This is a genomic window from Streptomyces sp. NPDC002324, from assembly GCF_053593335.1.
In genome coordinates this window covers 115,344-171,325 of the sequence record NZ_JBSFCF010000019.1, presented here as the reverse complement: position 1 = coordinate 171,325, position 55,982 = coordinate 115,344, and the positions used below count along the sequence as shown (strand labels likewise).

52 protein-coding genes and 1 pseudogene (2 of these 53 cut by a window edge) are annotated in these 55,982 nt (G+C 71.8%); 34 read left to right on the top strand and 19 right to left on the bottom strand.

Annotation, left to right across the window (positions count from 1 at the left end; genetic code table 11):
• Positions 1–461, bottom strand: partial view of an LLM class F420-dependent oxidoreductase gene (locus tag ACWCRJ_RS24620; RefSeq protein ID WP_450941305.1) — the 5' end (the start) only. Its footprint begins 496 nt before the window's first position; only the first 461 of its 957 coding nucleotides appear in the window; the start codon lies at positions 459–461; its stop codon lies off the left edge, out of view.
• Positions 462–674: 213 nt separating this feature from the next.
• On the opposite strand from ACWCRJ_RS24620, the gene ACWCRJ_RS24615 reads away from it, so the two are divergent.
• The 13 genes from ACWCRJ_RS24615 (at position 675) to ACWCRJ_RS24555 (ending at position 10,392) form a co-directional block, all read left to right on the top strand.
• The gene (locus ACWCRJ_RS24615) at positions 675–2,054 is read left to right on the top strand and encodes an NAD(P)/FAD-dependent oxidoreductase (protein WP_450941304.1); all 1,380 of its coding nucleotides are present in this window, start codon (positions 675–677) and stop codon (positions 2,052–2,054) included.
• Positions 2,051–3,898: a transketolase gene (locus ACWCRJ_RS24610; protein WP_450941303.1), complete on the top strand. Its 1,848-nt coding sequence runs from the start codon at positions 2,051–2,053 to the stop codon at positions 3,896–3,898. The genes ACWCRJ_RS24615 and ACWCRJ_RS24610 overlap by 4 nt, the downstream gene beginning before the upstream one ends.
• 28 nt (positions 3,899–3,926) lie before the next feature.
• Complete coding sequence (gene ligD / locus ACWCRJ_RS24605) at positions 3,927–4,853, top strand: non-homologous end-joining DNA ligase (RefSeq protein WP_450941302.1); 927 nt, start codon at positions 3,927–3,929, stop codon at positions 4,851–4,853.
• A gap of 77 nt (positions 4,854–4,930) precedes the next feature.
• Complete coding sequence (locus tag ACWCRJ_RS24600) at positions 4,931–5,314, top strand: gas vesicle protein GvpO (protein WP_450941301.1); 384 nt, start codon at positions 4,931–4,933, stop codon at positions 5,312–5,314.
• Between the two features lie 105 nt (positions 5,315–5,419).
• Positions 5,420–5,845, top strand: coding sequence for a gas vesicle structural protein GvpA (locus ACWCRJ_RS24595; RefSeq protein ID WP_045556590.1), 426 nt, complete (start codon positions 5,420–5,422; stop codon positions 5,843–5,845).
• Positions 5,842–6,591 (top strand): GvpL/GvpF family gas vesicle protein, encoded by a 750-nt coding sequence (locus ACWCRJ_RS24590; protein WP_450941300.1) that lies wholly within the window; start codon positions 5,842–5,844, stop codon positions 6,589–6,591. The genes ACWCRJ_RS24595 and ACWCRJ_RS24590 overlap by 4 nt, the downstream gene beginning before the upstream one ends.
• A gap of 67 nt (positions 6,592–6,658) precedes the next feature.
• The gene (locus tag ACWCRJ_RS24585) at positions 6,659–6,922 is read left to right on the top strand and encodes a gas vesicle protein GvpG (RefSeq protein ID WP_005482365.1); all 264 of its coding nucleotides are present in this window, start codon (positions 6,659–6,661) and stop codon (positions 6,920–6,922) included.
• Positions 6,919–7,581, top strand: a complete 663-nt coding sequence (locus ACWCRJ_RS24580; protein WP_450941299.1) for a DNA primase — start codon at positions 6,919–6,921, stop codon at positions 7,579–7,581. Before ACWCRJ_RS24585 ends, ACWCRJ_RS24580 begins: the two co-directional genes overlap by 4 nt.
• Entirely contained in the window at positions 7,574–8,791 is a 1,218-nt protein-coding gene (locus ACWCRJ_RS24575; RefSeq protein ID WP_450941298.1) for an SRPBCC family protein, read from the top strand. Before ACWCRJ_RS24580 ends, ACWCRJ_RS24575 begins: the two co-directional genes overlap by 8 nt.
• A complete protein-coding gene (locus ACWCRJ_RS24570) occupies positions 8,788–9,156 on the top strand; it encodes a gas vesicle protein (RefSeq protein ID WP_005482368.1) in 369 nt (122 codons plus the stop codon). The genes ACWCRJ_RS24575 and ACWCRJ_RS24570 overlap by 4 nt, the downstream gene beginning before the upstream one ends.
• The gene (locus ACWCRJ_RS24565) at positions 9,153–9,929 is read left to right on the top strand and encodes a GvpL/GvpF family gas vesicle protein (protein ID WP_450941297.1); all 777 of its coding nucleotides are present in this window, start codon (positions 9,153–9,155) and stop codon (positions 9,927–9,929) included. Before ACWCRJ_RS24570 ends, ACWCRJ_RS24565 begins: the two co-directional genes overlap by 4 nt.
• Positions 9,926–10,114, top strand: a complete 189-nt coding sequence (locus tag ACWCRJ_RS24560) for a gas vesicle protein (protein ID WP_005482370.1) — start codon at positions 9,926–9,928, stop codon at positions 10,112–10,114. Before ACWCRJ_RS24565 ends, ACWCRJ_RS24560 begins: the two co-directional genes overlap by 4 nt.
• Entirely contained in the window at positions 10,111–10,392 is a 282-nt protein-coding gene (locus tag ACWCRJ_RS24555; RefSeq protein ID WP_005482371.1) for a gas vesicle protein K, read from the top strand. Before ACWCRJ_RS24560 ends, ACWCRJ_RS24555 begins: the two co-directional genes overlap by 4 nt.
• Before the next feature lie 143 nt (positions 10,393–10,535).
• Here the strand turns inward: ACWCRJ_RS24555 and ACWCRJ_RS24550 are convergent, their stop codons facing one another.
• The 3 genes from ACWCRJ_RS24550 to ACWCRJ_RS24540 form a co-directional block, all read right to left on the bottom strand.
• The gene (locus tag ACWCRJ_RS24550; RefSeq protein WP_450941296.1) at positions 10,536–11,357 is read right to left on the bottom strand and encodes a class I SAM-dependent methyltransferase; all 822 of its coding nucleotides are present in this window, start codon (positions 11,355–11,357) and stop codon (positions 10,536–10,538) included.
• A 112-nt stretch (positions 11,358–11,469) separates the two neighbouring features.
• Positions 11,470–12,963, bottom strand: coding sequence for a phosphatase PAP2 family protein (locus ACWCRJ_RS24545; RefSeq protein WP_450941295.1), 1,494 nt, complete (start codon positions 12,961–12,963; stop codon positions 11,470–11,472).
• A gap of 181 nt (positions 12,964–13,144) precedes the next feature.
• Positions 13,145–13,951 carry a sensor histidine kinase gene (locus tag ACWCRJ_RS24540; protein ID WP_450941294.1) on the bottom strand — a complete coding sequence of 269 codons (807 nt, stop codon included), beginning with the start codon at positions 13,949–13,951 and terminating at the stop codon, positions 13,145–13,147.
• Between the two features lie 237 nt (positions 13,952–14,188).
• On the opposite strand from ACWCRJ_RS24540, the gene ACWCRJ_RS24535 reads away from it, so the two are divergent.
• The 3 genes from ACWCRJ_RS24535 (at position 14,189) to ACWCRJ_RS24525 (ending at position 16,818) form a co-directional block, all read left to right on the top strand.
• Positions 14,189–15,808: an ABC-F family ATP-binding cassette domain-containing protein gene (locus ACWCRJ_RS24535; protein WP_450941293.1), complete on the top strand. Its 1,620-nt coding sequence runs from the start codon at positions 14,189–14,191 to the stop codon at positions 15,806–15,808.
• A gap of 159 nt (positions 15,809–15,967) precedes the next feature.
• Entirely contained in the window at positions 15,968–16,201 is a 234-nt protein-coding gene (locus ACWCRJ_RS24530) for a DUF6158 family protein (RefSeq protein ID WP_450941292.1), read from the top strand.
• 29 nt (positions 16,202–16,230) lie between these two features.
• The gene (locus tag ACWCRJ_RS24525; protein ID WP_450941310.1) at positions 16,231–16,818 is read left to right on the top strand and encodes a TIGR03086 family metal-binding protein; all 588 of its coding nucleotides are present in this window, start codon (positions 16,231–16,233) and stop codon (positions 16,816–16,818) included.
• 139 nt (positions 16,819–16,957) lie between these two features.
• Here ACWCRJ_RS24525 and ACWCRJ_RS24520 read toward each other — a convergent pair whose 3' ends face one another.
• From ACWCRJ_RS24520 to ACWCRJ_RS24500, 5 genes are all read right to left on the bottom strand, one after another.
• Positions 16,958–19,063: a catalase gene (locus tag ACWCRJ_RS24520; RefSeq protein WP_450941291.1), complete on the bottom strand. Its 2,106-nt coding sequence runs from the start codon at positions 19,061–19,063 to the stop codon at positions 16,958–16,960.
• On the bottom strand, positions 19,060–19,605 hold the full coding sequence (locus ACWCRJ_RS24515) for a type 1 glutamine amidotransferase domain-containing protein (protein WP_450941290.1): 546 nt from the start codon (positions 19,603–19,605) through the stop codon (positions 19,060–19,062). The genes ACWCRJ_RS24520 and ACWCRJ_RS24515 overlap by 4 nt, the downstream gene beginning before the upstream one ends.
• A 71-nt stretch (positions 19,606–19,676) precedes the next feature.
• Positions 19,677–20,114 carry a hypothetical protein gene (locus ACWCRJ_RS24510; protein ID WP_450941289.1) on the bottom strand — a complete coding sequence of 146 codons (438 nt, stop codon included), beginning with the start codon at positions 20,112–20,114 and terminating at the stop codon, positions 19,677–19,679.
• Positions 20,115–20,205: 91 nt separating this feature from the next.
• A complete protein-coding gene (locus tag ACWCRJ_RS24505; protein WP_450941288.1) occupies positions 20,206–20,646 on the bottom strand; it encodes a CBS domain-containing protein in 441 nt (146 codons plus the stop codon).
• A 92-nt stretch (positions 20,647–20,738) separates the two neighbouring features.
• Positions 20,739–21,209: a DUF2795 domain-containing protein gene (locus ACWCRJ_RS24500; RefSeq protein ID WP_450941287.1), complete on the bottom strand. Its 471-nt coding sequence runs from the start codon at positions 21,207–21,209 to the stop codon at positions 20,739–20,741.
• Between the two features lie 162 nt (positions 21,210–21,371).
• On the opposite strand from ACWCRJ_RS24500, the gene ACWCRJ_RS24495 reads away from it, so the two are divergent.
• Positions 21,372–21,503 carry a hypothetical protein gene (locus ACWCRJ_RS24495; RefSeq protein WP_450941286.1) on the top strand — a complete coding sequence of 44 codons (132 nt, stop codon included), beginning with the start codon at positions 21,372–21,374 and terminating at the stop codon, positions 21,501–21,503.
• Positions 21,504–21,560: 57 nt separating this feature from the next.
• On the opposite strand, the gene ACWCRJ_RS24490 is transcribed toward ACWCRJ_RS24495, so the two are convergent.
• Positions 21,561–23,375, bottom strand: a complete 1,815-nt coding sequence (locus tag ACWCRJ_RS24490; RefSeq protein ID WP_450941285.1) for a thiamine pyrophosphate-requiring protein — start codon at positions 23,373–23,375, stop codon at positions 21,561–21,563.
• 233 nt (positions 23,376–23,608) lie between these two features.
• On the opposite strand from ACWCRJ_RS24490, the gene ACWCRJ_RS24485 reads away from it, so the two are divergent.
• From ACWCRJ_RS24485 to ACWCRJ_RS24470, 4 genes are all read left to right on the top strand, one after another.
• Complete coding sequence (locus tag ACWCRJ_RS24485; RefSeq protein ID WP_450941284.1) at positions 23,609–24,397, top strand: RNA polymerase sigma factor SigF; 789 nt, start codon at positions 23,609–23,611, stop codon at positions 24,395–24,397.
• A gap of 393 nt (positions 24,398–24,790) precedes the next feature.
• Positions 24,791–25,486, top strand: coding sequence for a hypothetical protein (locus ACWCRJ_RS24480; RefSeq protein WP_450941283.1), 696 nt, complete (start codon positions 24,791–24,793; stop codon positions 25,484–25,486).
• A gap of 133 nt (positions 25,487–25,619) precedes the next feature.
• Positions 25,620–26,837 carry an aminotransferase class I/II-fold pyridoxal phosphate-dependent enzyme gene (locus ACWCRJ_RS24475; RefSeq protein ID WP_450941282.1) on the top strand — a complete coding sequence of 406 codons (1,218 nt, stop codon included), beginning with the start codon at positions 25,620–25,622 and terminating at the stop codon, positions 26,835–26,837.
• 261 nt (positions 26,838–27,098) lie between these two features.
• Entirely contained in the window at positions 27,099–28,241 is a 1,143-nt protein-coding gene (locus ACWCRJ_RS24470; protein WP_450941281.1) for an MBL fold metallo-hydrolase, read from the top strand.
• 69 nt (positions 28,242–28,310) lie between these two features.
• Here the strand turns inward: ACWCRJ_RS24470 and ACWCRJ_RS24465 are convergent, their stop codons facing one another.
• The gene (locus tag ACWCRJ_RS24465; protein WP_450941280.1) at positions 28,311–28,925 is read right to left on the bottom strand and encodes a DedA family protein; all 615 of its coding nucleotides are present in this window, start codon (positions 28,923–28,925) and stop codon (positions 28,311–28,313) included.
• A 43-nt stretch (positions 28,926–28,968) separates the two neighbouring features.
• The gene (locus ACWCRJ_RS24460) at positions 28,969–29,742 is read right to left on the bottom strand and encodes an MBL fold metallo-hydrolase (RefSeq protein WP_450941279.1); all 774 of its coding nucleotides are present in this window, start codon (positions 29,740–29,742) and stop codon (positions 28,969–28,971) included.
• 165 nt (positions 29,743–29,907) lie between these two features.
• Between ACWCRJ_RS24460 and ACWCRJ_RS24455 the strand changes: the two genes are divergently transcribed.
• The 6 genes from ACWCRJ_RS24455 to dnaK all read left to right on the top strand — a co-directional run bounded on the left by ACWCRJ_RS24455 (position 29,908) and on the right by dnaK (position 38,186).
• Positions 29,908–30,396, top strand: a complete 489-nt coding sequence (locus tag ACWCRJ_RS24455) for a hypothetical protein (RefSeq protein WP_450941278.1) — start codon at positions 29,908–29,910, stop codon at positions 30,394–30,396.
• Between the two features lie 233 nt (positions 30,397–30,629).
• Positions 30,630–32,747, top strand: coding sequence for an alkaline phosphatase family protein (locus tag ACWCRJ_RS24450; RefSeq protein ID WP_450941309.1), 2,118 nt, complete (start codon positions 30,630–30,632; stop codon positions 32,745–32,747).
• Positions 32,748–32,860: 113 nt separating this feature from the next.
• Positions 32,861–33,922, top strand: coding sequence for an ATP-binding protein (locus tag ACWCRJ_RS24445; protein ID WP_028796622.1), 1,062 nt, complete (start codon positions 32,861–32,863; stop codon positions 33,920–33,922).
• Positions 33,919–35,730 carry a vWA domain-containing protein gene (locus ACWCRJ_RS24440; RefSeq protein ID WP_450941277.1) on the top strand — a complete coding sequence of 604 codons (1,812 nt, stop codon included), beginning with the start codon at positions 33,919–33,921 and terminating at the stop codon, positions 35,728–35,730. Before ACWCRJ_RS24445 ends, ACWCRJ_RS24440 begins: the two co-directional genes overlap by 4 nt.
• A 74-nt stretch (positions 35,731–35,804) precedes the next feature.
• The gene (locus tag ACWCRJ_RS24435) at positions 35,805–36,230 is read left to right on the top strand and encodes an OsmC family protein (protein ID WP_012999567.1); all 426 of its coding nucleotides are present in this window, start codon (positions 35,805–35,807) and stop codon (positions 36,228–36,230) included.
• 93 nt (positions 36,231–36,323) lie between these two features.
• Positions 36,324–38,186 (top strand): molecular chaperone DnaK, encoded by a 1,863-nt coding sequence (gene dnaK / locus ACWCRJ_RS24430; protein WP_450941276.1) that lies wholly within the window; start codon positions 36,324–36,326, stop codon positions 38,184–38,186.
• Between the two features lie 38 nt (positions 38,187–38,224).
• Here dnaK and ACWCRJ_RS24425 read toward each other — a convergent pair whose 3' ends face one another.
• Positions 38,225–39,088 carry a helix-turn-helix domain-containing protein gene (locus ACWCRJ_RS24425; RefSeq protein ID WP_450941275.1) on the bottom strand — a complete coding sequence of 288 codons (864 nt, stop codon included), beginning with the start codon at positions 39,086–39,088 and terminating at the stop codon, positions 38,225–38,227.
• A 112-nt stretch (positions 39,089–39,200) separates the two neighbouring features.
• Positions 39,201–40,046 carry a helix-turn-helix domain-containing protein gene (locus ACWCRJ_RS24420; RefSeq protein ID WP_450941274.1) on the bottom strand — a complete coding sequence of 282 codons (846 nt, stop codon included), beginning with the start codon at positions 40,044–40,046 and terminating at the stop codon, positions 39,201–39,203.
• Positions 40,047–40,241: 195 nt separating this feature from the next.
• On the opposite strand from ACWCRJ_RS24420, the gene ACWCRJ_RS24415 reads away from it, so the two are divergent.
• Both ACWCRJ_RS24415 and ACWCRJ_RS24410 read left to right on the top strand, forming a co-directional pair.
• Positions 40,242–40,547 (top strand): 4a-hydroxytetrahydrobiopterin dehydratase, encoded by a 306-nt coding sequence (locus ACWCRJ_RS24415; protein WP_450941273.1) that lies wholly within the window; start codon positions 40,242–40,244, stop codon positions 40,545–40,547.
• 5 nt (positions 40,548–40,552) lie between these two features.
• Positions 40,553–41,293 (top strand): class I SAM-dependent methyltransferase, encoded by a 741-nt coding sequence (locus tag ACWCRJ_RS24410; RefSeq protein WP_450941272.1) that lies wholly within the window; start codon positions 40,553–40,555, stop codon positions 41,291–41,293.
• 84 nt (positions 41,294–41,377) lie between these two features.
• Here the strand turns inward: ACWCRJ_RS24410 and ACWCRJ_RS24405 are convergent, their stop codons facing one another.
• The 3 genes from ACWCRJ_RS24405 to ACWCRJ_RS24395 form a co-directional block, all read right to left on the bottom strand.
• Positions 41,378–42,295, bottom strand: coding sequence for an endonuclease/exonuclease/phosphatase family protein (locus tag ACWCRJ_RS24405; RefSeq protein ID WP_450941271.1), 918 nt, complete (start codon positions 42,293–42,295; stop codon positions 41,378–41,380).
• Positions 42,296–42,484: 189 nt separating this feature from the next.
• The gene (locus tag ACWCRJ_RS24400) at positions 42,485–45,160 is read right to left on the bottom strand and encodes a cellulose binding domain-containing protein (RefSeq protein WP_450941270.1); all 2,676 of its coding nucleotides are present in this window, start codon (positions 45,158–45,160) and stop codon (positions 42,485–42,487) included.
• A gap of 108 nt (positions 45,161–45,268) precedes the next feature.
• The gene (locus ACWCRJ_RS24395) at positions 45,269–48,184 is read right to left on the bottom strand and encodes a glycoside hydrolase family 48 protein (RefSeq protein WP_450941269.1); all 2,916 of its coding nucleotides are present in this window, start codon (positions 48,182–48,184) and stop codon (positions 45,269–45,271) included.
• Between the two features lie 377 nt (positions 48,185–48,561).
• Here ACWCRJ_RS24395 and ACWCRJ_RS24390 point away from each other — a divergent pair, with 377 nt between their 5' ends.
• From ACWCRJ_RS24390 to ACWCRJ_RS24375, 4 genes and pseudogenes are all read left to right on the top strand, one after another.
• Positions 48,562–50,274 (top strand): glycoside hydrolase family 6 protein, encoded by a 1,713-nt coding sequence (locus ACWCRJ_RS24390; protein WP_450941268.1) that lies wholly within the window; start codon positions 48,562–48,564, stop codon positions 50,272–50,274.
• Between the two features lie 182 nt (positions 50,275–50,456).
• Positions 50,457–51,053, top strand: a complete 597-nt coding sequence (locus ACWCRJ_RS24385; RefSeq protein ID WP_450941267.1) for a dihydrofolate reductase family protein — start codon at positions 50,457–50,459, stop codon at positions 51,051–51,053.
• 146 nt (positions 51,054–51,199) lie between these two features.
• Positions 51,200–52,096 (top strand): class I SAM-dependent methyltransferase, encoded by an 897-nt coding sequence (locus ACWCRJ_RS24380; protein ID WP_450941266.1) that lies wholly within the window; start codon positions 51,200–51,202, stop codon positions 52,094–52,096.
• A 119-nt stretch (positions 52,097–52,215) separates the two neighbouring features.
• Positions 52,216–52,953: pseudogene (locus tag ACWCRJ_RS24375) on the top strand (SDR family oxidoreductase).
• Positions 52,954–53,087: 134 nt separating this feature from the next.
• Here ACWCRJ_RS24375 and ACWCRJ_RS24370 read toward each other — a convergent pair.
• Positions 53,088–53,924 carry an aldo/keto reductase gene (locus ACWCRJ_RS24370; RefSeq protein ID WP_450941265.1) on the bottom strand — a complete coding sequence of 279 codons (837 nt, stop codon included), beginning with the start codon at positions 53,922–53,924 and terminating at the stop codon, positions 53,088–53,090.
• A gap of 231 nt (positions 53,925–54,155) precedes the next feature.
• On the opposite strand from ACWCRJ_RS24370, the gene ACWCRJ_RS24365 reads away from it, so the two are divergent.
• Positions 54,156–54,938 (top strand): Tat pathway signal sequence domain protein, encoded by a 783-nt coding sequence (locus ACWCRJ_RS24365; protein WP_450941264.1) that lies wholly within the window; start codon positions 54,156–54,158, stop codon positions 54,936–54,938.
• A gap of 31 nt (positions 54,939–54,969) precedes the next feature.
• Here the strand turns inward: ACWCRJ_RS24365 and ACWCRJ_RS24360 are convergent, their stop codons facing one another.
• Positions 54,970–55,982: the 3' portion of an AMP-dependent synthetase/ligase gene (locus ACWCRJ_RS24360; protein ID WP_450941263.1), read on the bottom strand. It continues 814 nt past the right edge of the window; 1,013 of the gene's 1,827 nt are visible here — the last part of the coding sequence; the start codon falls outside the window, past its right edge; it ends in the stop codon at positions 54,970–54,972.

The following is a 55,982-nucleotide window of genomic DNA, read 5'->3' as shown; positions in this document are numbered from 1 at the left end:
TTCTCCACGGTGAAGTGGGGACCGCGATGGGTGACCTCCTCGCCGGTGAACAGCCGCCGCATCACCTGGACCGACTCCTCCAGCATCTCCAGGCGGATGTCCGCCGAGGGCCAACGGGTGCCGAGGATGTGCTCGTTGAGCGCCTCGCCCGAGCCGATGCCGAGACGGAACCGGCCACCTGTCAGCACCGCGCTGGTCGCCGCGGCCTGCGCGACGATCGCCGGGTGGATCCGCACGGTCGGGCAGGTCACCGCCGTCTCGATGGGCAGCGACACGGCCTCGGAGAGCGCCCCGATCACCGACCACACGAACGGGCTCTGGCCCTGGGCGTCGTTCCACGGGTGGAAGTGGTCCGAGATCCACAGGCATTCGAACCCGGCCTGTTCGGCCATCCTCGCCTGCTCGATCAGCTCCGCGGGACCGAACTCCTCGGTCGCCAAGAAGTATCCGTACTCGGGCATGGGGGGTACCTCCGCGATATCTGCGATCGACTGGGACCGGGTCGCGTCCCGGGTACCCGGGGGCCGGGGCGGAAACCCGGGGACGGGCGGGGCCCAGGCGGTTTGGGCACCCTGACCAGGGGGACGCGGAAGGTTCGTACGCCACAGGAACCGACCCGTACGTCTTGAGGACGCTGAGGACTCCGTATGCGCGACCCCGCCGAAGGCGAACCCGTGAGTCGACCCCGCATCGTGATCGTCGGCGCCGGCTTCGCCGGCTACCGGACGGCCCGCACCCTCGCGCGGCTGACCCGGAACAAGGCCGACATCACTCTGCTCAACCCGACCGACTACTTCCTGTATCTGCCCCTGCTGCCCCAGGTCGCCGCCGGTGTCCTGGAGCCACGCCGGGTGACCGTCTCCCTCACCGGCACCCTGCGTCATGTGCGCCTGGTGCTCGGGGAGGCCGAGGACATCGATCTCGACGCGCGCACCGTGCGGTACACCGGTCCCGAGGGCGAGACCGGCACGCTGACCTACGACCGGCTGGTGCTCGCGGCCGGCAGCGTGAACAAGCTGCTGCCGATCCCGGGTGTCGCCGAGCACGCCCACGGTTTCCGGGGACTGCCCGAGGCGCTGTATCTCCGGGACCACGTCACCCGGCAGGTGGAGCTGGCGGCCGGCGGCGAGGACCCCGAGAGCTGCCGCGCGCGCTGCACCTTCGTGGTGGTCGGCGCCGGCTACACCGGGACCGAGGTCGCCGCCCAGGGCCAGATGTTCACCGACGCACTGGTCCGGCAACAGCCGCTGCGCGACGGCGTACGACCGCGCTGGATGCTGCTCGACATCGCGAAACGGGTGCTGCCCGAGATGGACGAGAAGCTGTCGCGGACCGCCGACAAGGTGCTGCGGCAGCGAGGCGTCGACGTGCGGATGGAGACCTCCGTGAAGGAGGCCACGCAGGACGGAGTGCTGCTGAGCGACGGGGAGTTCGTCGACACGCGCACCCTGGTGTGGTGCGTGGGCGTACGGCCCGATCCGCTCGCCGAGTCGCTGGGGCTGCCGATGGAGCGCGGCCGGCTGCTGGTGGAACCCACGCTGCAGGTGCCCGGCCGGCCCGAGGTGTTCGCCTGCGGGGACGCGGCCGCCGTGCCCGATCTGACCAAGCCCGGCCAGTACACCCCGATGACCGCGCAACACGCGTGGCGGCAGGGCAAGGTGGCTGCGCTCAACGTTGCCGCCTCCCTCGGCCGCGGCGAACCCGAGCCCTACCGCCACAGCGACCTGGGCTTCGTCGTGGACCTCGGCGGCGTCAAGGCCGCCGCCAACCCCCTCGGCGTACCGCTGTCCGGCCTCGCCGCCGGCGCCGTCACCCGCGGCTACCACCTCGCCGCCATGCCCGGCAACCGCGTCCGTGTCGCCGCCGACTGGCTTCTGGACGCCGTACTGCCGCGCCAGGGCGTCCAGTTGGGGCTCGTCCGGTCCTGGTCGGTCCCCCTGGACACGGCGTCACCGGAGCTGGCGAGGATGCCGGGAGGACGGTCGAGCACGGACACCGACCGGGCCTCGGCACAACCGCCAGAGCCCGCAGAACGTTCGGAAGGAGCGTCATGAACAGCCGTCGACTCAGCGAGCTGGCACAGCAGTTGAGGGTGGACAGTGTGCGTGCGTCCGGTGCCGCGGGCTCCGGGCACCCGACGTCGTCCATGTCGGCCGCCGAACTGATGGCGGTGCTGCTCGCCAAGCATCTGCGCTACGACTTCGAACGCCCCCAGCACCCGGGCAACGACCGTTTCGTGCTGTCCAAGGGGCACGCCTCGCCCCTGCTGTACTCCGCGTACAAGGCGGCCGGCGCGATCAGCGAGACCGAGCTGATGACCTTCCGCAGGCTGGGCAGCCGGCTCGAAGGGCATCCCACGCCCCGGCGGCTGCCGTGGGTGGAGACGGCCACCGGCTCGCTCGGCCAGGGCCTGCCCGTCGGCGTCGGCATCGCGCTGGCCGGGAAGCGGCTGGACCGTACCGGCTACCGGGTGTGGGTGCTGTGCGGTGACAGCGAACTCGCCGAGGGCTCGGTGTGGGAGGCCGCCGAGCACGCCTCGTACGAGCATCTGGACAATCTGACGGCGATCGTGGACGTCAACCGGCTCGGACAGCGCGGACCCACCCGGCACGGACACGACCTGGACGCCTACGCCCGTCGCTTCGCCGCCTTCGGCTGGCACACCATCGAGATCGACGGACACGACGTCGACGCCGTCGACCGCGCCTACGGCGAGGCCGAGTCCACCAAGGGACAGCCCACGGTGATCCTCGCCCGCACCCTCAAGGGCAAGGGCGTCGAGGCCGTGCAGGACCGGGAGGGCCTGCACGGCAAGCCGCTCAAGGACGCCGACGACGCGATCGCGGAACTCGGCGGCGTCACCGACCTGCGCGTCGAGGTCCGGCAGCCGCCCGCCGCCCGGATGCTGCACGCCGTACGGACCGGGCATCTGGAGCTGCCGCGCTTCGAGGTCGGCGACGAGGTCGCAACCCGGGACGCCTTCGGACAGGCGCTCGCCGCGCTCGGCGACGCGCGCGGCGACATCGTCGCCCTGGACGGCGAGGTCGGCGACTCCACGCGCACCGAGTTCTTCGCCAAGGAACACCCCGAGCGGTTCTTCGAGTGCTACATCGCCGAACAGCAGCTGGTGGCCGCGGCGGTCGGGCTCGCGGCGCGCGGCTGGGTGCCGTACGTCTCCACGTTCGCGGCATTCCTCAGCCGGGCCCACGACTTCGTCCGCATGGCGTCGATCAGCGGGTCGGGGCTCAATCTCGTCGGCTCCCACGCCGGGTCCGCCATCGGCCAGGACGGGCCCTCGCAGATGGGTCTGGAGGACCTGGCGATGATGCGGGCCGTGCACGACTCGACGGTGCTGTACCCGTGCGACGCCAACCAGACCGCCAAGCTCGTCTCCACGATGGCCGGTCTCGAAGGCATCCGTTATCTGCGCACGTCCCGGGGCGCCCTGCCCGTCCTCTACAGCCCCACCGAGGAGTTCCCGGTCGGCGGCAGCAAGGTGCTGCGCGCCTCGGACACCGACCGGCTGACGGTCGTCGCCGCCGGGGTCACCGTCCACGAGGCCCTCAAGGCCGCCGAGGCGCTGGACGCCGAGGGCATCCAGGTCCGGGTGATCGACCTCTACTCGGTCAAGCCCGTGGACCGCCGCACCCTGCGCGAGGCCGCCGAACGCACCGGCTGCATCCTCACCGTCGAGGACCACCACGAGGAGGGCGGCCTCGGGGACGCGGTCCTCGACGCCTTCCTCGACGGCCGCCCGGTGCCCCGCCTGGTGCGCCTCGCCGTCCGTACGATGCCGGGCTCGGCCTCCCCCGAGGAGCAGCTGCGCGAGGCGGGCGTCGACGCGGAGGCGATCGCGGTGGCCGGCCGGCTGCTGGTGGAGCACGCGATCGCGCCCTGAACCCCGTGTCCACAGAAGGGAGTCGGCGATGGGGGACACGCACCCGATGCGGGTCGGCCGCCGGACCGTCGAGATCCACCGGCCGGACAAGGTGCTGTTCCCCGCCGCCGCGGACGGCGGCGGCAAGGAGTACACCAAGGGTGATCTGGTCGCCTACCACCGGGCCGTCGCCCCCTTCATGCTGCCCCATCTGCGCGGGCGCCCGCTGATGCTGGAACGGCACCCCGACGGCGTCGGCGGGCCCATGTTCATGCAGAAGAACACCCCCGAGCACTACCCGGACTGGATCGAACGCGTCGAGGTGCCCAAGGAGGGCGGCACGGTCGTCCACCCCGTGTGCGAGGACGCGGCCACCCTCGTCTACCTCGCCGACCAGGCCTGTCTCACCCTGCACCGCTGGCTCTCCCGGACCGGCGCCATCGACCGGCCCGACCGGCTGGTCCTCGACCTCGACCCGGCGGTGGACGACTTCGCCGAGGTCCGGGAAGCGGCCGGACGGGTACGGGAGTTGCTGGACGAGCTGGGACTGCCGTCCGTGCCGATGACCACCGGCTCCAAGGGCCTCCACGTCGTCGTACCGGTGAACGGGCACGACGACTTCGACGAGGTCCGCGCCTTCGCCGGGGAGGTCGCCGGGGAACTGGTCCGCGCCCATCCCGAGCGGCTCACCACCGAGGCCCGCAAGAAGGACCGCGGCGACCGGCTCTACCTCGACATCCAGCGCAACGCCTACGCCCAGACCGCCGTCGTCCCCTACTCCGTGCGCGCCCGGCCCGGCGCGCCCGTGGCCACCCCCCTGACCTGGGAACAGCTGGACGACCCCGCTGTCGACGCCCGCCGCTGGACCCTCGCGGACGCCGTCGAGCAGGCCCGCACCAACCCCTGGGCGGGGGCGATGAGCAGGGGCCGGGCGCTGGGGCCGGCCCGGCGGCGGCTCGCGGCGCGGCGCCGCTGAGGCCGGCGGCGACCGCGCGCGCCACCCGGGAAATGTTTGGCCAACGGACGTGTGGCCACTCGGTGTTCGAGGTGGCCATGTCGAACACATCCAACACATCCAACACATCGAAGACACAGAGTTCACGGAAGTCCCGAGAACCGGACGAACCGGACGAGGTGCAGGAGTCGGAAGAGGCGCACGAGCCGGCGGACGACCGGCCCAGCCCCATGCAGGTGCTGCGCCATGCGCGGACCCAGCTCGCGGAGCTGACCGGCATGGCGCCCGAGTCCGTGTCGTCGTTCGAACAGACCGAGGGCGGCTGGACGCTGGAGGTCGAGGTCCTGGAGATCGCCAGGGTCCCCGACACGATGAGCCTGCTCGCGAGCTATCGCGTGGAGCTGGACCCCCGGGGCGAGCTCACCGGCTACCGGCGCGTCCGTCGCTACGAGCGCGGCAGGGCCGACCCGCATCGCCGGTAGGCCCTCGTCACGCCCGGGCGGTGCGCGCCCGGGACCCACCGTCCGTGGACGAGATCCACGGAGACATTCACAGACACGTTCCCCATGCGAGGAGGATCGGCCGGCATGACCGTAGTACCGGCACAGCAGTCCGGCGGCGGAGGCGGCAGCAGCGGCCTGTACGACGTCCTGGAACTCATTCTCGACAGGGGGCTCGTCATCGACGCCTTCATACGAGTCTCCCTGGTCGGCATCGAGATCCTGAAGATCGACGTCCGGGTCGTCGTCGCCAGCGTCGACACCTATCTGCGCTTCGCCGAGGCGTGCAACCGGCTCGACCTGGAGGCCGGGCCGCGCAAGAACCCCGGCCTGCCGGACCTCGTCGGTGAGATGACCGAGTCCGGCGCGCGCGGCAAGTCCAAGGGGGCGCTGTCCGGCGCCGCCGAGACGATCTCCGACGCGTTCAAGCAGTCCCGCGAGGAGAGCCAGTCCGAGTCGCGCCCGCGGGCCCGCAGGACCACGAGCTCGCGCAAGAAGGAGGAACAGGAGTGAGCACGTACGTCTACGGCATCACCGCCGGCTCACATCCCGCCCTCCCCGAGGGCATGGGCGGTGTGGGCGACCCCGCGCGCCCGGTGCGCGTCCTCAAGGAGGGCGAGCTGGCGGCGATCGTCAGCGAGGCCCCCGAGGGGCTGCGCCCCAAGCGCAAGGACCTGCTCGCCCACCAGAACGTCCTGAGCGAGGCGGGCGCGGGCGGCTCCCTGCTGCCCATGCGCTTCGGGAGCGTCGCACCTGACGACGCGTCCGTCACCGCGGTGCTCGCCGAACGCGCGAAGCACTACCTCGAACGGCTCGGGGCCCTCGACGGCAAGATCGAGTACAACGTGAAGGCCAGCCACGACGAAGAGGCCGTGCTGCACCGCGTGATGGGGGAGAACCCCGAGCTGCGCGCCATGACCGAGGCCAACCGGCAGGCGGGCGGCGGAACCTACGAGGACCGGCTGCGGCTCGGCGAGATGGTCGTCGCCGCGGTGCAGGCCCGTGAGGCCGAGGACGCGGCGGAACTGCGGCGGGCGCTGGAGCCGGCCGCGGAGGACGTCAGCGCGGGCCCCGACTCCACCGGCTGGCTGGCCAATCTGTCGTTCCTCGTGGACCGGGGGTCGGCCGCGGGCTTCGTCGACGCCGTGGAGGAGGTCCGCAAGAGCCACCCGCACCTGGAGGTGCGGGTGAACGGGCCGCTGCCGCCGTACAGCTTCGTCGAACCGGGGCCCGCGCAACCCGCGGAGACCACGCACTGACAGACCGTTCCGCGAATGTCCACGGCGCGCCGCAGGCACGGCGTTCCCAGGCCGAGAAGGCGAGTACATGGGACTGATCACCGAGGTGCTGCTGCTGCCGTTCGCACCGGTACGCGGCAGCCTCTGGACGGTGCGGCAGGTGCTCACCGAGGCCGAGCGCCAGTACTACGACCCGGCGGCCGTCCGAGCCGATCTCGCCCGCCTCGAGCAGCGGCTGGAGGCGGGCGAGATCGACGAGGAGGAGTTCGACCGTCTGGAGGACGAACTGCTGGACCGGCTGGAGATCAGCACTCAGAGAAGCACAGGAACCGGCAACGGGACGACACAATGAATCGGATCGGGCTTGGCCTCGCCGTAGGGGCCGGATACGTCCTCGGACGTACGAAGAAGATGAAACTCGCGTTCGCGGTCGGCACCATGGTGGCCGGCAAGCGGATGCAGCTGAGCCCGCGGGCGCTCGCGGACCTGGTGTCGCAGCAACTGCAGAACAACCCGCAGTTCAAGGAGATCGGCGACCAGCTCCGCGGGGACCTGCGCGGTGTCGGCAGGGCGGCCACCGGCGCGCTGGTCGAGCGGCAGATCGAGGGGCTCGCCAGCCGGCTGCACGGACGCACCTCGCAGGTGCGCGACCAGCTCGCGGGCGTGGCGCCGGATCTGCCGGGACGCGGCGGGAAGGACGACGACGCCTACGAGGAGGACGCGGACGACTCCTTCGACGACGAGCGCGCCGACGCGCGTGACGAGGATGAGGAGGAACCGCGGGAGGAGCCCTCGCGCAAGCGCCCGGCGAAGAAGTCCTCGCCCCGGGCGGAGGGCAAGCCGGCCGCGAAGAAGGCGGCTTCCGCGAAGAAGACCGCCGCCCCCGCGCGCAAGACCGCGAGCAAGAGGGCGGCGGCGAAGAAGTCCGCCCCCGGCCAGGCCCCGGCCAAGAAGGCCGCGCGCAGGGCCACCGGGTCGCGGGCCACGAGGGGAGGTGGAGACGATGACTGAGACCCTCGGAGCATCCAACGGACGCGCGACGGACCGGGTGAAGGACGCCACGAAGAGCAACCCGCTCACCGAGGTGGTGCACGGCGAGGCCGTCGACCGCCTCAAGGAGGAGGCCCGGGAGTACCTGGCCGCCCAGGTCCAGCGGATCCTGGTCGGCGCCGGGCGCAAACTCGGCGAGACCACCGGCAAGCTCAACGACATCGCCGAGGGCAACAGCCCCGGCTTCGCCAAACTCGCCCTCGACGGCGGCCGCAAGCTCGCCGAGGGCAAGGGGCCGCTGCGCTCCGCCCTGGAGGTGGGCGCGGGCCGCGCCAAGGACAATGTGCTCGGCGCGCTGAAGAACCTCGGCGGCGGCAAGGGCAAGCGCAAGGGCGGCTCGGGCAACAAGCCCACGGTGATCATCGAGTCCATCGACGTCGGGGTGCCGGTGCGCACCGCGTACGACCAGTGGACCCAGTTCCAGAGCTTCAGCACCTTCGCCAAGGGTGTGAAGAGCGCCGGCCAGGCCGACGAGACGCACTCCGACTGGCAGATGAAGATCTTCTGGTCCAGCCGGAGCTGGAAGGCCCATACCACCGAACAGGTGCCCGACCAGCGGATCACCTGGACGTCGGAGGGCGCCAAGGGCACCACGAAGGGCGCCGTCACCTTCCACCCGCTGGGGGACAACCTCACCCGGGTGCTGCTGGTCCTGGAGTACTACCCGAAGGGTCTCTTCGAGAAGACCGGCAACATCTGGCGCGCCCAGGGCCGCCGGGCCCGGCTCGACCTCAAGAACTTCGCCCGCTTCATCACCCTCCGTGGTGAGGCCGAGGACGGCTGGCGCGGCGAGATCCGCGACGGTGAGGTCACCGTCAGCCACGAGGACGCCCTCGCGGAGGAGGAGCGGGACGAGCAGGACGACCAGCGGGACGACGAGGGGCCCGAGGACAGGTCGCCCGAGGACGACGAGGCCGAGGCCGAGTACGCGGACGACGAGCCGGAGCCGGACGAGGACGAGCCCCGCGACCTCGACGAGACGGACGAGACCGACGAGACCGCGGAGTACGACGAGGAGGACGAGGGCGAGCCGGAGGACGCGGACGAGGTCCCCGAGGACGAGTACGAGGACGTTCCCGAGGCGGAGGACGACGCCGAGGAGGACATCGAGGAGGAACCGTACGAGGATGAGGACGAGGAACCGGCCGCCGCGGGCAGGAGCCGTCGATGACGTTCCCGAGCCGGGTACCGGAGCCATACGGGCAGAGCGGCGCGAGCGCCAATCTGGCCGACATCCTGGAGCGTGTACTCGACAAAGGTGTGGTGATCGCGGGTGACATCCGCATCAACCTGCTGGACATCGAACTGCTCACCATCAAGCTGCGCCTGATCGTCGCCTCCGTCGACAAGGCCAAGGAGATGGGGATCGACTGGTGGGAGTCCGACCCGGCGCTGTCGTCCAACGCCCGCCGCGACGAACTCTCCCGAGAGAACGCCGAGTTGCGCGCCCGGCTCGCGGAGCTGGACGAGGGCGGGTACCGGCGGGAGCCGGAGCCGGCCGTCGAGCGCGGCCGCGCCAGAGAGGAGCCCACATGACCGGTCTGCGGTACGTGTACGCCGTCTGCCGCCCCTTCGACGCGCCGCTCCAGTCCCAGCTCACCGGGGTCGCGGGCGCGCCGCCCCGGCAACTGCGCCACCACGACCTGATCGCCGTCGTCAGCGAGGTGCCCGAGAGCGATTTCGCGGAGCAGCCGCTGCGCGCCCATCTGGAGGACCTGGACTGGCTGACCGAGACCGCCCGTGCGCACCAGAGCGTGATCGACGCGCTCACCGTCGTCACCACACCCCTGCCGCTCCGGCTCGGTACCGTCTTCCGCGACGACAGCGGCGTCCGGGTGATGCTGGAGGCCCGCGAGGAGAGCTTCCTGCGGACCCTGGACCGGCTGGCGGGCCGGGTGGAGTGGGGCGTCAAGGTGTACGCGGAGTCCGAGGAGCAGGAGCGGCCCCAGGAGCCCGCGAAGGTCTCCAGCGGGCGCGACTATCTGCGGCAGCGCCGGCGCAGTCACCGGGCCCACGAGGAGATGTGGGAGAACGCCGACCGGTTCGCGCGCACCCTGCACGGCACCCTCTCGGCCTTCGCCGAGGACACCCGGCTGCACGCCCCGCAGAATTCCGCGCTCTCCGGCGCTCCGGGACGCAATGTCCTGAACGCGGCCTATCTGGTGCCGCGCGCCCATTCCGAGGAGTTCGTGGAGCTCGTGGACCGCACGAAGGGCGAGGAGCCGGGACTGCGGGTGGAACTCACCGGGCCGTGGGCGGCCTATTCCTTCAGCGGAGAGAGCGCGGAGAACCCGGAGGACACCCCGTGACCGTGATCGAACGCCGGGAGGTCGCCCTGGTGGACCTCCTCGACCGGCTGCTCGCCGGCGGGGTCGTGATCACCGGCGACCTCACTCTGCGTATCGCGGACGTCGATCTCGTCCGCATCGACCTGAACGCACTGATCAGCTCCGTGAACGAGCAGGTGCCGTCACCCTGGGGAGGCATCGAGTGACCGGCCGCAACCGCGTCGAACTGGAGCCCGACACGGTGGAGAGGGACCTGGTCAAGCTGGTCCTGACCGTCGTCGAACTGCTCCGTCAGCTCATGGAGCGCCAGGCGCTGCGCCGTTTCGACACCGGGGAGCTGTCGGAGGACCAGGAGGAGCGCATCGGGCTCACGCTGATGCTGCTCGACGACCGGATGACCGAGCTGCGCGAGCGCTACGGTCTGCGGCCCGAGGACCTCAATCTGGACCTCGGGCCGCTCGGACCGTTGCTCCCGCGGGAGTGAACGGACCGTCGCCCCCGCGGGAGTGAACGGACTGTCACCCCCGCGGGAGTGAACGGACTGTCACCCCCCCGCGGGGGTGAGTTCACCACCCGTACCAGCGTCCCCTTCCTCCGGAGGCGGACGTCCTTCCCGAGTGGGCCTTTTCAGGCCGCTTCACGGCAGAGAAGCTCACCGTGGAGCACGGCGAACCAGCCGTCCTCCCGCCGCCCCCACTCCCGCCAGGCCGATTCGATCGCGCGGAGCCGCTCTGGCGTGGCGTGACCGCCCTCCGTAGCCCGTTCGGCGTACGTGGAGGCGACCGTCCGGTCCGCCCACAGCCCGCTCCACCAGGCCCGCTCGTCCGGCGTGGCGTAGGTCCAGGTGGCGGAGGTGGCCGTGATGTCGGTGAGCCCGGCGCGCAGGGCCCAGGACTTCAGCCGGCGCCCCGCGTCGGGCTCACCGCCGTTGGCCCGGGCCACCCTGCGGTACAGGTCCAGCCAGTCGTCCAGGCCCGGGGACGCCGGGAACCAGGTCATCGCCGCGTAGTCGGAGTCGCGGACCGCGATCAGGCCGCCCGGCCTGGTCACCCGCCGCATCTCGCGCAGCGCCTGCACCGGGTCGCCGACGTGCTGGAGCACCTGGTGGGCGTGGACCACGCAGAAGGTGTCGTCCGGGTAGTCCAGCGCGTGGACGTCCGCCACGGCGAAGTCCACGTTGTCCAGGCCGCGTTCGGCGGCCGTGGCGCGGGCCTGGTCCAGGATGCCGGGGGCGTGGTCGACGCCGGTGACCCGCCCTTCGGGGACCAGGGCGGCCAGGTCCGCGGTGATGGTGCCCGGACCGCAGCCGATGTCCAGGATCGTCATGTGGGGCTTCAGCGAACCGAGGAGATAGGCCGCCGAGTTGGCGGCGGTCCGCCAGGTGTGCGAGCGCAGCACCGACTCATGGTGTCCGTGCGTGTAGACGGCGGTCTCCCGTGCCTTCGACATGGCCGTTCCCCTTCCACGAGGTCCGTGAGGTCCACGAGTTCGTGCTCGAACGGTACGCGACCATGCCGAATAATGAGACCGCCGTCTTGAATTGTGGACGCATCCCGCTGGGTCAGCGCATCGGCACCGGCCGGTAGACCGTCAGCGCCTCCGGCAGCTTCCGGAGCGTCAGGTCGCCCTGGGCCTCGGTGACTTCGCCGTCGTACGCGAGCAGGGTGCCCGGCGCGATGCCGTCCACCCGGAGCCGTCGTACGCGGACCGCCGCGTGGGCCGGGGTGCGCGTCAGCGGCCCGGCCAGGGCCGCGGCCAGCAGCCGCAGGGCCGGGCGGCGGCCGCCGTGCACGACCCGGACGTCCAGCAGCCCGTCGGCCAGGTCGAAACGCCGGGCCGGGGCGAGGCCCAGCCGGTGGTACGTGCCGTTGCCCGCGAACAGCAGCCAGATCGGGCGCGGCCGGCCCTCGAAGGTGGCCTGGAGCGGATGGCGGTCGGCGCGCAGCACCCGCAGGGCCGCGATCACCCCCGCCGGCCAGCCGCCGACCGCCTTCTCCCAGCGTTCGCGCTCCCGCACCAGCTCGGGGTAGACCCCCAGGCTGAACGTGTTGACGAAGTGGCCCTCCGTGTCACCGCTCCTGAAGTGCCCGAGGTCCACCCGGACAGCCTCGCCCTGGCGCACCGCGCGGCCCAGGTCCCGCACGTCCTCCACACCCAGGTCGAACGCGAAGTGGTTGAGCGTGCCGCCCGGGAGCACGGCGAGGGGGAGGCCGTGACGCAGGGCCACCTCGGCGGCGGCGTTCACCGTGCCGTCGCCGCCGCACACGCCGAGGACGCGCGCGTGGGCCGCGGCCTTCTCCAACTCGGCCCGCACGTCCTGCGGTTCGCACTCCACGGTCTCGGCGCCGGGCAGTACGTCCCGCAGCGCGCGCACCCGGTCCGACGTCCCCGAGGCACGGTTGGCGACCACGACCAGCCCGTCCCCCTCCGGCAGCGCGGGCGCGTCCACGTACGGACGGCCGGGCGGCGGGAGCTGGTCGCGGGTCGGCACCATGCCCCGGACGGCGTAGGCGGCGCCCACGCCCAGGGCGGCGCCCACCAGGACGTCGCTCGGGAAGTGCACGCCCGTGTACACGCGGGACAGCGCCACGGCCGTCGCCAGGGGCGCCACCGCCGCGCCCCAGCCGCGCGACTCCAGGGCGACGCCGGCCGCGAAGGCGGCGGCGGAGGCGGAGTGGCCGGACGGGAACGACGTGGTGATCGGCTGCCGCTTCAGCTGCCGGGTCAGCGGGACGTTGTCCAGCACCGGGCGGGGACGGCGGATCGAGCGCTTGCCGAGGGTGTTGATGGTCGCCGAGGCCAGGGCGAGCGAGGCGACGCCCCGGACGGCCGCCCTGCGGGCGCGCGGACTGCGGGTCGCCGCGATCGCCGCCGCCGTCGCGAACCACAGCACCCCGTGGTTCGCGGCGCGGCTCAGCTTCGGCAGGAGGGGGTGCGCGCCCGGCCAGTCGCGGGTCGCCACCGCGTTGAAGATGCGGCTGTCCGCGGCGAGGAAACGGTCCCGGATGATGTGGTGGCCCGGGGGGCGGACGGTGAGGTCGACGTCTGGGGTCATGGTCCACGGGTACCCCATGGCGCCGCGAGCCTGTCGGGCGGGGTGGAAACGGTCCCTGATATGTCGGGTAGCGAACTGATTGTCGTACCAATGGTGGCCGTGCAGAATGCACGGGACCGCCCTCGCCCCTCACCTGAGGGCGGCTCTTCGGTGGGCCCCGCCGCCGTCCGCGTCTCCACCGTCATGACGCGTCCGGCAGGGTCAGCAGGAACGTCGTCCCCCGGGAGGACGCGGTGTGCACCATGATCTCGCCTCCGTGCAGCTCCACCACCGTTTTGGTGATCACCAGGCCGAGGCCGGTCCCGTCGGCCAGGGGGCGTCCGGTCGCGAAGCGGTGGAACAGCCGGTGCCGTTCGGCCCGTGTCATCCCGGCACCGTCGTCGGTGACGTACACCGCGACGCCGGTGTCGATCAGCGCGACCCTGACGTCGATGCTGCCGCCCGTGGTGGTGAACCGGCCGGCGTTCGACAGCAGGTTCGTCAGGGCCTGGGTCAGCAGCATCGGGTCCGCCGGGATCCTCGGCATCACCTGCGGCACGTCCAGACCGATCCGCTGCTCGCGCTGGGCGCACAGCGGCCGCATCGCGGTGACGACGTCGCGCACCAGCACCGAGACGTCCACCTTCTCCATCCGCGGGGTGAAGAAACCGGCCTCGATCTTCGCCTGGATCAGCAGGCTCTCGCACAGGCCGATGACCTGCGTGGACTGATGGTCGGCGACCTGCAGCAGCCGCTCCTGCGCCGCCGTCAGCGGACCCGGCGTCCCCTCGCGCAACAGGTCCACCGCGCCCTTGACCATGCTGAGCGGTGTGCGCAGCTCGTGACTGAGCGCGGTCACCTGCTCCGCCCGCCGCTCCACCAGCCGCTCCAGCTGTCCCAGTTCCGCGATCCGGGCCGCGGCGGCCCCGCGCATCCGCAGGAACGTCGACAGGGCTGCGGCTCCCGCGCCACCGAGCGCGGCCACCGACAACCACCAGACGGTGACCATGGCCCGTCCTCCTCGCGAGGGCACCAACGTCGACGTCACCTTCGACCCGGACCGCGCCTGTCTGCTCACCCAGGACCGGTGACGTGCCAGGGGCTGTCGCCGACCACCGCGGGACGGCCCCTTCGCGACGGTTCTCCCACCCGGATCACCTGCCGTGCGGGCCCGCGGGTCCGGCGGGGCGGGGCGGCGGGTAAATGGATTTGCCCGGGCGTTCGTCCGCCTCGGACAATGCGCCCCATGGGACATCTCGAAGCCGCTCATCTGGAGTACTACCTGCCGGACGGGAGGGCTCTGCTCGGGGACGTGTCCTTTCGGGTGGGGGAGGGGGCCGTCGTCGCGCTCGTCGGCCCCAACGGCGCCGGCAAGACGACCCTGCTGCGGCTGATCTCCGGCGAGCTGAAGCCGCACGGCGGATCGGTGACCGTGTCCGGCGGGCTCGGGGTGATGCGGCAGTTCGTGGGATCCGTGCGGGACGAGTCGACCGTGCGGGACCTGCTGGTGTCGGTGGCGCAGCCGAGGATCAGGGAGGCCGCGAAGGCGGTCGACGCCGCCGAGCACGGGATCATGACCGTGGACGACGAGGCGGCCCAGATGCGGTACGCGCAGGCCCTCTCCGACTGGGCCGAGGCGCGCGGCTACGAGGCCGAGACGCTGTGGGACATCTGCACCACGGCCGCGCTCGGCGTGCCGTACGAGAAGGCGCAGTGGCGGCAGGTGCGCACGCTCTCCGGCGGTGAGCAGAAGCGGCTCGTGCTGGAGGCGCTGCTGCGCGGCACCGACCAGGTGCTCCTCCTCGACGAGCCGGACAACTACCTCGACGTCCCCGGCAAGCGCTGGCTGGAGGAGCGGCTGAAGGAGACCCGCAAGACCGTCCTCTTCGTGTCGCACGACCGGGAGCTGCTGTCCCGCTCCGCCGAGAAGATCGTGAGTGTGGAGCCGGGACCGGCCGGGGCGGACGCCTGGGTGCACGGCGGCGGGTTCGCCACGTACCACGAGGCGCGGTCGCGGAGGTTCGAGCGTTTCGAGGAGCTGCGCAGGCGCTGGGACGAGAAGCACGCCCAGCTGAAGAAGCTGGTGGCGACGCTGCGCCAGATCGCGGAGAACAGCCCGGACATGGCCTCGCGCTACCGGGCGGCCCAGACCCGGCTGCGCAAGTACGAGGAGGCCGGGCCGCCCCCGGAGCCGCCGCGCGAGCAGGACATCACGATGCGGCTCAAGGGCGGGCGCACCGGCGTGCGGGCGGTCACCTGCGAGGCTTTGGAGCTGACCGGGCTGATGAAACCCTTCGACCTGGAGGTCTTCTACGGCGAACGGGTCGCCGTCCTCGGCTCCAACGGGTCGGGCAAGTCCCACTTCCTGCGGCTGCTCGCCGGTGGCGACGTGGCCCACACGGGGCAGTGGAAGCTCGGCGCCCGGGTCGTGCCAGGGCACTTCGCGCAGACGCACGCCCATCCGGAGCTGGAGGGGCGGACACTGCTCGACATCCTGTGGAAGGAACACGCCCAGGACCGGGGCGCGGCCATGTCCCGGCTGCGCCGGTACGAGCTGACCGGGCAGGCCGAGCAGTCCTTCGACCGGCTCTCCGGTGGCCAGCAGGCCCGCTTCCAGATCCTGCTCCTGGAGCTCCAGGGCGTCACCGCCCTCCTCCTCGACGAGCCCACCGACAACCTCGACCTGGAGTCGGCGGAGGCTCTGCAGGAGGGCCTGGAGGCCTTCGAGGGCACCGTCCTGGCGGTCACCCACGACCGCTGGTTCGCTCGTTCGTTCGATCGCTATCTGGTCTTCGGCTCCGACGGCCGCGTACGGGAGACGCCGGAACCCGTCTGGGACGAGCGGCGCGTGGAGCGCGCCCGCTAGCCCCCTCGCCCCCGCGCACGAGGGCCCGGGACCCGGGATCTTCGTACAGTGGAGGGAGGAACGCGAGATCCATGGCTCCCTCCCGGACACCCGTCGGGGTAACGCCCGGCGGGCGGGTACCCGGACCCCCTGGAGGAAGACGACGATCGGGGTACCACCATGACCGGAGTGCACCCGGACCAGCTGGACGACCAGCAGCTGATGAAGGAGCTGGAGTCGATCCACCGCACGCGTCACGACGCGCTGCTGCACGGTTCGACCGAGGCGCTGCGCACCCACAACGAGCGGATGGCGCAACTGGAGGGCGAGTACCTGCGCCGCCACCCGCGCCGGCCGGTCGTCTCGGGCCGCACCCGCGACGGCGCGCGGGATCGGGGACCGGGGGCGCCATGACACCTGACGCGACGTTGCGTGGCGGCGCCATGACACCCGACGCGACCGCACGTGCGCTGCTGGACCGGCACGCGCAGGCGCAGGACCTGTTCGGCGAGCGCGTGCGCGCCGTGCGCGAGGACCAGTGGGACGCGGGGACGCCCTGCGCCGAGTGGTCGGTCCGCGACCTCGTCAACCATCTCGTCTCGGAGCAGCTGTGGGTGCCGTCGCTGGTGCGGGACGGCTGCATGATCGAGGAGGTGGGCGACACCTTCGAGGGGGACCTGCTGGGGCCCGACCCGGCGGCCTCCTGGGACACCGCCGCGCACTCCGCGCGGGAGGCGCTCACGGCGCCCGGCGCGCTGGAACGCACGGTTCACCTGTCCTACGGCGACACTCCGGCGACCGCCTACTGCGCGCAGATGGTCGCCGATCTCGTCGTGCACGCGTGGGATCTGTCGCGGGCCATCGGGGCGGACGAGCGGCTACCGGGGGAGTTGGTGCGGTTCGTGGTCGACGAGATCGCTCCGTACGCCGGCGACCTGGAGAAAAGCGGGCTGTTCGGGGCGCCGGTGGCTCCGCCCGCGGGGGCGGACGCGCAGACCCGGTTGTTGTGTCTGCTCGGGCGGCGCCCGTAGATGCCGGTCGGAAAGCCGGTCGTGCGTCGCGGGGTGCGGGTGCGTCGTGGTCGGTCGCGCAGTTCCCCGCGCCCCCGAAGGCGAAGGGCCTCGGACCCCCCTTGCCGAGAGGCGCCCAAGGCCGTGTGATCGTCGTTCGTCAGCAGCGCGTCGGTGGGCGGTCCCAGTGGCGGTGGGCCGCGATCGCCGCCACGAACTGACTGGTGAAGTCCTCGCTCGCGGTGCCCTGGGCCGTGTCCGTCACCACGCCCCGGTCCGCCACCACATGGTGGAACTCGGAGGAGAGCCGGACGCCCTCGGGCCGCAGGGCGGCGACGACACCGACGCCGGACCCCAGGGCGCCGATCGGCTTGCCGTGCCGGTAGGCGTCCCGCACGAAGCGCATGGCGTCGGGGTCGGCCGCCTGGGGCGGGGTGCCGACGGGCCCGCCGGGGAGGAGCACCGCGTCGTACAGGACGGACGCCATCGTCGGCAGGGCCCGGTCCACGGTGTATTCCGCGCCGTCCGCGCCGCGTACGGTGCCGTCCTGGGCCGCGAGGGCCTCCACGATCGCGCCCTCCGCCGCCAGTGCCTCCCGCACACCGGTCACCTGCTCGGCGTCCACACCGTCGGAGACCAGGACGGCGATCCGCCGGGTGCGGATGGAACCGGCACCGCGCTGGGACTCCAGGCTGAGAGCCGGAGAGCTGAGCTTGTACGCCTCAGGCTCGGCGTCCGACGGGACGGGCACCCCGATGCCCTTCGCCACCTCGGCAGCCAACCGCGGTTCCACCTTGGTCAGTTGCTCCACCGTGCGGGCCCGGACGGTGAGGGCGCCCACCTTGCCGAGTTCGAAGCGGAAGGCCGCCACGATGTGCTCCTGCTCCCAGGGAGCCATGCTGTTCCAGAACAGGGCGGGCTGGCTGTGGTGGTCCTTGAAACTCTCGCTGCGGCGGCGGATCTTGGCGCCGTCGACGCGCTCGGCGTAGTGGCGGTAGGCGTGCGGGTCGCCGCCCGCGTGGGCCGGGCATCCGCCGCCGAGCGAGTTCGGGGAGTAGTTGGTGCCGCCGTGCACCGCCGACTGGTGGTAGCCGTCACGGTGGTTGGTGCGCACCGGCGCCACCGGGCGGTTCACCGGCAACTGGGAGAAGTTGGGGCCGCCGAGGCGGATCAACTGGGTGTCCAGGTAGGAGAAGTTGCGGGCCTGGAGGAGCGGGTCGTTGGTGAAGTCGATGCCCGGGACGACATTGGCGGTGTGGAAGGCCACCTGCTCCGTCTCGGCGAAGAAGTTCTCGGGGTTGCGGTCCAGCACCATACGGCCGATCGGCCGGACCGGCACCTGCTCCTCCGGGATGAGTTTCGTGGCGTCGAGCAGATCGAAGTCGAAGGCGAACTCGTCCTCCTCCGGTACGAGTTGGACCCCCAGCTCCCACTCCGGGTACTCACCGGCCTCGATCGCGTCCCACAGGTCCCGGCGGTTGAAGTCCGGGTCCCGGCCCTGGCACTCCTGCGCCTCGTCCCACACCAGTGAGTGCGTGCCCAGCTTCGGCTTCCAGTGGAACTTGACGAATGTGCCGCGCCCGTCGGCGGTCACGAAACGGAACGTGTGCACACCGAAGCCCTGCATCATGCGGTAGCTGCGCGGGATCGCCCGGTCCGACATCAGCCACATGATCGCGTGCAGGGTCTCCGGCTGCAGCGACACGAAGTCCCAGAGGGTGTCATGGGCGGACGCGCCCGTCGGGATGTCGTTGTGCGGCTCCGGCTTCACCGCGTGCACGAAGTCGGGGAACTTGATGCCGTCCTGGATGAAGAAGACCGGGAAGTTGTTCCCGACCAGGTCGTAATTGCCCTCCGACGTATAGAACTTGGTCGCGAAACCGCGCACGTCCCGCACGGTGTCGGCCGAGCCGCGCGGCCCCTGCACCGTCGAGAACCGTACGAAGACCGGGGTGCGGACCGAGGGGTCCTGGAGGAACGCGGCACGGGTGAACTCCGCGCAGGACTCGTACGGTTCGAAGTACCCGTAGGCGCCCGCGCCCCGGGCGTGGACCACCCGCTCCGGGATCCGCTCGTGGTCGAAGTGGGTGAGCTTCTCCCGGAAGTGGAAGTCCTCCATCAGGGTCGGCCCGCGCTCGCCGACGGTCAGGGAGTCGTCGGTGTGGTCGACGGCCACACCCTGGTCGGTGGTGAGAGGCCCCGACGCGGGGTCGTCCGGGTGGGCGGCCTCGCGCTGCTCCCGCTTGCGGTCCATGGGTGAGGTCATCGGGCGGCCTCCTCGGAGAACACGTCCAGGAAGGCCTCGCAGAACGCCTTGAGGTCGTCCGGTTTGCGACTGGTGACGAGCTTGTTGGGACCGTGGTCGCAGATCTTCACCTGCTCGTCGACCCAGGTGCCGCCCGCGTTGCGGATGTCCGTCCGCAGGCTCGGCCACGAGGTCAGAACCCGGCCCCGGACCACGTCCGCCTCGATCAGTGTCCACGGCGCGTGGCAGATCGCGGCGACCGGACGGCCCCGCTCGAAGAACTCCCGGACGAAGGAGACGGCCTGCTCGTCCATGCGCAGGAAGTCCGGATTGGCCACTCCGCCGGGAAGGACCAGAGCGTCGTACGACTCGGCCGGAGTCTCGCCCACCACGGCGTCCACCGGGAACGTGTCCGCCTTGTCGAGGTGGTCGAAGCCCTGGACCTGTCCGGAAGTCGTCGACACCAGCACGGGTTCGTGCCCGGCGTTCTTCGCCGCCTGCCACGGCTCGGTCAGCTCGATCTGCTCGACACCCTCGGGTGCGGTCAGGAATGCGATACGCATGGCTGCTCGATCTCCTCTCGTCACGTGTGTCCGTGGTTCACGGGTGTACGTCGTTCAGGTGGCTTCGTGGTTCAGGTGGGTTCGTGGTGCACGCGCGTCCGTCGTTCATCGGGCCACCACCCGCAGGGTGCGCAGCTGCGGGTCCGAGGGGTCCGGCACGTACATGCAGCCGAGACCGAGATCGACCCGGTGGTGCTCCCGCAGCCGTTCCACGGCCGCGTAACCGCCGCCCGGTCCGCGTCCACCGCGTCCGCCATCAGCTCCTCGGCCCGCTCCAGGACCCGGCCCGACATCCGCCGGTCGTCCAGCCCGTTCAGGGCGAGCACGTCCGAGGCGAACACATCGGGGCCGAGCGTCAGGGCGACCCGCGCGTCCACTCCCGGACCGCCCTTGTGGCCGGGCGGCGAGAACGGGTGCCGGCCGGAGCGCCGGTAGCGCTCCAGGGCCTCCAGGACGGGGGTGCGGGAGTGGTCGGGTCGTCGGTCCGTGATCACACTGTCGTCGTCCATGGTCTCCCTGCCTCGCTGTCCGTTCGGGTCGGGCCCCGGGGCGGAGCCCCGAGCGCCCGCCGGGGCCGTGAACCGGGCTCGGGCCGGCCGCTCAGGTCGGGGTGGAGCCCGGCCGGGTGTCCGGCTCCGCGCGGCTGATGTGGGCGAGTGCCGACTCCGGTTGCCGGGAGACGGCCAGGTCGCCGAGGCTGACCATGCCCACCGGGTGCCCGTCCTCCACGACGGGAAGCCGGCGTATCGCGTGCTCGCGCATCAGCTCCTCGGCGGCGGACACCGCCTCGTCCGGGCCGACCACGACCGGGTTCGGGGTGCAGACGGCCTGGGCGCTCACCGTCAGCGGGTCCGCGCCGGCCGCGACCGCGCGCAGGGTGATGTCGCGGTCGGTCAGGACCCCCACGACCTGCCCGTGCGCCGCGACCAGAACGTCCCCGACGTCCTTGGCCCGCATCAGCCGCGCCGCCTCGACGAGCGAGGCGGCCGGGCGGACCGCCACCACCCCTGCCGTCATGACGTCCCTCACGAACTCGGCCATGGGCCCTCCGGGCCTCTCGTCGCTCCGCCCCGACTGCGGGGCCCACGCACACACCGGCGTGACCTTGCCCGCAGTACCCGTGAGCAAGGGGCCTATGTGTCCCGCTCGTGTGCGGATTCCGTGCCCTCGGCCGAGGGCCGCGCCGCATCGCCCCCGCTCTCGCCCCCGGTCTCGGCCCCGGGCTCCTCCCCGGCGTCGACCACCGCCTGCGCGAGCCGGTGCACCGACTCGTAGCGCGCGTCCCGCGGCAGCCGCTCCAGGGGCTCCACGAGCGCGTCCGGGGCGTGCCGGCCGCGCAGGACCCCGATCAGCTCGGCGGGCCCCGCCGGGAAGGACGTACGGCCCAGGACCCGGGCCAGCTCCAGTTGCAGCGCCGCCACCCGTGTGGGCGCCCGGCTGGGCGTCACCGGCCCGTACGCGACCTCCGGGTCGTCCTCGGCGTAGGGCTCGGGGTCGTGCCACTCCTCCGTCCGGGTGGGATGCCCCGAACGGAGCAGCCCCTGGAGTTCCTGCTTCATCTCGTCGTCGCGGTGGGCGCTCAGCCTGTTGCTGCCTCGCTGCATGACTCCCCTTGGATCGTCGGTGGCCCTCGCGTACCCGAACACCCCGGGGCGACACGGACGCATTGCGTCCGGTTCCGCGCGGCGCCGGGGTTTGCCCGTCCGCGCGGCGGAGACCCGGCCCGACGCCCCCCACGGCATATTTCCCGGGGAAGGACCGGACCCATGGCGGCTGTCGCTGTGATCATTCCGCTGCTGATGCTCGGCGTCGTGCTGGCGCTGGGCCGCTACGAGGAGCTGGTGCTGCCACCCGTCGAGCGGGCCGACCGGCCGGAACAGGCCGTGCCGGTCCGCTGAACGGCGACGCGAACGGCGCCCGGTGTCCAGGGCCACCGGGCACGGCTCACGGACCGCTCAATCCTCCTTGCCGCCCCTGTCCTTCGCCTGATGGCCGGGCAGGAACTCCTGCAGCTTCGCCTTGAAGCCCTGCTTGACCATGGACGCCCGGTCGGCGTCGCCCTTGAGGATCGAGGCGGCCGTGGCCTCCATCTGCTCCCAGGTGGCGTGCGGCGGGATCGGCGGCACCGCGGGGTCGGTGACGAACTCGACGACCGCCGGGCCGTCCGCCGCCAGGGCCGCGCGCCAGCCCGCCTCGACGTCCTCGGGCTTCTCCACCCGGATGCCGGTCAGCCCCAGGGAACGCGCGAAGGCGGCGTACTGGACGTCCGGCAGCTCCTGCGAGGGCAGGAAGGACGGCTCCCCGCCCATCGCCCGCAGCTCCCACGTCACCTGGTTCAGGTCGTGGTTGTTCCAGACGCCCACCACCAGCCGCGGATCCTCCCAGCGGTCCTGGTACTTGGCCGCCGTGATCAGCTCCGCCATGCCGTTCATCTGCATCGCGCCGTCTCCGACCAGGGCGATCGCCGGACGGTCCGGGTGCGCGAACTTCGCGCCGATCGCGTACGGCACCCCGCAGCCCATCGTCGCCAGCGTGCCCGACAGCGAACCGCGCATGCCGTCCCGCATCGTGATGTGCCGGGCGTACCAGTTCGCGGTCGAACCGGAGTCCGAGGAGATGATCGCGTCGGCCGGCAGCAGCGCGTCGAGGGCATGGGCCACCAGCTCCGGGTTGATGGGGTCGGCGGACAGCTCCGCCCGGCGCGCCGTCACCTCGCGCCAGCGCGCCACGCCCGCGCACACCTCGTCGTACCACTCGCGACCGCGCTCCGGATCGATCAGCGGGATCAGCTGCTCCAGCGTCGCCTTCGCGTCCCCGATCAGATTCACCTCGTACGGGTAGCGCATCCCGACCATGTGCGGGTCGATGTCGATCTGGACGGCCCGCGCCTTGCCGAAGTCCGGCAGGAACTGGGAGTACGGGAACGACGAGCCGATGGTCAGCAGCGTGTCGCAGTCGCGCATCAGCTCGTACGAGGGGCGGGTGCCCAGCAGGCCGATCGAGCCGGTGACGTACGGCAGTTCGTCGCTCAGCGCGTCCTTGCCGAGGAGCGCCTTGGCGACGCCCGCACCGAGCAGCTCGGCGAGCCGCGCGACCTCGGCGCGGGCCCCGGCGGCGCCCTGCCCGATGAGGATCGCGACCTTGTCCCCGGCGTTCAGGATCCCGGCGGCCCGCTCGACCGACTCCCTGGAGGGCACCGCCGTCCAGGAACCGCGATCCAGGCTGGAGGGGACCATCTTGAACTCGTGGGTCGGCGGCGAGTACTCCAGTTCCTGCACGTCACCGGGGATGATGACGGCCGTCGGCGCGCGGCGGGCGTACGCGGTGCGGATCGCCCGGTCGAGGACGTTCGGCAGCTGCTCGGGTACGGTCACCGTCTCGACGAAGTCCGAGGCCACGTCCTTGAACAGGGTGTGCAGGTCGACCTCCTGCTGGTACGAGCCGCCCATCGCGCTGCGGTGCGTCTGGCCGACGATCGCGACCACCGGCACATGGTCCAGTTTGGCGTCGTACAGGCCGTTGAGCAGGTGGATCGCGCCGGGGCCCGAGGTGGCCGCGCACACGCCGAGCCGGCCGGAGAACTTCGCGTAGCCGACCGCCTGGAAGGCGGACATCTCCTCGTGCCGCGACTGGATGAACCGGGGCCGGTCCTCGGCCCGCCCCCAGGCCGCGAGCAGCCCGTTGATGCCGTCGCCCGGGTAGCCGAATACCTGTTCGACTCCCCAGTCCCTCAGCCTGCGCAAGATGTGATCGGCGACCGTGGTGCTCATACTGGAACCTCCCGGAGTGTGATCTCCCGGGCGAGTCACCCGCCGGCGGAATGAAAAACTTCGAATGTGTTTGCTCGGCATGATCCGGGGCAGGCGCATAACAGTGCTTCGGACAGGAGGCACGTCCGTGGAAGAGGCGATTCCCCTCACGGGTGTGTCATTTCCTGTCACGTCCGCGCCCCCCACGGTGACCGTCCATCCCAGAAGCACCATCCAGGGAGTTGCGACGCACCATGCGTACCCAGGCGAGGCACCACCCCCACGACGACGCCCCCGACACGGCGGAAGCCTTCCGCACCCTTGCCGCGCTTCCTCCCGGTCAGCAGCGGGACACGCTGCGCGACCGGATCATCGAGGCGTGGCTCCCCATGGCCGAACGGCTCGCGGGACGGTTCCGCAGCCGCGGCGAGAGCTACGAGGACCTCCGGCAGGTCGCGTCGCTCGGCCTGGTCAAGGCCGTCGACCGCTACGACCCCGAGCTCGGTAACGCCTTCGAGAGCTATGCCGTACCCACCATCACCGGTGAGATCAAGCGGCACTTCCGGGACCACATGTGGACCCTGCACGTGCCGCGCCGGGTCCAGGACCTGCGCAACCGCGTGCGGTTCGCCACCCAGGACCTGTCCCAGACGATCTCCGGACGACGGCCCACCGTCGCCGAGATCGCCCAGCACGCGAACATGAGCGAGGAGGACGTCCTGGTCGGCCTCGAAGCCCTGGAGAGCTTCACGGCGCTGTCGCTGGACGCTGAGCTGCCGGGGAGCGAGGACGGCTACTCCCTCAGTGACGCGCTGGGGGCTGCCGACCCCGCGCTGGACACCGTGGTGGACAGGGAGGCCGTGAAGCCGCGGCTGGCCGCGCTGCCGGAGCGGGAACGGGCCATTCTGTACATGCGGTTCTTCGGGGACATGACGCAGAGCCGGATCGCCGAACAGCTGGGGATCTCGCAGATGCATGTGTCCCGGTTGATCAGCAGGTGCTGCGACCGGGTGCGCGACCAGGTGATGCATGACATCGCCTGACGCGGCGGGACGTGGGGGCCTGCGTGGGCGGTCGGCCGATTCGCGGCCGGCCGCCCTCCTGGTGCGCCCACGCGGAGCGTGTGCCGCGGCGGGGGATCCGCAGAGCGGCGGAGCGGCCTCGCGCGGCCGCGGTGGAGCGGCCCTGCCCGGGTGACGTTCCCGGCCGCGCGGGCGCGGGCGGCTCCCCGACGGGTCGGCGCTCCGGTACGGAGCCGGCGCACCGGCGGCGCATCGCGGCCGGACCCCCGTGGAGCGCACCGTCACCCGCTCGGCGGCCCCGTTTCCCGCGAATGGTGCCCGGCCGCGCGCGCCGCGCCGGGCCCGGCGCTCTGATGGACGCGGGGCACGGCCGTCGTGCCCCGCCCGCCGGAGCCGGCCGAAGGAGCCCCGCCCATGCGCCGCAGAGCCCGCGTCCTGTCCACCACCGCCCTGATCGGTGCCGTCCTGGGCACAGCGGCCCCGCCCTCCCACGCGGATCCGGCGGCCGAGGTGAACCCCCACTCCGTCGCACCGGGCGGCACGCTCACCTTCTCCGTCTCCTGCGACCCGACCGGCGGCCCCTCCCCCGAGACAATCGACGCCAGCTCCCAGGCCTTCGAACAGGGCACCGTCACGCTGCAGCGCCTCCCCGGCAACGACGACTCCGCGGGCGGCCCCTCCTACCAGGGCACCGCCAAGATCGCGCCGGCCGCGGACTTCGAGACCGGTGCCGACGCGGCGAACTCCGCCACCGAGTGGGGTGTGGACGGCCTCTGCCCGGCGGCCCCGGGCGGCGAGGGCAAGCAGTGGAGCGCCACCTTCGACGTCGCTCCGGCCGGCGATGCCCAGCTCCACGACATCGAGCGGTACCCCAGCCATCCGCCGACGCACCAGCCGACGAAGGACCCGACACATCCGCCGTCCCACCGGCCCACCCACCACACCGGCCACCCGACCGCCCCGGTCCAGCGGGGCGTCCACGCGGGCGGCGGCGGTGCCTTCACCGACTCCGTCCCGGCCATGGTCGCGGGAGGCCTGCTCATCGTGGGGGCGCTGGGCGCGGCCGCCCACCGACTGCGCCGCCGGGACCGGGGGACGCCGCCGCTGTGACCGGCGCAACGCATGCGGGCGCCCTTGGGGCGCGCGAGCCTGGGTACTGACAGGCCGAGGGCGCGTACGGCGCCGCCCCGGCGCGACGGCGAGCACTTGCGGCACGACGCACCACGACTGCGCGGAGGCACCCATGCGGGGGACGGATCCGGAAGGGCACGGCCCGGTCCGCTACGGCCCGCCCCTCCCCGCCCAGGGCCTGCCCGTGCTGCCCGAACTGGCCGCCGTGCTCTCCGCCGCCGCGAGCCGCCCCCACGCCGTACCGATCGGTGGTGATCCTGCCCTCCTGGACGCCGCCTGCGGCTACTGGGACCGCCGTGGACTGCGCACCGCACCGGACAGGGCCGCCGCCGCCCCCGGGGCCCCCGCCCTGCTCCTCGCGCTGACCGCCGCGATCGGCGGGGACGTCCTGCTCCCCCGCCCGTGCGCCGCCTGGTGGGAACCGCAGGCACGGGCGCTGGGCAGGTCCGTCTTCCCGGTGGCCACACCCGCCGAGTGCGGAGGCGTGCCGGACCCGTACGCGCTGCTGGAGACCGTGCGCAGGATCCGGGCCGAGGGCGGCGACCCCCGGCTGCTCGTGCTGTGCGTCGCCGACGACCCGACCGCCACCGTGGCCCCTCCCGAACTGGTGCACGAGACCATGGAGGCGGCGGTGGGGGAGGGGTTGCACCTGGTCAGCGACGAGACCTGGCGCGACACCGTGCACGATCCGCACGACACGGTGCTCCTCAGCCCCGCCGAGATGCTGCCCGACCGGGTCACCGTCGTCACCGACCTCGCCGGACCCTTCCTGCCGCCGGGCTGGCCGGCCGCGATCGCCCGGTTCCCCGCGAACGGGGGCGGTACGGGGCTGCGCGACCGGGTCCTCGACGTGCTCACCGCGATGGGCGCCCGGGTCGCCACCCCGGTCGCCGCGGCCGCCGCGTACGCCCTCGACGAGCCGGACCCCGTCACCGAACGGCTCGCCGCCGCCGTACGCCTGCACGCGCGCCTCGCCACCGCCGCGCACCGGGCCGTGGTGGCCGCCGGAGCGCTCGCCCTGCCGCCGCGCGCCGGACGGCATCTGTACGCCGACCTCGCCCCCCTGCGCTCGTCCCTCGCCGCGCACGGGGTCGGTGACGCCCAGGAGGCGGAGGACTTCCTCGGCGCCCGGCTCGCCATGCCCGCGCCCGGCGGCCACCGGTTCGGGGACGACCTCGGGGCACTGCGCGTCCGGCTGTCCACCGCCGCGTTCCTCGGCGCCACGGACGCGGAGCGCGCGCAGGTCCTCGACGCGGCCGACCCGCTGGAACTACCGCACGTGCAACGGGCGTTGACACTCTTCGGAGCGGGTTTCGAGGGTCTTCGATGACGAGGACCCGGGGGCGTACGCGCTCCGGCGGCCGGCCTTCGAGGACCTTGCCCCACGACCCCTGACGACGACGGTCCCGGCGATGCGGACAGCCTCGGCGAAGTGGGCGACCAGGGCGGCTCGTGCCACCCCGGCGGCGCAGGCGACCCCCGCGATGCCGGCAACCCCGGGCCCCTCTCCGCCTCTTGGCGACCTCCACCCCCAGTGACCTTCAGCGACGACGATTCTTCGTGACGACGCTCAGCGACGGGAGCATCCTCGATGACGCAGCAGTCCGAGTCGACCACCTCCGCCACGACCTCCTCCGCCTCCTCCTTCACGACCTTCACGACCACCGCCGAGGACACCGGCGGTCCGGGGCCCAGGGCCCTTTCCGAGCGGACCTTCGCCCACCCCCTCGCGCCGAACCCGCTCCCGCCCCACCCCCTGGCACCCCCGCCGCTCGCCGAGCCCCGCCCGCTCGGTGAGCGGCGCCGCTGGCCCCGTTCCTTCGCCGACCGGCTGACCACGCCTCTGCCCGGCCTGAAGGCCCTCGCCCGGTTCGCCCGCGAAGGCTCGGTCCGGCCGGGGCCCGACGGGCTCGCGGACATCCCGCGACTGCCGTACCGGCCCGGCCCGTTGCCCCGGGTGGACGCGCGTACCGTCGCCGTCTCCTGGGCGGGGCACGCGAGTTGGGTGGTGCGGATCGGCGGACTCACCGTCCTCACCGACCCCGTCTGGTCCCGTCGCATCCTCGGCACCCCGGCCCGGATCACCCCCGTCGGGCTCGGCTGGGACGCGCTGCCCCGGGTGGACGCGGTCGTCATCAGCCACAACCACTACGACCACCTCGACGCCCCCACCCTGGCGCGACTTCCGCGCGACACACCGGTCTTCGTGCCCGCCGGGCTCGGCCGCTGGTTCCGGCGGCGCGGGTTCGGCCGGGTCACCGAGCTGGACTGGTGGGAGGCGGCCGAACTGGACGGCGTCCGCTTCGACTTCGTACCGGCCCACCACTGGTCCAAGCGCACCCTCACCGACACGTGCCGCTCGCTGTGGGGCGGCTGGGTCCTCACCGCGCCGGACGGCAGGCGTCTGTACTTCGCCGGCGACACCGGTTACGGCCACTGGTTCTCCCTCATCGGCCGCCGCTATCCCGGCATCGACCTCGCCCTGCTGCCGATCGGCGCCTACGACCCCCGCTGGTGGCTCAGCGACGTCCACTGCGACCCGGAGGAAGCGGTCCGCGCCTTCCAGGACCTCGGCGCCCGTCGCATGGCCCCGATGCACTGGGCCACGTTCGTCCTGTCGGCGGAACCGGTCCTGGAACCCCTGACGCGGGTGCGGGCGGCATGGCGGGCGGCGGGCCTCCCCCGGGAGGACCTGTGGGACCTGCCGATCGGAGCCTCCCGGGTGCTCGGCTGACCCGGCCGGGGCACCCCCGCGCTCCCGGAGGGGTGAAGCCTCCTCCGGGAGCGCGGGGAACCGCGGTCCTCAGCGGACCAGCCGCCGCCACACTCCCGGCACCACGCTGAGCAGCAGGGTCAGCACGACCGCCGCCAGCACCCCTTCCCACGGCTCCTTGAACAGCGACCCACCCAGAACGCCGATCAACTGGTAGGTCACGGCCCACGCCAGGCACGCCGGCAGGTTCCCCCGCGCGAACCGCCGCAGCGGCATCTTCGCCAGCAGACAGGCCAGCATCACCGGGATGCGCCCGGCCGGCATCAGCCGGGACAGCACCAGCACGGCCACCCCGTGGTCGTCGAGCTTGGCCTGCGCCTGCGTCAGCCGGTCCTCGGGCGCCCGGCGGCGGATCGCCTCCAGCCAGCGCGAGCCGTTCTTGGAGCCCATCCCGCGCCGCCCCAGCCAGTACAGCGCGATGTCCCCGAGGAACGCGGCGACCGACGCCACCACGAACACCAGCAGCATGGAGAAGGGCGCCGACTGATGGAACGCCACCACCGCCGCCGAACTGACCAGCGCCCCGGTCGGCACCACCGGCACCAGCGCTCCGACCAGCACCAGCAGGAACAGCGTCGGGTAGCCGATCGCCTGCTGGGTGGACGCGTACGGCACGGGGGTGCTCACGGCGGCCAGGAAGATCACCGTGCCTCCTCCACGAGCCGTGCGGCCTCCGTCGGCCGGTGTCTCATCGCGCCACCCCCGGTCGAACGCTTTCCCCGTGTTCCAGCCGGTGCACCTCCACCCCGGGAGCGCGTGCCGCGGCAAGGCGGACGAACTCCTCACCGGGGGCATGGAATTCATGGGGGCGCACGGCGTCCATCCCGATCGGCCAGTACGTGCCGTAGTGCACGGGAACCGCGCTCCGGGGCGCGAGCAGCGCAAGCGCCTCCGCCGCGCGCCCCGCGTCCAGATGACCCTCGCCGAGATGCGGTCCCCAGCCGCCGACCGGCAACAGCGCCACGTCGACCGGCCCGACCTCGTCGGCCATCTCCCGGAACAGCCCGGTGTCCCCGGCGAAGTACGTCCGCGCGTCGCCCTCGATGACGAAGCCGAGCGCCGGCGAGCGGTGCGGCCCGACCGGCAGCCGCCGTCCGTCGTGCAGGGCGGGCACGGCACGGACGACCAGGTCACGAATGCTCAACTCGTCCCCGGCCGCCACCTCGCTGAGGCGCAGATGCGTCAGCCTGCGCAGCCCCGGAACCTGGCGCGACGCGCCCTTCGGCAGCACCAGCCGTGTCCCCGGGGCGAGTCGGGCCAGTGAGGGAACGTGCAGATGGTCGGCGTGCAGATGCGACACCAGCGCGACGTCCGCGACCGCCGCCTCCGCCGGGGGAGGCGCACCCCGGCGCCTGCGCAGATGCGCGAGCCGGCGCGCGAACAGGGGGTCCGTCAGCACTCTCGTGCCCGAGTCCTCCACGGTGCAGGTCGCATGGCCCCACCAGGTGATCTCCACCGGCACTCCGTTCGCCTCCTTCGCGCTACTCCCCCGAGCCTACGGGCTGGAGTAGGGTCTGCGGCCTGGGCCTGTCCGGCGGATCATGCCGGGGGGACAGGCGTGCCGGGCCCGTGTCCGCGGCTCGTTCCGCCGGAGGGGCTCCGGGACCCGGAGGGTGAGGGGGACACCATGGGAGACGAGGGAGCCGCGAGCGGCGCCTCCGGCGTGGCCTGCCAGGAGGCGGTGCGCGGGCGCGGCGGGCCGGCGGGACGCGGGACCGTGGTGCGGGTCGCGGCCATAGCGAGCCTCACGCCCCTGGAGGAGCTGGAGGCCGATCCCTTCCTGGTCGACTCCCGCAGCCAGCACGCCATGTGCGCCCGCTGGGCCGCCGAGCGCGGCTATGTGGTGACCCGCGAACTGCTCGTCCGCGCACTGCGCCCCGACCACTGCGCCCTGTGGGCCGATGTCGACGCCGGCCTCGTCGACCTCTTCGTCGCCCCCAGCCGCCGCGTCCTCGAACGCGCCCTCGCCTCCGTCGACGACTTCACCGCCGAGTGCGCCCGCCGCGGCATCCGCGTCGAGACGGTGGGCCGCGCCGAACCCGCCTACGACGCCCAGATGAAGGCCCGGGTCCACCGCCGTCTGTCCATGCCGACAGCGGGGTACGACGGCCGCTGAGCGGGAGTGCCCGTACTCCGGGAGTTCTCGTACCCCGGGAGGGCCCGTACCCCGGGAGTGCCCGTACCCCGGGGGCGCCGGACCGCACCCCGCCCCTGCCTCCGTGCCACCCCGGAACGCCACCCCGGCGCCCCCGACCCCTGTGACAGGCTGGGCCCAGGACCGGGACGGGTAAAGGTGGCCAGAACGTGGGCGGTGGTCGATGGCGAAGAGTGCTGAGCGGCGTCTGGCGGATGCTCGCCGTGTGGGCGGTGTCCACCCTGACGATGCTCGTGCTCGCGGGCGCGCTCCCCGACTTCCGGCTCCAGTCCGAGAGCGGTGAGAGCGCCACCCGGATCGCCGTCACCGCGGCCTTCGGCGCCGGCGCGTTCGGTCTGCTCTCCGCCCTCGTGTGGCCGCTGCTCGTGCGGGCGCTGCTGCTGGTGCCGGCGCTCGTCCTCGGCCTGCTCGTCTTCTTCCTGAACGGCTCGCTGCTCCTGCTCGCCCTGCGGATCAACCCCTCCGGCCAGGGGGAGGCCGCCCCCGAGACCGCCGTGGTGGTCGCCGCGGTGATGTCCGCCGTCGCCTCCGCCACCGGCGGCGCCCTCACCGTACGGGACGACGACGCCTACCGGCGCCGTCTGTACCGGCTGGCCGACCGCCGCCGCGGGCGCGCCGTCGGCGGCCCGGGGCCGGCCGGACCCGGCACCGTCTTCCTCCAACTCGACGGCGTCGGCCACGACGTGCTGGAGGCGGCGATGGACAAGGGCCTGATGCCGACCGTCGCCGGCTGGCTCGGCCGCCCGGCCGTCGGCACCGCCCGCCCCCGGCCCACCCACCGGCTCACGCCCTGGCGCACCGACTGGTCCAGCCAGACCGGCGCCAGCCAGCTGGGCATCCTGCACGGCACCAACCACGATGTGCCCGCCTTCCGCTGGTACGAGAAGGACACCCGGGAGGTGATGGTCTGCAACCGGCCCTCCGGCGCCGCCGAACTCCAGCGCCGGGCCATCGACCGCACCGGCGACGGCGGTCTGCTCACCGTCGACGGCGCCAGCCGCGGCAACCTCTTCAGCGGCGGCGCGGAGCAGCTCGCGCTCGTGCTGTCGATGGCCGCCCGCCGGGGGCGGCGCAACCGTTCCCGCGCCGGGTACTTCGCCTACTTCTCCGACCCGGCCAACGCCGTCCGCACCGCCATGTCCTTCGTCGCCGACGTCCTGCGGGAGACCGGCCAGTCCATACGCGCCCGGTTCGCGCAGCAGCGGCCCCGGGTCAAGCGCGGCGGCCTCTACCCCTTCATCCGCGCCTTCGCCACCGTCGTCGAACGCGATGTCGTCGTCTCCGCGGTGATCGGGGACATGTTCGCCGGCCGCGCGGCGATCTACGCGGACCTCGTGGCGTACGACGAGGTAGCCCACCACTCCGGCCCGCACAGCCGCGACGCCGCGAAGGTCCTCGAACGCCTCGACCGCTCCCTCGCGCTGATCGCCCAGGTCGCCGAACACGCCCCGCGCGCCTACCGGATCGTCCTCCTCTCCGACCACGGCCAGAGCCCCGGCGAGACCTTTCTCGGCCGCTACGGCCTCACCCTCGGCAACCTGGTCCGGGCCGGCTGCGGCCTGCCCGTGCCGCGGCGGGCCCGGCGCACCCACAGCGGCGCCGAGGCACGCACGGCGGTACGCGCCGCGCTGCGCATCCCCGTCGAGGAGCGCGTCGAGGAGTACCGGACCACGCGCCGCTCCGAGCCGGTCGTCCTCGCCTCCGGCAACCTCGGCCTCGTCTCCTTCCCGGACGTCCCCCACCGGATGAGCCGCGAGGAGATCGACGCCCGCCACCCCGCCCTGCTCTCCACCCTCGCCAACCACCCCGGCATCGGATTCGTCCTCGTCCGCAGCGAGGAGCACGGCGGCGTCGTGCTCGGCGCCCACGGCGCGGAGGTCCCCATCGGCGACCTGAGCGACGAACACCCCGGCCCCCTGGCCGACTTCGGCCCCGGCGCCGCCGACGCCGTACGCCGCACCCACGGCTTCCCGCGCACCGCCGACATCATGGTCAACTCCTGGTACGACCCCGAGGAGGGCGAGGTCCTCGCCTTCGAGGAGCAGATCGGCTCCCACGGCGGCCTCGGCGGCTGCCAGTCCCGCCCCTTCCTCATGTCCCCGCTGGCCCTCTCGGAACCGGTGGAGGAGGGCGAGCCTCTGGTCGGCGCGGAACACATCCACCGGGTACTGAGACGATGGCTGCGCGAGTCGAACGGCCCCCAGGTGCCGCTCGCGGCCCACGCCGACGCGCCCCAGAGGGGCGCGGGGAACGGCGAGACCGGCCACGACGAACCCGCACCCGCCGACGAACAGAACCCGGCAGACGCATAGGCACCCGGCCCACAGGAAAATGGGCTGCGCCGCACAGGACGGTCGACACACACTGTTCGCACCGGACGCCGCACATCCGCGCGTCCACACGAACACCTCCCGGAGCCCACACCTTGCAGGCAGCCGTCACCGTCACACCCTCCCGCATACCCGAACTGCTGCTCGGCCTCGCCACCGTCCGCCCCGTCTTCGTCTGGGGCGCCCCCGGCATCGGCAAGTCCTCCCTGGTCAGGGCCTTCGCCGAGTCGCTGGGCCTGGAGTGTGTGAGCCTTCTGGGCACCCAGCTGGCGCCGGAGGACCTGATGGGCGTACCGCAGATCCGGGACGGGCGCTCGGTGTTCTGCCCGCCGGAGGCCATCGCCCGCGACGAGCCGTACTGCCTGTTCCTGGACGAGCTGAACGCGGCCACCCCGGACGTGCAGAAAGCCTTCTACTCACTGATCCTGGACCGCCGGATCGGCGCCTACGAGCTGCCGAAGGGGTCGATCGTCATCGGCGCCGGCAACCGGGCCACCGACAACGCGCTCGCCCGTCCCATCGCCTCCGCCCTCGTCAACCGTCTCACCCACGTCCACCTCCGGGCGTCCGCGACGGACTGGCTCGGCTGGGCGCGGGAGAGCGGCATCCACCCGTGGGTCCTGGACCACCTCACCGACCGCCCGGACCACCTGTGGTCCAAGCCGCCGAAGACCGAGGAGCCGTTCTCCACGCCCCGCTCCTGGCACATGCTCTCCGACGCGCTGCACTCCTTCGGCCGCGACCTCGACGAGGAGACCCTGAAGGTCCTCGCGCACGGCACGCTCACCCCCACGCACGCGGTCGCCTTCTGCGGCTACGTCAAGATCGTGCGCAGCCGGTTCGGCATCGAGGCGATCCTCAAGGGCGAGGCCGGCTGGCCCCACCGCGTGGAGGACCGCGACCTGCTCTACTACCTCGCCGACTCCTTCCGCGGCAGGCTGATCAAGGAGCTGCCCGCGAGCAAGCAGCACATGTCGGCGAACGGGCGGCAGACCGCGTACCGCGCCAAGTCGCTGCTGGTGCAGCTCGCCGAGATCTCCGTCGAGGTCGCCCAGACCGTCATCGCCTCCGACGCCGACGGCAACCCCGTCCTGCCCGCCTGGTTCCTCGTCGAGGCGGCCCGGGACATGCCCCGGCTGGTGGAGGCCCGCCGGTGAGCGCGTCCGGCGGCAAGGGCAAGGGCACACGGAAGACCCGACGGGACCTCGCCGCAGAGGCGTTCGAGGCCGGGCTCGCGACGGTGCGGGGCAACTCCGCTCTCCGGGCGGTCGGGTTCGACACCTGCCGCAAGGAGAAGTGCGACCACGCGCCCCGCGACGGGCTCGTCCGCGTCGACTCCGAGGGCGTGCTGCACGCGCACCCCGACCGGCTCGCCGAACCCGAGACCTGGGCCTGGGCCCTCGCCCACGCCGCACTCCACCTCGGCTTCGGGCATGTCCCGGCGGCCCAGGGCGTGCGCGAACAGCCCGACCGCTTCGACGTCGCCGCCCGCTGTGTGGCCGTCAACCGCTTCCTGCTCACGTTCCCCGTCGGCCTGCCCCCGGTGCACATGCCCAGCCGCTACCCGGACGGCGACGAGGAGCGACTCGCCGCCCACTGGCGCCGCGACGGGCTCCCCACGGCGTACGAACGCTGTGGTACGGCCGGCACCGAACCCGACCAGATCCTCCTGAACCGGCCCAGGTGGCGGCCGCCGCCACCGGACTGGCAGCTCGCCTTCGCCCACTCCCTGACCAGCACGATGTCGGCCGCGATGGACATGGCCGGCGGCCGCCGCGAGTCCCTGTACGACGAGCCGATCCTGCGGCGGCCCTGGGAGAAGGCGCTGAGCTGGTTCATCTCCTCCTACCCCCTGCTCGGCGGCATCGCGGCCGGCATCCGGATCGTCGCCGACGTCGAACTCGCCCACGCCCACGGCATCGCCGTCGCGGCCGTCGACGCGGACGCGGGCGAGATCTACATCAACCCGCTCCGGCGGTTCGAGGACGAGGAATGGCGGTTCATCCTCGCCCACGAGATGCTGCACGCCGCCCTGCGCCACGGCGACCGCTGCGGCACCCGCGACCCGTACCTGTTCAACATCGCCGCCGACTACGTCATCAACGGCTGGCTGCGCGAGATGGACGTCGGCACCATGCCCGACGGCCTCCTGCACGATCCCGAGCTGGCCGGTCTGTCGGCGGAGGAGGTGTACGACCGGATCGTCGGGGACCTGCGCCGGATGCGCCGGCTGTCCACCCTGCGCGGCAAGGGCGCGGGCGACATCCTCGGCGGCCCGCTCGGCTCCCCGGGCGACTACGTGGACCTCGACGAGTTCTACCGCCGTGGCCTCGCCCGGGGGTTCGACCTGCACGAGCGGCAGGAGCGCGGCCTCCTGCCCGCCGGACTGGTCGAGGAGATCCGCGCCCTGAGCCATCCGCCGCTGCCCTGGGACGCGCGACTCGCGCGCTGGTTCGACGAGTTCGTGCCCAGCCCGCAGGCCGTACGGACCTACGCGCGCCCCTCGCGCCGCCAGTCGGCGACCCCCGACATCCCGCGCGCGGGACGGTACTTCCCGCCCGAGGAGATCGCCCGCTGCACCTTCGGCGTCGTCCTCGACACCTCCGGCTCCATGGACCGCACCCTGCTCGGCAAGGCGCTGGGCGCGATCGCCTCGTACGCCGCCGCCCGGGACGTGCCGGCCGCCCGGGTCGTGTTCTGCGACGCGGCCCCGCACGACGCGGGCTTCCTGCCGGTCACCGAGATCGCCGGGCGGGTGCGCGTGCACGGGCGCGGCGGCACCGTGCTGCAGCCGGGCATCGACCTGCTGCAGCGGGCCGACGACTTCCCGCCGGGCGCTCCCGTCCTCGTCATCACCGACGGCTGGTGCGACGTGCTGCGGGTGCGGCGGGAGCACGCCTATCTGATTCCACAAGGTGCTCGTCTGCCGTTCACCGCGCGGGGGCCGGTGTTCAGGGTGAGATGAGGCTCCAACCGCCCGGAGTGTGATCGGATGGGGGCACGGAACCCGGCAACGGGACCCCATCGAAAGGACTCATCGTGGCAACCACGCGCACCGCACACACGGTCTGGGAAGGCGAGCTCCTCAAGGGCACCGGCACCGTCACCTTCGACTCCTCCGGCATCGGTTCGCAGCCGGTGTCGTGGCCGTCGCGCGCGGAGCAGGCGAACGGCAAGACCAGCCCCGAGGAACTGATCGCGGCCGCCCACTCCAGCTGCTTCTCCATGGCGCTCTCGCACGGCCTCACCGGCGCGGGCACCCCGCCCACCCGTCTGGAGACGAAGGCCGACGTGACCTTCCAGCCCGGCGAGGGCATCACCGGCATCCACCTCACCGTCCGCGGTGAGGTCCCCGGCCTGGACGCGGCCGGCTTCCAGGAGGCGGCCGAGGGCGCCAAGAAGAACTGCCCGGTCAGCCAGGCCCTGACCGGCACGACCATCACGCTGACGGCCGAACTGGCCTGACGTGGCGCGCCGTACGCCCCATTGACGAAAACCCCCTCGGGTTCTGTGCTGGTGATGGGAACACCGGGCGGAACCTTGGGGAAGGGGACGGCGATGGGGCGTGCGGTCGGGGTCGATCTCGGTACGACGAACTCGGTGGTGGCCGTGCTGGAGGGCGGCGAGGCGACGGTCGTCGCCAACGCGGAGGGGCAGCGGACCACACCGTCGGTGGTGGCGTTCGCCAAGAACGGCGAGGTCCTGGTCGGCGAGGTCGCCAAGCGGCAGGCCGTGACGAACGTGGAGCGCACGGCACGCTCCGTCAAACGCCACATGGGCGACGCGAGTTGGCGCTTTCCGGAGCAGGGGTCCGTGGACGGCACCCGTCTCCGGGCCCAGGAGCTGTCCGCGCGCGTCCTGCAGAAGCTGAAGCGGGACGCCGAGTCCTACCTCGGGGAGGATGTCACCGACGCCGTCATCACCGTGCCCGCGTACTTCGACGACGCCCAGCGGCAGGCGACCAAGGAGGCGGGCGAGATCGCGGGCCTGAAGGTCCTGCGGATCATCAACGAGCCCACGGCCGCGGCCCTCGCCTACGGCCTGGACCGGGGCGAGGAGCAGACCGTCCTCGTCTTCGACCTCGGCGGCGGCACCTTCGACGTCTCCCTCCTGGAGATCGGCGACGGGGTCATCGAGGTGAAGGCCACCAACGGCGACACCCGCCTCGGGGGCGACGACTGGGACCAGCGGATCGTCGAGTACCTCGTCACACGCTTCCGGGGGCAGTACGGCGTCGACCTCGGCAACGACAAGATGGCGCTCCAACGGCTGCGCGAGGGCGCCGAGAAGGCCAAGATCGAGCTGTCCAGCTCCTCCGAGACGTCCGTCAACCTGCCGTACATCACCGCCTCCGACCAGGGGCCCCTCCATCTGGAGGAGAAGCTGACGCGCGCCCGGTTCCAGGAGTTGACCGCCGACCTGCTGGAGCGCTGCCGGACCCCCTTCCACCAGGCTGTCAAGGACGCGGGCGTGAAGCTCGCCGCCGTCGACCGTGTCGTCCTCGTCGGCGGCTCGACCCGGATGCCCGCCGTGAGCGACCTGGTGAAGGAACTCACCGGCAGGGACCCGCACAAGGGCGTGAACCCCGACGAGGTCGTGGCGGTGGGCGCCGCGCTCCAGGCGGGTGTCATCCGGGGCGACGTGAAGGACGTGCTGCTGCTCGACGTCACCCCGCTGTCCCTGGGCATCGAGACCAAGGGCGGCATCATGACGAAGCTCATCGAACGCAACACGACGATCCCGACCCGCCGTTCGGAGATCTTCACCACGGCCGCCGACAACCAGCCCTCGGTCGGTATCCAGGTCTACCAGGGTGAACGGGAGATCGCCGCGTACAACAAGAAGCTGGGCGTCTTCGACCTCACCGGGCTGCCTCCGGCGCCGCGCGGGGTCCCGCAGATCGAGGTGGCCTTCGACATCGACGCGAACGGCATCATGCACGTGTCGGCGAAGGACCTGGCGACCGGCCGCGAACAGAAGATGACGGTGACGGGCGGCTCGGCCCTCCCCAAGGACGACATCGACCGCATGATGCGGGAGGCCGAGCAGTACGCCGACGACGACCGCCGGCGCCGCGAGGCCGCCGAGACCCGCAACCACGCCGAGCAACTCGTCCACCAGACGGAGAAGTTCCTCCGCGAGAACACCGACCGCGTCCCCGCCGACAGCCGTCCCGAGGTCGAGTCCGCCGTCGCCGACCTGAAACGCCTTCTGGAGACTCCCGAGGACACCGCCGCCCTGCGCGCCGCCACCGAGCGCCTGGCTACCGTCAGCCAGCGCATGGGCCAGGCCATGTACGCGGCGGCCGCGGCCTCCGCCGCCCCGGCCGGCGGACCGCCGCCCGGCCCTACCGACGAGGAGGGTGTCGTCGACGCGGAGATCGTGGACGACGGGAAGGGGCCCACGGGGGGAGGGGCGTAGACCGGGCGCGGACCGTCGGTTCGGCGAGCGGCCGAAGCTCAGTACCGCTCGCGGTAGTGCCTCAGCAGCGTCCTCGTCCGCTCGGCCGACGCCGCGTGCGCGGCCATGTGGTCGAGGACTTCGAGGTGGAGCGCGACCTCGGTGCGGGAGTCGAGGTAGAGGGCGCCGGTGAGGTACTCGGTGTACACCATGTCGGGGAGTTCCGGTTCGGCGAAGCGGAAGAGCGAGAAGGGGGCGTAGGTGCCCGGGTGGGGCCCGTCGGCGAACTCGCAGACCTGAAGGATGACGTGGTCCTTCTCGGTGCTCTCCAGCAGCCGGTCGATCTGGTCGCGCATCACCTCGGAGCGGTTGCTCACCGGACGTCTGAGGGCCGTCTCGTCCATGATCACCCAGAGGTGCGGCGGCGTCTCGCGGGTGAGGAGCTTCTGTCTCTCCATCCGCAGCGACACATGGCGTTCGATGGTCTCGGGACCGGTCCGGCCGACGGTCCCGGCCTCCATCACGGCGCGCGCGTACTCCTCGGTCTGCAGCATTCCCGGCACGAAGTGCGGCTCGTACTGCCGGATCAGATGCGCCGCGCCCTCCAGGCTGACGTACACGCTGAACCAGTCGGGCAGCACGTCGTGGAACCGCTGCCACCAGCCCGGCTTGTTCGCCTCCTCGGCCAGCTCCACGAACGCGGCGGCGTCGGCCTCGCCGACGCCGTACGTCGACAGCAGGACCTGGACGTACGGGATCTTGAGCGCGACGTCGGCCGTCTCCATGCGCCGTACGGTGGCGGGGGCGACGTGCAGGACGCGCGCGGCCTCCTCGCGCTTGAGCCCGGCGGCCTCACGCAGCTCCTGAAGACGTCTGCCGAGCACCACCTGACCGACGGTCGGGGCGGGCCGCCGCTCACTCACGTCACGCCTCCCCACGCGCCGAGGTACCTCACCAGTCTGTCATGTTCCGGTGTACATCTCACAGGGGCGGCCGGAACGGTCGCCCCGGGTTCCGGATACGGGCTCGCCCCCGTCAGGACGACAGTGAGCGCAGGTACGCGCCCGTCGCCGGGTCGGCCGGGAGGAACGTCTCGATGGCCAGCTCGGCCACGGTCACGTCCATGGGGGTGTTGAACGTGGAGACCGAGGAGAGGAACGACAGCACCCGGCCCTCGTGCTCGATCCGCAGCGGCAGCGCGAGGCGGGCCGCCGCGCCCGCACCGGGATCCTCGCCGGGATCGCCGTCGGGCACACCCGGCGGCAGCGGATACGCCGCCACCTCCTCGTAGAGTGCGCGCAATGGCTCCGAGCGGAGCAGCGCCAGCTGCCGTCCCATCTGCTCCAGCAGATGCCCCCGCCAGGCGCGCAGGTTCTTGATGCGCGGCGCCAGGCCCTCCGGGTGGAGGGTCAGCCGCATGGCGTTGAGCGGCGGCACGAGCAGCGACTCGGGCACGCCGTCGAGCAGCATGAGGATGCCGCGGTTGGCGGCCAGCACCTCGTACGTCGCGTTCATCACCAGTGCGGGATACGGTTCGTAGCCCTGGATCAGCCGTTCCACGCCCTCGCGCAGGGCGGCCATCGACGGGTCGTCCAGCGGGGTCCGCGGGTAGTGCGGGGCGTAACCGGCCGCGAGAAGCAGGGCGTTGCGCTCGCGCACCGGTACGTCCAGGTGCTCGGCCAGCCGCAGCACCATCTCCTCGCTCGGCCGGGACCGGCCCGTCTCGACGAAGCTGATGTGCCGTGCCGAGGACCCGGACCGCAGGGCCAACTCCAGTTGGCTGACCCGGCGTTGCTCCCGCCAGGCCCGCAGCAGCGGGCCCACGCCCGGGTCGAAGGGGGCGGGAGGCCGCCGCGGGGCGCCGGTCGGGACAGTGGTCATGCGGAGAACGTAACCGAGGCGGCCGAGGAACGGCTCGTGTGCCACCCGCCGCCGCGGCCCCGAACGTCGTTCGCACGGCCGAATGTGTACGCCTCGACCCGTCGGCCGACCGTCTGACCTGGGAATCGGCCGCGCCGCTGTGGCACGCTGGGAGGAATCGCACGTCATGGAGGGGCGTCCCGGAAGGAGTGGGTCATGTCCGTCGCAGCCCTGTCGCAGAAGGAGATCGAGGACCGGCTGGCCAAGCTGCCCGGCTGGTCGCTGGCCGGGGACCGGCTGGCCCGTACCTACCGTCTGGGCTCGCACTTCGCGGCGACCGCGCTGGTCGTGCACATCGCCCAGACGCAGGAGGAGCTGAACCACCACTCCGACCTCACCCTCGGCTACGACACCGTCTCGCTGACCATCAGCACGCACAGTGCCGGGGGCGCCGTCACCGAGAAGGACTTCGAGCTGGCCCGCAGGGTGGAGGCGCTCGCGCCCGGCCACGGGGCGGGCTGAGGCGGATGCTGGACTACGACAAGGAGGCCGGCGACTACGACGCCCTGCGCGGCGGCGAGCCCCGGGCCGAGGCTGCCGCCCGCGCCGTACTGGGACTCGTCCCCGAGGGCACCCGGCGGCTGCTCGACCTCGCCTGCGGCACCGGGATCGTGACCCGGCGGCTCGCGGCCGCGCGGGACGGGATGCGGGTCACGGGCCTCGATCTCACCCACGCGATGGCGAGCCGGGCCGCCGCGCGGCTGCCCGGCTCCGTCGTGATCGGCGACGGGCGGCGGCTCCCGTTCCGCGACGGCGAGTTCGACGCCGTGACCAGCGTGTGGCTGCTGCATCTGCTGGGCGGTCCCGAGGACGTACGGGCCGTGGTCGGCGAGTGTGCCCGGGTGCTGCGCCCCGGCGGTGTCTACGTCACCACCGTGGACAAGGCCGCCGCGCACAACGTGGGCAGTGACATCGACGCCGTGCTCGCCCCGCGCCCCCGGGTCCCGGCCATGGACCCCGCGCCGGTCGTCGAGAAGTACGCCGGCGAACACGGTCTGCGCACCGCCGGACACGCCCGCTTCCCGGGCCGCGGCCAGGGCCGCAGCCCTCGCCGCACCGTCGCCGACCTGCGCCGCGGCTGGTTCGTGACCCTCCCGCCCGGGGATCCGCTGGCCGACGACTACGCGGTACGGCTCGCCGCCCTCCCCGACCAGGACCGGCCGCGCCCGGACCCGGAGTTCAGCCTGCGGGCGTTCCACAAGGACTGACCGGGAGTCCGGGGCGCGGAGGTCGCTCGTCCGAAAGGCGCGGCAACGTCCGGGGCGGGCCGCACCCGGACTCCCGCGCGTCGCTCAGCCCAGCGTCAGCGACACCTGGACGGGCAGATGGTCGCTGGGGAACTGGCCGCCGGACGCGAAGGTGTTGATCGCCGCCCGGTGCGCGGTGACGCCCGGTGTGGTCAGGATCCAGTCGATGCGGTCGCCGCCCGGGGTGAGGGGGCGGTAGCCGTGGAAGGTCGCGTACAGGTCGCCTCGCTCGGCCGCCGTGTCCCAGGTGTCGACGAGTCCGGCGCCCAGCATCGTGTCGTAGACGGAATTCCGGTGGGCGGCCACATTGAAGTCGCCGGTGACGACGAGGGGGAGCGCGGGGTCGAACCCGGCGACCCGCCGGGCGATCAGGGCCGCGGCCCGTTCGCGGGCGTACTGGCTCGCGTTGTCGAGGTGGGTGTTGAGGACGTGGAACTCTCTGCCGCCGTCCCGCAGATCCCGGAATCTGACCCAGGTGACCATACGGATGGAGCCGCCGCCCCAGGTGTTGGAGCCGGGCACGTCGGGGGTGTCGGAGAGCCAGAAGTGCTGGTACTCGACGGGCGCGAGCCGGCGGGTGTCGTAGAAGACCGCCATGAACTCGTCGCGGTTTCCGCCCGCCCGGCCGGTGCCGATCCAGCGGTAGTCCGGTCCGAGGTCGGTCTCGATGTCGAGCAGTTGCCGGTGGAGGCCCTCCTGGGTGCCGATGACATGCGGTGCCTCCTGCCGCAGCAGTGCCCGCATCACGGGCCGGCGCTCGGCCCAGCTGTGGGGCCGGGTGGTGTTCGCGTAGCGCAGGTTGAACGACATGGTGTCGAGACGGGGGCTGACGGCGGGCTCCTCTTCCGCCGCGGCGGCGGCGGGTCGGGCGGACAGTCCGGCGTTCGACAGGGGCAGCAGGACGGCCGCGGCGAGTGCGGTCCGGAGGCTGAGGCGACGCGTGACCCGGGCGTGGTTCGGCACTGGAGCTCCTTCTGCGGCGGCTTCCGGGCGAGTGTGCGCACAACAGTGTGGAACTGCTTCCCATGGTAGGCATGAACATGTCGATAGATCGAGGTGTATGCGACCCGAAAAGATCAAAGCACCCGAAGCGCACGAAGAGGGCGCGCGCCCGACCCAGGCGCGCGCCCTCTCCTCGTCCTGCCCGGGGTGTCAGGTCACCGTGCAGGACTGGTCACCGAGCTTGAACGCGGTCGGTCTGCCGTTCGTCCCCGACCAGCTGCCGGTGAAGCCGAAGCTCACCGACGAACCGGCCGCCACATTGCCGTTCCAGGTGATGTTCCTGGCCGTGACCGCCGACCCGGACTGCGTATGGGCGGCGTTCCAGATCTGGGAGACACTCTGGCCGTCGGGGAAGGTCCAGCCGAGGGACCAGCCGGTCCACGCGCTCGTGCCCGTGTTGGCGAGGCGCACATCCGCCTGGAAGCCGCCCGACCACTCGTTGGTGACCTTGTACGTCACCGCGCAGGCCCCGGTCGGCTGGGGTTCGGGGTCCGGATCCGTACCCCCGCCGCCCCCGCCCGTGTCGGAGGAGTCGCCGTAGACGATCCCGCGCCCGTTCGTCGAGACATAGACCCGCCCGTACACCCTCGGGTCACCCGTGATCGCCCCGCCCGTCCAGCCCCACTGGTGGGCGTCGTCGTTGATCCGGGTCCAGCTCGCGCCCTTGTCCGTCGAACGGAAGATGCCGCGCACCCCGCCGATCCTGGCGCTGGTGAAGAGCGTCTGGTACGAGGCGCCCGAGGCCGCCTTGCCGAAGCCGATCGTGTCGGCCTGCTCGACGCCGGAGACCTTGGTGAAGGTGGCGCCCGCGTTCGTGGAGTGCCACAGGCCGTACGCCCCGTCCGTCGCCCCGCCCGCCAGCCACACGTCACCCTTCACCCCGGGCAGCGCCTTGAAGCGCACGCTGTCGCCGCTCGGCAGGCCGGTCGCGTTCGACGCGGTGAAGGTCGCGCCGCCGTCCGAACTCACGTAGAACTTCCCCGACTTGAAGCCGTAGAAGGTCTTCGGGTCCACCCGGTCGGACTCCACGATCGCGTCGGCCGGGATGCCGCTCGACGCCGACCACGAGGTGCCGAAACCGGTCGTGTACCGCACGCCCGTGCCCGCCGGACTCCACACGAACCGGCTGCCGTCCGAGGCCGCCGCGACCGTACCGCCGCCGCTCACACCCGAAGGGTCGGTCCCGGCGAACCAGTTGGCCCCGTTGTCCGTGGAGAAGGCGATGTGCGGGCCGGAGTCCAGGTTGCCGACCCGCACGACCGTGTTCGGCTGGGACTCGGCGTAGTCCAGACTCGTCGTCGTCGTGAAGTTCGGCTGGGTGAACATCATCGACGGGACCTTGGTCAGATCCGTGTGCCGGAAGCCGCCGATGTCACCGAGCGCGCTCAGCAGCGGGGCCCCGGACGGGGGCGAGGCCAGGTCGAGGACGGCCGTCTCCTCCAGTCCGCGCACCATCGGCCTGATGGCGAACTGGCCGCCGCTGTCCCAGTTCCCCAGGTTCTCCGTGCCGTAGATCGTGGCTCCCGTCCCGTACATCATCCGGTTCGAGTCGAACGGGTCGATCTCCAACGCCTCGGTCATCCAGCCGAGTTTGGGGCTCTGCTCCGGCGGCGAGGGGTTGGCGCCCCAGGTGAGCCAGGGAGAGGACGAGACATCCATGGTGAAGCGGTTCGAGCGGTTCGGATAGGAGGAGTAGTCCCACGCCTTCGTCCAGGTCGCGCCGCTGTCCGTCGAGCGGAAGATCTGCGTGTCCGGCCACCAGGAGCTGTACGCCGTCGCCATCACCGTGCCCGGATCCTGCCGGTCGACGGTCAGCCCGCTGAAGCCGTAGTGGGTGTCGGCCTCCGCCACCGGGCTGATGTTCGTCCAGGCGCCCGTCGCGGTCGTGTACCGCCACAGCTGGCCCTTGCCGCCGTCGTAGGGGCCGCCCTTGTCGCTGTACGACAGGTACAGATGGCCGTTCGTCGCGTCGAGCACGCCCTTGTGCGCCAGATATCCGGTCGGCTGCCCGGCCACCCGCGACCAGGTCGCGCCCGCGTCGGTCGAGCGGTAGACGGCGTTGTCCTTGTCGGCGACCCCGACGTAGACGGTCTTCGTCGCGTTGCCGGACGTCCCCGTGGTCTCGTCGAAGGTGACCCAGACGATGCCCTGGTTGTCGCTGTTGTACCCGCTCGTGTCGGACGGATCGGCCACGTAGTTGCCGACGTTGGGGAAGTTCGTCACCTGCGACCAGCCGGCCCCCGAGTCGGTCGAGCGCCACAGACCCTTGCCGCTGGGGGCGCCCAGGTACAGCACGCTGCTCTTGTTCGGATCGACGGCCAGCCGCTCGCCCATGCCCCGGCCGGGCATGTTCCCGCCCAGCTTGAACGGCAGGTCGGCCTTCCGCCAGCTCGCGCCCCGGTCGGAGGACCGCAGGATCGCCCCGTTCCCCGGGTCCCAGCTGTTCGTGTACGTACCGGCCGCCACGTACACCTTGTCGGGATCGACCGGGTCGGAGGCGAGACTCACCACCCCCGTGTGCCCCCAGTCGTCCCAGCCGACGGAATCGAGGAGCGGGGTCCAGGTCTTCGAGGACTGCACCCAGCGGTAGGCCCCGCCGATGTCGGTCCGGGCGTAGGCGAGGTTGCGTTCCTTGCGGTTGAAGACGATCCCGGGGACGAAGCCGCCGCCGTCGATGCGGGCGTTCTTCCAGGTGTAGGTGTCGGCGGCGACGGACACCGACCGGTCGGCGCTGCCGGCCCGCTCGGCGGCCATCACGGGTGGGGAGCCCGCGAGCAGGCCGGCCGCGAGAGCCAGGACGGTGGTGAGGATGCGGGTTCTTCGCAACGTGGGGGGTCCTCTCCTGACGAGTGGGGGGAAGTTCTCAGAAAAGGGCACACAGACCCCGCGCCCGTGCAGGGCGCGGGGCTGTGCGCGGTGCTCGGTGTGCGGTGCCTACTCCAGGAGTTCCGCGTACGCGCCCATGGCCAGGGCGATGTCGGCCTGGGCCCAGAACCGGTGGTACGTGAAGGAGGGCGCGGCGCCACCGGCCAGGTACGCCTCGATCTTCGACCACGCGGGGTCGTCCTCGTAGAACGACCGGATCGACTCGAACGTCGACGACGAGTTGATCGTGTCCCCGTTCGGCATCGTCCCGGTCCATCCGCTCGGCACGTACACCCGGTCGTCGAACCGGTTGTAGTCGGCCCGCGTCTCGGGCACGGCGATCCCGAGCCCGTCCTGGTGGTGGTCCCACATCCCGTCCAGCAGCGCCTTCGCGACCCGGGCCGCGTCGGCGTCACCGGAACGGTCGGCGTAGTACGTCAGCGTCTTGGCGTACGCGGCCGCCACACCCACGTCGTCGGTGTAGTCGGCGACGGTGACATGAAGTCCCGCGTTGGCGCCGGGACTCGACGCGCTCCATGTGTCGGGCGCACCCGACCACTGAAGTGTCGACGGAATCCGGTAGGTCCCGTCCGGGTTGACCGTCGTCTTCGACAACGCCCAGTCGACCCACTTGTCCAGCACGGTCTTCGCGGCCGCGTTGCCCGTCTGCTGGTAGTACTCGGCGACCCGCTCCATGGACCACGCCTGGAAGCCGAACCACTGGTTGGACGGCGGGTCGTGGTACACCGGCTTCTCGTCGTAGAACATGCCGTAGAAGGTCGGCGTCCCGGCCGGGGGAGTGGCGTAGCGCCCCGCCCAGCTGTTGGTGGCGCCGCCGGCGATGCCGCCCTCGTTGGACTGCAGCCAGCGGTAGAACTCGATCTGCCGGTCGAGGGACTTGGCCCAGTCCGCCTGCCCGGTCGCCGACTTCGGCTTCAGCGGGGCGTAGTTGGCGAGCGCGTAAGCGGCCAGCGGGTTCTGGTAGCCGCCGTGCGTGTGGCTGGAGCCGATGCGCCAGGCCCAGCCGGCGCTGGTGTCCGTGGCGCCGCCCCACGCGTAGTACCAGGAGAGCAGGTAGAAGGAGGAGTCCTTGCCGGTGCCCGCGGGGCAGCTGGTCGGACCCACACAGTTCCCGATCTTCTTGAAGTACTTGTCGTACATCGCGTAGCGCAGATAGTCGCCCATCTTCGCGGCCTTGCCGATGGTCGCGGAGACGTCGCCGCCCTTGCCCTGCGCCTTGGCCCACTTGTCCGCCCAGTACGCGGCCTGCACGGCCCGCGCGTCGGCGTCCGGGGCGTTGGTGAACTTCCACTGCTTGGCGTAGGAGGCGTCACCGGTGAACAGGTCCAGGTAGCCGTTCCTGCCGCCGTACTTGAACTGGTCGCAGGTGGGCTGCGGGACGGTCTCCCACACGGACTCCTGCGGCCCGCGCTGGAAGGTGTTGATGTACGACGGACCCGTGTCGGCCGGCCCCGCCTCGCACTTGCCGGGGGAGTTGCCGTAGCCGTAGACGTTGTCGACGTCCTGCAGCCAGTGCATGCCGTACACGTCGTCCGTGCCGTAGGCGCTCTTCAGCTCCGCGGCGATGGGGTCCGGGCCGACCGAGACACCGGTGTTGAGCTGCGCCGGGTACTCGCCCGGGGTGTCGTGCTCGGGTGCGTAGGTCGCCGGCTTGGAGGCGTTGTAGAAGGAGTTGGTGGGCTGGTCGGGCTTGGTCGGGATCATGTACTTCTCCATGATCTCCCAGGCCCCGTTGAACTTGGACCAGTCGCCCGTCACCTTGCCGTACATGGCCTGCAGCCACAGGAGGTAGCTGTACGCCTCCGACGTGGTCTCATGGCCGTGGTCCGGCGCCTCGACGATCAGCGTCTCCACCGAGTGGTACGGGATGCCCTCGGGGGAGAAGTAGCCGTTCGCCGGGTTGGTGATCTTGCCGTACATCTCCAGGAAGCGCTCGTCGTACGTGCTCGACGCGGCCAGCTGGGTCACGGTCACCGAGGCCTTGGCGTGGCCGGTGGCCGTCGAGTCGAAGACCGCCGAGCCGGTGCCCGAGGCGTTCGCGCCGATGGTCACCTTCTGCGCGGTGTTCCAGTTCGACGGCGTGAAGGTCAGCGACCCGCCGCCCGTCACGGAGAGCCCGGTGTTGCCGGACGCCCGCGCGGTCGCGACCGTCACGTTCCCGGACGGCTGTGTCGACAGTTTCACGTCATAGGTGCCCGACTGGCCCTGGCGGACGCCCAGTTGCGTTGGCGAGACCACCACGGCGGGACCCGAGGCGACCGTGATGCCGACCGGCGTGGAACTCCCCGACGCGCCCAGGCTGTCGTACGCCTTGGCCACCAGCGAGTGACTGCCCACGGACAGCCCGGTGGCCGAGTGGGTGTACGGCGAGGTCGTGTCCGTGCCCAGCAGCGTGGTGTCGTCGTAGAACTCGACCTTCGTGATCGTCGCGCTGTCCGCGGCGGCGGCGGTGGCCGCCATCGGCACCGCGGTGCCCTGCGAGTACACCGCGCCCGGCGCCGGGCTGGTCAGCACCGTGATCGGCGGCTGGTGCGCGCCCACACACGTGGTGCCGTTGATCGCGAAGTCGGTCGGCGCCGCGTTCGCGCCGCTGTACGTGAACTGGGCACCGGTGGTCACGGCGGCCCCGACGGCGATCCTGCCGTTCCAGGAGGCGTTCTTCGCCGTCACCGCCTTGCCGGACTGCGACCAGGTGCCGCTCCAGCCGTTGCTGAGCGTCTGGTTGCCCGCGTAGGCGTAGGTCAGGGTCCAGCCGTCGATGGCTTCCGTACCCCGGTTGGTGATCGTCAGCTCGGCGGTGAAGCCCGAGCCCCAGTCATTGGTCTTGTAGTCGACGTTGCAGGCGACCGCGGCCGCGCTGGCGGAGGTCGATCCGGTGCCGAGCATCGTCAAGGGGAGGGCGAAGGCCGCGACCACGGCCGTCCACAGACGCCGCGAGGCACGGCGTCTCCGTCTGGGGTGCATGCTCTGGTTCCTTCCGTGCGGCTCTGGCGAAGGTGGGGGCGGAGCGGCAACAACAAGCCTTGAACCAGTGGGAGCGCTCCCATATTGAGGAGGAGGGCGCAAGGGGTCAAGGCGTTTGAAGAGTCGAAATGATTCGATCAGGCCGAAACAATTCATCGATCGCAATAACGCAAGACCTCTGTCTTTTACCGTGACTTGGCGCTACCTTCACGAGCACCAGTGGGAGCGGTTCCACCAGTCGACGCGTTCGTCCCAGACGCGTCCGAGCTGCGAGGGACGCTCGAAGAACCCCCAGCGTTCAGGTCTTTTACTCGCCTCGGCGACAGCGCGACGACTCCTCCTCGTACACCCCACTACGGAAGAGGAAACCCGCACTCATGAGCCGTACCAGAACAGCACTCCTGGCTGCGTTGGCGCTGGTCGCCGGCGCGACCGGGACCGCCATGGCAGCCGTGCCGGACGACGCCGGCGTCCAGGCGGTCCCCTGCACGGTCGACTACAAGGTCCAGAACCAGTGGTCGACCGGTTTCACCGCCGCCGTCACGATCACCAACAACGGTGCGGCCAAGTCCTCATGGGCCGCGAAGTGGTCGTACGCCGGGAACCAGCAGGTCACCAACGGGTGGAACTCCCGGATCACCCAGAGCGGTTCGTCGGTGACCGCCGCCAACGAGACGTACAACGGCACACTCGCCACCGGCGGTTCGGTCAGCTTCGGCTTCCAGGCCTCCTACAGCGGCACCAACGCCCTCCCGACGACCTTCACGCTCGACGGCGTGACCTGCAACGTCGACGACGGCGGTGGCGGTGGCACCGACCCGGGCCCGGGCACGCCGGGCACGAAGGTCGACAACCCGTACGCCGGGGCCAAGGTGTACGTGAACCCCGAGTGGTCCGCGAAGGCCGCCGCCGAGCCGGGCGGCAGCCGGATCTCCAACCAGCCGACGGGTGTGTGGCTGGACCGGACCGCCGCCATCGCGGGCGCGGGCGGCAAGATGGGTCTGCGCGCCCACCTCGACGAGGCGCTGCGGCAGAAGGGCTCGGGCGAACTCGTCGTCCAGCTGGTGATCTACAACCTGCCCGGCCGTGACTGTGCGGCCCTCGCCTCCAACGGCGAACTGGGCCCCACGGAGATCGACAAGTACAAGACCCAGTACATCGACCCGATCAAGACGATCCTCTCCGACTCCAAGTACGCCGGCCTGCGGATCGTCACGACCGTCGAGATCGACTCGCTGCCCAACCTCGTCACCAACACGGGCAGCCGCCCGACGGCCGTCCCGCAGTGCGATGTGATGAAGGCCAACGGCAACTACATCAAGGGTGTCGGCTACGCGCTCAACAAGCTCGGCGACGTGCCGAACGTCTACAACTACGTCGACGCCGGCCACCACGGCTGGATCGGCTGGGACGACAACTTCGGTGCCTCCGCCACCACGTTCAAGGAGGCGGCGACCGCCGAGGGCGCCACGGTCAACGACGTCCACGGCTTCATCACCAACACGGCGAACTACAGCGCGCTGAAGGAGAACAACTTCACCATCAACGACTCCGCGGGCGGCAAGTCGGTCCGTGAGTCGAAGTGGGTGGACTGGAACCGCTACGTCGACGAGCTGTCCTTCGCCCAGGCCTTCCGCACCCAGCTGGTCTCGACCGGCTTCAACTCGAACATCGGCATGCTGATCGACACCTCCCGCAACGGCTGGGGCGGCGCCGCACGGCCCACCGGACCGGGGGCGACGACCACCGTCGACACGTACGTGGACGGCGGGCGCTACGACCGCCGCTTCAACACCGGCAACTGGTGCAACCAGGCCGGAGCCGGTCTCGGCGAACGTCCGAAGGCCGCCCCGGCGACCGGGATCGACGCCTACGTGTGGATGAAGCCGCCGGGTGAGTCCGACGGATCCAGCTCTCTCATCCCGAACGACGAGGGCAAGGGCTTCGACCGCATGTGCGACCCGACGTACACGGGCAACCCGCGCAACAACAACAACATGTCCGGTGCCCTGGCGAACGCGCCGATCGCCGGGCAGTGGTTCTCCGCCCAGTTCCAGCAGCTGATGCAGAACGCGTACCCCGCGCTCTGAGTCCGCTCCGATGAGCCGGTCCGCCAGGGGTCAGTCACACTTCCCCCACTCCCTGGCGGACCGGTGGCATGTCCGTGTGAGCCACGTCACGATGAGGGAGGTGGGCGGGTGCGACGAGTTCCGGGCGGCGCGGCGGTCTTCATCGCCGTAAGCCCGTGACGGTACGAGGAAAGAGAAACCCCATGCGCATCGTGATCTGCGAGTTCATGAGCCTGGACGGTGTCGTGCAGGCGCCCGGCGGTCCTGAAGAGGACACCGAGGGCGGGTTCGCCCACGGCGGCTGGACGCACCCGTTCTTCGACCCGGAGGTCGTGGGCGGCGCCTGGGACGCCGCGCTGGGCCGGGCGGACGCGCTGCTGTACGGCCGCCGCACCTGGCAGGGGATGGCCGGGGCGTGGCCGGACCGGGCGGGCGATCCCTTCGCCGACCGGATGAACGCCCTGCGCAAGTACGTGGTGTCCGCGACGCTCACCGACTCCGAGCTGACCTGGGAGAACAGCACGCGGATCCCGGGCGGGGAGGCCGTCGCCCACATTCGTGAGCTCCGTGAGGCCGAGGGTGGCGACCTGCTCGTCATGGGCAGCCCGACCCTCGCCCGCACCCTCCTGGCCGAGGGTCTCGCCGACGAACTGGTCCTGATCGTCATGCCGGTCGTCCTCGGCGGCGGAAAGACGATCTTCCCCGGCGACGGTGTCAAGCACACCCTGGAGCTGGTCTCCACGACCACCAGCGGCACGGGTGCGCACGTGTGCGTCTACCGGGTGGCGGATCGGGGCTGAGCCGGCACCGCACCGGCACGGCATCGTCGGCCTGCCGCCCGGCGGACCCGTATCGGCACAGCGGATTTGCCGATACGGCAAGGAAAGTGGCCGTTCTCCGGCGCGTCGGAGCAAGCTGGCGGCACCCGGATGAGAGGCGCACCGCCATGGGACAGCACCACCACGGCCATCACGACCACAGCGGTCACGGCGGCCACCATGACCACACCGACATCGACTGGAGCGAGCAGGCCGGGCATCTGGAGGAACAGGCCGAACTGTTCGAGCCGCTGAACCGGCGGGCCGCCGCCTGGGTCGCCACCCGGCAGCCCGATCCGGGGCTGGTCGTCGACGTCGGCAGCGGACCGGGGGTCGTGAGCTGTCTGCTGGCCGAGGTGTTCCCCGGCGCCAGGGTCGTCGCTCTGGACGGCTCCGGACCGCTGCTGGAGCGGGCCCGCGCCCGCGCCGAACGCCTGGGTCTCGCCGATCGGTTCGGCATTCTGGAGGCCGAACTGCCGGACGGGCTGGGCGACCTGGAGTACCCCGCCGACCTGATGTGGGCCAGCCGCAGTCTGCACCACCTCGGCGACCAGCGCGCCGGCCTCGCCGCCTTCGCCGAACGCCTGGCACCCGGCGGCACGTTGGCCCTCGTCGAGGGCGGGCTGCCCAGCCGGTTCCTGCCGCGTGACATCGGCATCGGCCGCCCCGGACTGCAGTCCCGGCTCGACGCGGCGGAGGACCGGTGGTTCGGCGAGATGCGGGCCACGCTGCCCGGCAGCGTCGCGGAGACCGAGGACTGGCCGGGGCTGCTCACCGCCGCCGGCCTGCGCGAGGTGACGTCCCGCACCTTCCTCTTGGACCTCCCGGCGCCCGTCCCGCAGGCCGCCCGCGCCTACGCCGTGGCCTCGTTCCAACGCGGCCGGGGAATGCTCGCGGACCTCCTCGACACCACCGACCTCGCGACCGTCGACCGACTCCTCGACCCCGACGACAAGGCGAGCCTGTACCACCGCACGGACCTGTTCGTCCTCGCGGCCCAGACGGTGCACGTGGCCAGGCGCTGACGCACGTTCCCTGCGCGCGCCCCCGGCGGTCGGCCTTGACTTCGCGAGCGCTTCAAGTGGTGGACTCCCCCTGTCGGCCGGGGTCCAGCCCGCCGACGCGAGACGAAGGGGGAACAGCCATGTCCGCAGCACCGGTCGCGCTCATCACCGGCGGCGGCAGCGGAATCGGCGCCGCGGTCGCCCGGCAACTGCTCGACCAGGGCCACCGGGTGGCCGTCACCGGGCGCAGGGCCGAGCGGCTGCGGGCGTTTGCCGCCGAACTAGGCGACCCCGAGGGGCTGTTGACCATTCCTGGGAACGCCGCCGAGTACGCGGACGTCCAGCGGCGGTGGAAGCCACGCTGAAGGAGTTCGGGCGGATCGACACCGTCCTCGCCAACGCCGGGTTCGGCACGCACGACACCGTCGCCGAGGGTGACCCCGCCGGGTGGACGGAGATGGTGCTCACCAACGTGCTGGGCCCGGCCCTGCTCATCCGGGCCTCCATCGACGCCCTCAAGGAGACGCGGGGGCGGATCATGCTGGTCGGCAGCGTCGCCGGGTTCATCCACGGTCCCGGCAACATCTACGGGGCGACCATGGGGGTACCGCCCGCTCGAGCGAAGCCGAGAGTGGGGGAGGGCGGTGACCGGGCTCGCCGAGAACACCCGGCGGCAGGTCACCGAGTGGGGCGTCGGCGTGACGCTGATCGCGCCCGGTCGTGTGGAGACCCCGTTCCGGGACGCCTACGGCAGCCTGCCGCCCGGCCGTCTCCTCACCGCCGACCAGATCGCCGACTCCGTGGTCTGGGCGATCCGGCAGCCGCCCGGCGTCGACGTCAACACGCTGGTCGTACGCCCGATCGGCCAGCCGGTCTGAGAAACCGCGCCGAGTCCGGGCGAGGGTGCGTCCGGACTCGGCGCCACACACGGGACCGCCCGCCGGACGAGGTCAGGCGGGCGGTCCGTCGCTTTCGCGCGCCCGGCGAGCGGGCGCCGAACCGGGGCCTCGGCTCAGGCCTGGTCGAACGTCGCCGGGTCGGGGCCGATGCGCCGGTCCTCGTTCAGCGCGCTGATCGCCGCGATGTCCTCGGTGTCCAGGGAGAAGTCGAAGACCTCGATGTTCTCCTTGATGCGGGAGGGGGTCACGGACTTGGGGATGACCACGTTGCCCAGCTGGAGGTGCCAGCGCAGGACCACCTGGGCGGGGGTGCGTCCGTGCTTCTGCGCGATCGCGATGACCGCCGGGACCTCAAGGAGCCCCTTGCCCTGGCCGAGGGGTGACCAGGCCTCGGTGGCGATGCCCTGCTCCGCGTGGTACTCGCGGGAGGCGATCTGCTGGAGGTGCGGGTGCAGCTCGATCTGGTTGACCGCCGGAATGACGCTCGTGGCCTCGATCAGCGTCTCCAGGTGCTCCGGAAGGAAGTTGGAGACACCGATGGCCTTCGCGCGGCCGTCCGCGTAGAGCTTCTCGAACGCCTTGAAGGTGTCGACGAACGTGCCCCGGGCCGGCATCGGCCAGTGGATCAGATACAGGTCCACGTACTCCAGGCCGAGCTTGGCCAGGGAGTCGTCGAAGGCGCGGAGGGTGGAGTCGTAGCCCTGGTCGCTGTTCCAGAGCTTGGTGGTGACGAAGAGATCCTCGCGGGGCACGCCGGCCGCGGCGATGGCCTTGCCGGTGCCCTCTTCGTTGCCGTAGATCGCGGCGGTGTCGATGCTGCGGTAGCCGGCCTCCAGTGCGGTGGTGACCGCCTGCTCGGCCTCGTCGTCCGGCACCTGCCACACGCCGAAGCCCAGCTGGGGCATCTCGACGCCGTTGTTCAGGATGATCGGGGGGACCTTGCTGCTCACGAGCTCTCGATCCTTAAGTCGTCGGGTGGTACTTCCCATCGTCAACGATCACGGAGCGCGATGCATTCCTGAGCGGGCCGCTCGCGCTCCCGATCGCAGATTGGCCGGAAATGGATCCGGCGGTTCAAGGGTATCGGTCTGGACCATTGACCGAACACGGTCATGAGTGGACTCTGTCCCTGCCGTAACGCACGTCGGTGAATGATGGCCGCATACGTGAATGGATGGCTCATGACCCCCACACGAAGGAACGTCCTCGGCGCCGCGCTCGGCGGCGCCGCCGCAGCCACTGTCGGGCTGCCCGCTCCCGCCGCGCACGCCGCCTCCTGGCAGGTGAAGTGGTCCCCCTCGGCGAGCGCCGACGGGCTGCGCGCCTTCGAGACCCTGGAGGACGACCGCGCCGACTCGCACACCTCCGCCTCGCCGCACATCCGCGCCGTCGGCGACACCTGGCGGTTCGACATGCACACCGTCGACCGGGACACCTCCACCGACCGTCAGCGCCACGAGGTCACCGGCCTGCGCACGGGCAGCGGCTTCCTGCGCTGGTCCGACGGGCAGACCTGGCGCGTCACCTACGGGATGTACATCCCGAGTTCGCTGAAGGCGACCACCAGCTTCACGCACATCATGCAGATGAAGCAGCCCGGCGCCGGCACCTCGCCCCTCGTGGTGCAGTCCCTGCGGCGGGTGAACGGTGCCCAGACCATCGAGCTGAAGCTGCCGATCGACGACATCCTCGTCGGCCGCACCGATCTGGCGCCCCTGCACGACGCCTGGGTCGACGTCGACTTCCAGGTCAAGGTCGGCAACGGTTCGGCCGGTTCGGTGCGCTGGATCCTCCGGAAGGGCTCGACCACCCTCATCGACGTCTCCCGCTCGGGCGTCGACACCTTCCTCGCCGACCGCCTGCGCCCCAAGTGGGGCATCTACCGCTCCCTCGGCGACACCTCGGGTTCCCTGCAGAACTGTCATCTGCTGCTGCGGAACATGAAGGGCTACCAACTGGTCTGACGAGGAAGGGGATCGGGGCCGACGGGCGGCCTCACGCCCGGTACAGCGCCTCCACCTCCTTCACGTACGCGTTCTCGATCGCCTTGCGCTTCAGCTTCAGCGACGGGGTCAGCAGCCCGTGCTCCTCGGTGAACTGGTGGGCGAGGATACGGAACGTGCGGATCGACTCGGCCTGCGAGACCAGGGTGTTGGCGGCGACCACCGCCCGCCGCACCTCGGTCTCCAGTTCCGGGTCGCGCACCAGCTCGGCCGGCGCCGGCTTCGGCTTGCCGCGCATCTGCAGCCAGTGCTCGACCGCCTCGCCGTCCAGGGTGACCAGGGCGGCGATGTACGGACGGTCGTTGCCGACGACGATGCACTGGGCGACCAGCGGATGGTCGCGCACACGCTCCTCCAGGATCGCCGGGGAGACGCTCTTGCCCCCCGACGTCACCAGGATCTCCTTCTTGCGCCCGGTGATGGTGAGATAGCCGTCCTCGTCGAGGGAGCCCAGGTCGCCGGTGGCGAGCCAGCCGTCGTGCAGGGTCTCGTCGGTGGCCTTCGGGTTGTTCAGATAGCCCTGGAAGACATGGGGTCCGCGCAGCCAGATCTCGTTGTCGTCCGCGATGTGCACGCTCGTGCCCGGGATGGGCTGGCCGACCGTGCCGTACCGGGTGCGCTCCGGCGGGTTGGCGGTCGCGGCCGCCGTACACTCCGTCAGGCCGTACCCCTCGAAGATGTGGACGCCGGCGCCCGCGAAGAACAGCCCGAGCCGTCGGTCCATCGCCGAGCCGCCGGACATCGCGTACTTGATGCGGCCGCCCATCGCCTCCCGGATCCTGGCGTAGACGACCTTGTCGAAGAATTGGTGCTGCATCCGCAGGCCCGCCGACGGGCCGGGCCCGATCCCCCAGGCCCTCGCCTCCATCGCGTCCGCGTACTTCACGGCGACCTCGACGGCCTTCTCGAACGGCCCGGCCCTCCCCTCGCGCTCGGCCTTGCGCCGGCTCGCGTTGAAGACCTTCTCGAAGATGTACGGCACCGCGAGGAAGAAGGTCGGCTGGA

Excerpts from the sequence above, each read along its gene's own strand:
- ACWCRJ_RS24385 (WP_450941267.1), top strand. The coding sequence starts at position 50,457 with ATGCGCATCGTGATCTGCGAGTTCATGAGCCTGGACGGTGTCGTGCAG.
- ACWCRJ_RS24595 (WP_045556590.1), top strand. The coding sequence starts at position 5,420 with ATGACCGTAGTACCGGCACAGCAGTCCGGCGGCGGAGGCGGCAGCAGC.
- ACWCRJ_RS24395 (WP_450941269.1), bottom strand. The coding sequence starts at position 48,184 with ATGCACCCCAGACGGAGACGCCGTGCCTCGCGGCGTCTGTGGACGGCC.
- ACWCRJ_RS24365 (WP_450941264.1), top strand. The coding sequence starts at position 54,156 with ATGACCCCCACACGAAGGAACGTCCTCGGCGCCGCGCTCGGCGGCGCC.
- ACWCRJ_RS24545 (WP_450941295.1), bottom strand. The coding sequence starts at position 12,963 with ATGACCCCAGACGTCGACCTCACCGTCCGCCCCCCGGGCCACCACATC.
- ACWCRJ_RS24450 (WP_450941309.1), top strand. The coding sequence starts at position 30,630 with ATGCTCGCCGTGTGGGCGGTGTCCACCCTGACGATGCTCGTGCTCGCG.
- ACWCRJ_RS24485 (WP_450941284.1), top strand. The coding sequence starts at position 23,609 with ATGCGTACCCAGGCGAGGCACCACCCCCACGACGACGCCCCCGACACG.
- ACWCRJ_RS24580 (WP_450941299.1), top strand. The coding sequence starts at position 6,919 with ATGAATCGGATCGGGCTTGGCCTCGCCGTAGGGGCCGGATACGTCCTC.
- ACWCRJ_RS24575 (WP_450941298.1), top strand. The coding sequence starts at position 7,574 with ATGACTGAGACCCTCGGAGCATCCAACGGACGCGCGACGGACCGGGTG.
- ACWCRJ_RS24570 (WP_005482368.1), top strand. The coding sequence starts at position 8,788 with ATGACGTTCCCGAGCCGGGTACCGGAGCCATACGGGCAGAGCGGCGCG.
- ACWCRJ_RS24505 (WP_450941288.1), bottom strand. The coding sequence starts at position 20,646 with ATGGCCGAGTTCGTGAGGGACGTCATGACGGCAGGGGTGGTGGCGGTC.
- ACWCRJ_RS24565 (WP_450941297.1), top strand. The coding sequence starts at position 9,153 with ATGACCGGTCTGCGGTACGTGTACGCCGTCTGCCGCCCCTTCGACGCG.
- ACWCRJ_RS24390 (WP_450941268.1), top strand. The coding sequence starts at position 48,562 with ATGAGCCGTACCAGAACAGCACTCCTGGCTGCGTTGGCGCTGGTCGCC.
- ligD (WP_450941302.1), top strand. The coding sequence starts at position 3,927 with ATGGGGGACACGCACCCGATGCGGGTCGGCCGCCGGACCGTCGAGATC.
- ACWCRJ_RS24490 (WP_450941285.1), bottom strand. The coding sequence starts at position 23,375 with ATGAGCACCACGGTCGCCGATCACATCTTGCGCAGGCTGAGGGACTGG.
- ACWCRJ_RS24480 (WP_450941283.1), top strand. The coding sequence starts at position 24,791 with ATGCGCCGCAGAGCCCGCGTCCTGTCCACCACCGCCCTGATCGGTGCC.
- ACWCRJ_RS24510 (WP_450941289.1), bottom strand. The coding sequence starts at position 20,114 with ATGGACGACGACAGTGTGATCACGGACCGACGACCCGACCACTCCCGC.
- ACWCRJ_RS24515 (WP_450941290.1), bottom strand. The coding sequence starts at position 19,605 with ATGCGTATCGCATTCCTGACCGCACCCGAGGGTGTCGAGCAGATCGAG.
- ACWCRJ_RS24535 (WP_450941293.1), top strand. The coding sequence starts at position 14,189 with ATGGGACATCTCGAAGCCGCTCATCTGGAGTACTACCTGCCGGACGGG.
- ACWCRJ_RS24380 (WP_450941266.1), top strand. The coding sequence starts at position 51,200 with ATGGGACAGCACCACCACGGCCATCACGACCACAGCGGTCACGGCGGC.
- dnaK (WP_450941276.1), top strand. The coding sequence starts at position 36,324 with ATGGGGCGTGCGGTCGGGGTCGATCTCGGTACGACGAACTCGGTGGTG.
- ACWCRJ_RS24470 (WP_450941281.1), top strand. The coding sequence starts at position 27,099 with ATGACGCAGCAGTCCGAGTCGACCACCTCCGCCACGACCTCCTCCGCC.
- ACWCRJ_RS24455 (WP_450941278.1), top strand. The coding sequence starts at position 29,908 with ATGGGAGACGAGGGAGCCGCGAGCGGCGCCTCCGGCGTGGCCTGCCAG.
- ACWCRJ_RS24610 (WP_450941303.1), top strand. The coding sequence starts at position 2,051 with ATGAACAGCCGTCGACTCAGCGAGCTGGCACAGCAGTTGAGGGTGGAC.
- ACWCRJ_RS24550 (WP_450941296.1), bottom strand. The coding sequence starts at position 11,357 with ATGTCGAAGGCACGGGAGACCGCCGTCTACACGCACGGACACCATGAG.
- ACWCRJ_RS24530 (WP_450941292.1), top strand. The coding sequence starts at position 15,968 with ATGACCGGAGTGCACCCGGACCAGCTGGACGACCAGCAGCTGATGAAG.
- ACWCRJ_RS24585 (WP_005482365.1), top strand. The coding sequence starts at position 6,659 with ATGGGACTGATCACCGAGGTGCTGCTGCTGCCGTTCGCACCGGTACGC.
- ACWCRJ_RS24600 (WP_450941301.1), top strand. The coding sequence starts at position 4,931 with ATGTCGAACACATCCAACACATCCAACACATCGAAGACACAGAGTTCA.
- ACWCRJ_RS24540 (WP_450941294.1), bottom strand. The coding sequence starts at position 13,951 with ATGGTCACCGTCTGGTGGTTGTCGGTGGCCGCGCTCGGTGGCGCGGGA.
- ACWCRJ_RS24500 (WP_450941287.1), bottom strand. The coding sequence starts at position 21,209 with ATGCAGCGAGGCAGCAACAGGCTGAGCGCCCACCGCGACGACGAGATG.
- ACWCRJ_RS24410 (WP_450941272.1), top strand. The coding sequence starts at position 40,553 with ATGCTGGACTACGACAAGGAGGCCGGCGACTACGACGCCCTGCGCGGC.
- ACWCRJ_RS24420 (WP_450941274.1), bottom strand. The coding sequence starts at position 40,046 with ATGACCACTGTCCCGACCGGCGCCCCGCGGCGGCCTCCCGCCCCCTTC.
- ACWCRJ_RS24525 (WP_450941310.1), top strand. The coding sequence starts at position 16,231 with ATGACACCCGACGCGACCGCACGTGCGCTGCTGGACCGGCACGCGCAG.
- ACWCRJ_RS24520 (WP_450941291.1), bottom strand. The coding sequence starts at position 19,063 with ATGACCTCACCCATGGACCGCAAGCGGGAGCAGCGCGAGGCCGCCCAC.
- ACWCRJ_RS24475 (WP_450941282.1), top strand. The coding sequence starts at position 25,620 with ATGCGGGGGACGGATCCGGAAGGGCACGGCCCGGTCCGCTACGGCCCG.
- ACWCRJ_RS24495 (WP_450941286.1), top strand. The coding sequence starts at position 21,372 with ATGGCGGCTGTCGCTGTGATCATTCCGCTGCTGATGCTCGGCGTCGTG.
- ACWCRJ_RS24415 (WP_450941273.1), top strand. The coding sequence starts at position 40,242 with ATGTCCGTCGCAGCCCTGTCGCAGAAGGAGATCGAGGACCGGCTGGCC.